The 55608-nt window shown below is 40.9% G+C and carries 67 protein-coding genes and 3 pseudogenes; 39 read left to right on the top strand and 31 right to left on the bottom strand.

Annotated elements, in window-relative coordinates:
- Positions 1–222 precede the first annotated feature (222 nt).
- From SYN7502_RS17920 to SYN7502_RS17860, 15 genes are all read left to right on the top strand, one after another.
- Positions 223–720, top strand: coding sequence for a BON domain-containing protein (locus SYN7502_RS17920; protein WP_015146393.1), 498 nt, complete (start codon positions 223–225; stop codon positions 718–720).
- Between the two features lie 183 nt (positions 721–903).
- Positions 904–2418, top strand: coding sequence for an FAD-dependent oxidoreductase (locus tag SYN7502_RS17915; protein WP_015146392.1), 1515 nt, complete (start codon positions 904–906; stop codon positions 2416–2418).
- Positions 2419–2515: 97 nt separating this feature from the next.
- Positions 2516–2713, top strand: a complete 198-nt coding sequence (gene rd / locus SYN7502_RS17910) for a rubredoxin (RefSeq protein WP_015146391.1) — start codon at positions 2516–2518, stop codon at positions 2711–2713.
- Positions 2714–2828: 115 nt separating this feature from the next.
- Positions 2829–3365, top strand: coding sequence for a Dps family protein (locus SYN7502_RS17905; protein WP_015146390.1), 537 nt, complete (start codon positions 2829–2831; stop codon positions 3363–3365).
- A gap of 99 nt (positions 3366–3464) precedes the next feature.
- Positions 3465–4598, top strand: coding sequence for an alpha/beta fold hydrolase (locus tag SYN7502_RS17900; protein ID WP_015146389.1), 1134 nt, complete (start codon positions 3465–3467; stop codon positions 4596–4598).
- A 237-nt stretch (positions 4599–4835) separates the two neighbouring features.
- Positions 4836–5468 carry a hypothetical protein gene (locus tag SYN7502_RS17895; protein ID WP_015146388.1) on the top strand — a complete coding sequence of 211 codons (633 nt, stop codon included), beginning with the start codon at positions 4836–4838 and terminating at the stop codon, positions 5466–5468.
- Positions 5469–5573: 105 nt separating this feature from the next.
- Positions 5574–5726 carry a hypothetical protein gene (locus SYN7502_RS20365; protein WP_015146387.1) on the top strand — a complete coding sequence of 51 codons (153 nt, stop codon included), beginning with the start codon at positions 5574–5576 and terminating at the stop codon, positions 5724–5726.
- A gap of 235 nt (positions 5727–5961) precedes the next feature.
- Positions 5962–6249 carry a hypothetical protein gene (locus SYN7502_RS17890; protein ID WP_015146386.1) on the top strand — a complete coding sequence of 96 codons (288 nt, stop codon included), beginning with the start codon at positions 5962–5964 and terminating at the stop codon, positions 6247–6249.
- Positions 6250–6283: 34 nt separating this feature from the next.
- The gene (locus tag SYN7502_RS21235; RefSeq protein WP_256377889.1) at positions 6284–6409 is read left to right on the top strand and encodes a hypothetical protein; all 126 of its coding nucleotides are present in this window, start codon (positions 6284–6286) and stop codon (positions 6407–6409) included.
- Positions 6410–6426: 17 nt separating this feature from the next.
- On the top strand, positions 6427–8136 hold the full coding sequence (locus SYN7502_RS17885; protein ID WP_015146385.1) for an HAD family hydrolase: 1710 nt from the start codon (positions 6427–6429) through the stop codon (positions 8134–8136).
- A 26-nt stretch (positions 8137–8162) separates the two neighbouring features.
- Complete coding sequence (locus SYN7502_RS17880; protein ID WP_015146384.1) at positions 8163–8633, top strand: TspO/MBR family protein; 471 nt, start codon at positions 8163–8165, stop codon at positions 8631–8633.
- A 713-nt stretch (positions 8634–9346) separates the two neighbouring features.
- On the top strand, positions 9347–9928 hold the full coding sequence (locus SYN7502_RS17875; RefSeq protein WP_015146383.1) for an NADPH-dependent FMN reductase: 582 nt from the start codon (positions 9347–9349) through the stop codon (positions 9926–9928).
- Between the two features lie 34 nt (positions 9929–9962).
- Positions 9963–10235: a hypothetical protein gene (locus SYN7502_RS17870; protein WP_015146382.1), complete on the top strand. Its 273-nt coding sequence runs from the start codon at positions 9963–9965 to the stop codon at positions 10233–10235.
- 161 nt (positions 10236–10396) lie between these two features.
- On the top strand, positions 10397–10615 hold the full coding sequence (locus SYN7502_RS17865; RefSeq protein ID WP_144050318.1) for a hypothetical protein: 219 nt from the start codon (positions 10397–10399) through the stop codon (positions 10613–10615).
- Positions 10616–10686: 71 nt separating this feature from the next.
- Entirely contained in the window at positions 10687–10923 is a 237-nt protein-coding gene (locus SYN7502_RS17860) for a hypothetical protein (RefSeq protein ID WP_015146380.1), read from the top strand.
- Here SYN7502_RS17860 and SYN7502_RS17855 read toward each other — a convergent pair.
- Positions 10901–11236, bottom strand: coding sequence for an ECF-type sigma factor (locus SYN7502_RS17855; RefSeq protein ID WP_041430371.1), 336 nt, complete (start codon positions 11234–11236; stop codon positions 10901–10903). The genes SYN7502_RS17860 and SYN7502_RS17855 overlap by 23 nt on opposite strands.
- Before the next feature lie 89 nt (positions 11237–11325).
- Here SYN7502_RS17855 and SYN7502_RS17850 point away from each other — a divergent pair, with 89 nt between their 5' ends.
- Together SYN7502_RS17850 and SYN7502_RS17845 are read left to right on the top strand one after the other, a co-directional pair.
- Positions 11326–12642, top strand: a complete 1317-nt coding sequence (locus tag SYN7502_RS17850; protein ID WP_015146379.1) for a hypothetical protein — start codon at positions 11326–11328, stop codon at positions 12640–12642.
- 23 nt (positions 12643–12665) lie between these two features.
- Positions 12666–14681 (top strand): DEAD/DEAH box helicase, encoded by a 2016-nt coding sequence (locus tag SYN7502_RS17845; protein WP_015146378.1) that lies wholly within the window; start codon positions 12666–12668, stop codon positions 14679–14681.
- 154 nt (positions 14682–14835) lie between these two features.
- Here SYN7502_RS17845 and SYN7502_RS17840 read toward each other — a convergent pair whose 3' ends face one another.
- The 7 genes from SYN7502_RS17840 to SYN7502_RS17815 form a co-directional block, all read right to left on the bottom strand.
- The gene (locus tag SYN7502_RS17840) at positions 14836–15225 is read right to left on the bottom strand and encodes a hypothetical protein (protein WP_015146377.1); all 390 of its coding nucleotides are present in this window, start codon (positions 15223–15225) and stop codon (positions 14836–14838) included.
- Positions 15226–15454: 229 nt separating this feature from the next.
- Positions 15455–16207 carry a ParA family protein gene (locus SYN7502_RS17835; RefSeq protein ID WP_015146376.1) on the bottom strand — a complete coding sequence of 251 codons (753 nt, stop codon included), beginning with the start codon at positions 16205–16207 and terminating at the stop codon, positions 15455–15457.
- 53 nt (positions 16208–16260) lie between these two features.
- Positions 16261–16404: a ParA family protein gene (locus SYN7502_RS19205; RefSeq protein ID WP_371257842.1), complete on the bottom strand. Its 144-nt coding sequence runs from the start codon at positions 16402–16404 to the stop codon at positions 16261–16263.
- A 102-nt stretch (positions 16405–16506) separates the two neighbouring features.
- The gene (locus SYN7502_RS17830) at positions 16507–17187 is read right to left on the bottom strand and encodes a M48 family metallopeptidase (protein ID WP_015146375.1); all 681 of its coding nucleotides are present in this window, start codon (positions 17185–17187) and stop codon (positions 16507–16509) included.
- Between the two features lie 10 nt (positions 17188–17197).
- Positions 17198–20344 carry a type I restriction endonuclease subunit R gene (locus SYN7502_RS17825; RefSeq protein WP_015146374.1) on the bottom strand — a complete coding sequence of 1049 codons (3147 nt, stop codon included), beginning with the start codon at positions 20342–20344 and terminating at the stop codon, positions 17198–17200.
- A gap of 42 nt (positions 20345–20386) precedes the next feature.
- The gene (locus SYN7502_RS17820; RefSeq protein ID WP_015146373.1) at positions 20387–20797 is read right to left on the bottom strand and encodes a PIN domain-containing protein; all 411 of its coding nucleotides are present in this window, start codon (positions 20795–20797) and stop codon (positions 20387–20389) included.
- Positions 20787–20996: a hypothetical protein gene (locus SYN7502_RS17815; RefSeq protein WP_015146372.1), complete on the bottom strand. Its 210-nt coding sequence runs from the start codon at positions 20994–20996 to the stop codon at positions 20787–20789. The genes SYN7502_RS17820 and SYN7502_RS17815 overlap by 11 nt, the downstream gene beginning before the upstream one ends.
- Before the next feature lie 134 nt (positions 20997–21130).
- Between SYN7502_RS17815 and SYN7502_RS17810 the strand changes: the two genes are divergently transcribed.
- Positions 21131–21310: a hypothetical protein gene (locus SYN7502_RS17810; protein WP_015146371.1), complete on the top strand. Its 180-nt coding sequence runs from the start codon at positions 21131–21133 to the stop codon at positions 21308–21310.
- A 12-nt stretch (positions 21311–21322) separates the two neighbouring features.
- Here SYN7502_RS17810 and SYN7502_RS17805 read toward each other — a convergent pair whose 3' ends face one another.
- The 5 genes from SYN7502_RS17805 to SYN7502_RS17785 all read right to left on the bottom strand — a co-directional run bounded on the left by SYN7502_RS17805 (position 21323) and on the right by SYN7502_RS17785 (position 23195).
- Complete coding sequence (locus SYN7502_RS17805) at positions 21323–21733, bottom strand: putative toxin-antitoxin system toxin component, PIN family (protein ID WP_015146370.1); 411 nt, start codon at positions 21731–21733, stop codon at positions 21323–21325.
- A 3-nt stretch (positions 21734–21736) separates the two neighbouring features.
- Complete coding sequence (locus SYN7502_RS17800) at positions 21737–21976, bottom strand: hypothetical protein (protein WP_015146369.1); 240 nt, start codon at positions 21974–21976, stop codon at positions 21737–21739.
- 8 nt (positions 21977–21984) lie between these two features.
- Complete coding sequence (locus tag SYN7502_RS17795) at positions 21985–22332, bottom strand: HepT-like ribonuclease domain-containing protein (RefSeq protein ID WP_015146368.1); 348 nt, start codon at positions 22330–22332, stop codon at positions 21985–21987.
- On the bottom strand, positions 22322–22651 hold the full coding sequence (locus SYN7502_RS17790) for a nucleotidyltransferase family protein (RefSeq protein ID WP_015146367.1): 330 nt from the start codon (positions 22649–22651) through the stop codon (positions 22322–22324). The genes SYN7502_RS17795 and SYN7502_RS17790 overlap by 11 nt, the downstream gene beginning before the upstream one ends.
- 73 nt (positions 22652–22724) lie before the next feature.
- Positions 22725–23195, bottom strand: a complete 471-nt coding sequence (locus SYN7502_RS17785) for a restriction endonuclease subunit S domain-containing protein (RefSeq protein WP_015146366.1) — start codon at positions 23193–23195, stop codon at positions 22725–22727.
- 50 nt (positions 23196–23245) lie between these two features.
- On the opposite strand from SYN7502_RS17785, the gene SYN7502_RS17780 reads away from it, so the two are divergent.
- Positions 23246–23557, top strand: coding sequence for a transposase (locus SYN7502_RS17780; protein ID WP_015168729.1), 312 nt, complete (start codon positions 23246–23248; stop codon positions 23555–23557).
- A complete protein-coding gene (locus tag SYN7502_RS17775) occupies positions 23550–24095 on the top strand; it encodes an IS5/IS1182 family transposase (protein WP_071880390.1) in 546 nt (181 codons plus the stop codon). Before SYN7502_RS17780 ends, SYN7502_RS17775 begins: the two co-directional genes overlap by 8 nt.
- Here SYN7502_RS17775 and SYN7502_RS18565 read toward each other — a convergent pair.
- The 7 genes and pseudogenes from SYN7502_RS18565 to SYN7502_RS17740 all read right to left on the bottom strand — a co-directional run bounded on the left by SYN7502_RS18565 (position 24079) and on the right by SYN7502_RS17740 (position 30485).
- On the bottom strand, positions 24079–24891 hold the full coding sequence (locus tag SYN7502_RS18565) for a restriction endonuclease subunit S (RefSeq protein ID WP_015146365.1): 813 nt from the start codon (positions 24889–24891) through the stop codon (positions 24079–24081). The genes SYN7502_RS17775 and SYN7502_RS18565 overlap by 17 nt on opposite strands.
- A gap of 66 nt (positions 24892–24957) precedes the next feature.
- Entirely contained in the window at positions 24958–25188 is a 231-nt protein-coding gene (tumA, locus tag SYN7502_RS17765) for an antitoxin TumA (protein WP_015146364.1), read from the bottom strand.
- A gap of 35 nt (positions 25189–25223) precedes the next feature.
- Positions 25224–25529 carry a hypothetical protein gene (locus SYN7502_RS17760; RefSeq protein WP_015146363.1) on the bottom strand — a complete coding sequence of 102 codons (306 nt, stop codon included), beginning with the start codon at positions 25527–25529 and terminating at the stop codon, positions 25224–25226.
- Positions 25530–25548: 19 nt separating this feature from the next.
- Positions 25549–28260, bottom strand: coding sequence for a type I restriction-modification system subunit M (locus SYN7502_RS17755; RefSeq protein WP_015146362.1), 2712 nt, complete (start codon positions 28258–28260; stop codon positions 25549–25551).
- A 261-nt stretch (positions 28261–28521) separates the two neighbouring features.
- A pseudogene (locus SYN7502_RS17750) lies at positions 28522–29051 on the bottom strand (transposase).
- Positions 29044–29355 carry a transposase gene (locus tag SYN7502_RS17745; protein ID WP_041430367.1) on the bottom strand — a complete coding sequence of 104 codons (312 nt, stop codon included), beginning with the start codon at positions 29353–29355 and terminating at the stop codon, positions 29044–29046. The pseudogene SYN7502_RS17750 and the gene SYN7502_RS17745 overlap by 8 nt, the downstream one beginning before the upstream one ends.
- A 23-nt stretch (positions 29356–29378) precedes the next feature.
- Positions 29379–30485, bottom strand: a complete 1107-nt coding sequence (locus SYN7502_RS17740; RefSeq protein WP_015146361.1) for a helix-turn-helix domain-containing protein — start codon at positions 30483–30485, stop codon at positions 29379–29381.
- 133 nt (positions 30486–30618) lie between these two features.
- Between SYN7502_RS17740 and SYN7502_RS20360 the strand changes: the two genes are divergently transcribed.
- The 3 genes from SYN7502_RS20360 (at position 30619) to SYN7502_RS17725 (ending at position 32258) form a co-directional block, all read left to right on the top strand.
- A complete protein-coding gene (locus tag SYN7502_RS20360; protein ID WP_015146360.1) occupies positions 30619–30786 on the top strand; it encodes a hypothetical protein in 168 nt (55 codons plus the stop codon).
- A gap of 130 nt (positions 30787–30916) precedes the next feature.
- Entirely contained in the window at positions 30917–31555 is a 639-nt protein-coding gene (locus SYN7502_RS18560; protein ID WP_015146359.1) for a hypothetical protein, read from the top strand.
- 1 nt (position 31556) lies between these two features.
- Positions 31557–32258 carry an AbiTii domain-containing protein gene (locus SYN7502_RS17725; protein WP_015146358.1) on the top strand — a complete coding sequence of 234 codons (702 nt, stop codon included), beginning with the start codon at positions 31557–31559 and terminating at the stop codon, positions 32256–32258.
- 75 nt (positions 32259–32333) lie between these two features.
- On the opposite strand, the gene SYN7502_RS17720 is transcribed toward SYN7502_RS17725, so the two are convergent.
- From SYN7502_RS17720 to SYN7502_RS21125, 4 genes are read right to left on the bottom strand one after another with little or no spacing between them, the layout of a single operon-like run.
- Complete coding sequence (locus tag SYN7502_RS17720) at positions 32334–33077, bottom strand: EI24 domain-containing protein (protein WP_015146357.1); 744 nt, start codon at positions 33075–33077, stop codon at positions 32334–32336.
- A gap of 5 nt (positions 33078–33082) precedes the next feature.
- Positions 33083–33268, bottom strand: coding sequence for an exodeoxyribonuclease VII small subunit (gene xseB, locus SYN7502_RS17715; protein WP_015146356.1), 186 nt, complete (start codon positions 33266–33268; stop codon positions 33083–33085).
- Positions 33269–33324: 56 nt separating this feature from the next.
- Positions 33325–34212 (bottom strand): exodeoxyribonuclease VII large subunit, encoded by an 888-nt coding sequence (gene xseA / locus SYN7502_RS17710; RefSeq protein WP_246829029.1) that lies wholly within the window; start codon positions 34210–34212, stop codon positions 33325–33327.
- A gap of 11 nt (positions 34213–34223) precedes the next feature.
- Positions 34224–34454 carry an exodeoxyribonuclease VII large subunit gene (locus SYN7502_RS21125; RefSeq protein ID WP_246829028.1) on the bottom strand — a complete coding sequence of 77 codons (231 nt, stop codon included), beginning with the start codon at positions 34452–34454 and terminating at the stop codon, positions 34224–34226.
- 307 nt (positions 34455–34761) lie between these two features.
- On the opposite strand from SYN7502_RS21125, the gene SYN7502_RS21230 reads away from it, so the two are divergent.
- Complete coding sequence (locus SYN7502_RS21230) at positions 34762–35628, top strand: cytochrome P450 (protein ID WP_256377887.1); 867 nt, start codon at positions 34762–34764, stop codon at positions 35626–35628.
- Entirely contained in the window at positions 35622–36110 is a 489-nt protein-coding gene (locus SYN7502_RS21225; RefSeq protein WP_371257844.1) for a cytochrome P450, read from the top strand. Before SYN7502_RS21230 ends, SYN7502_RS21225 begins: the two co-directional genes overlap by 7 nt.
- A gap of 18 nt (positions 36111–36128) precedes the next feature.
- On the opposite strand, the gene SYN7502_RS20355 is transcribed toward SYN7502_RS21225, so the two are convergent.
- Both SYN7502_RS20355 and SYN7502_RS17700 read right to left on the bottom strand, forming a co-directional pair.
- Positions 36129–36269, bottom strand: coding sequence for a hypothetical protein (locus SYN7502_RS20355; RefSeq protein ID WP_168130413.1), 141 nt, complete (start codon positions 36267–36269; stop codon positions 36129–36131).
- A 69-nt stretch (positions 36270–36338) separates the two neighbouring features.
- Complete coding sequence (locus SYN7502_RS17700; RefSeq protein ID WP_015146355.1) at positions 36339–37004, bottom strand: Coq4 family protein; 666 nt, start codon at positions 37002–37004, stop codon at positions 36339–36341.
- Positions 37005–37435: 431 nt separating this feature from the next.
- Here SYN7502_RS17700 and SYN7502_RS17695 point away from each other — a divergent pair, with 431 nt between their 5' ends.
- The 5 genes from SYN7502_RS17695 to SYN7502_RS17675 all read left to right on the top strand — a co-directional run bounded on the left by SYN7502_RS17695 (position 37436) and on the right by SYN7502_RS17675 (position 40388).
- A complete protein-coding gene (locus SYN7502_RS17695) occupies positions 37436–38050 on the top strand; it encodes a class I SAM-dependent methyltransferase (protein ID WP_015146354.1) in 615 nt (204 codons plus the stop codon).
- A 220-nt stretch (positions 38051–38270) separates the two neighbouring features.
- Positions 38271–38582 (top strand): transposase, encoded by a 312-nt coding sequence (locus tag SYN7502_RS17690; RefSeq protein WP_015168729.1) that lies wholly within the window; start codon positions 38271–38273, stop codon positions 38580–38582.
- Positions 38575–39120, top strand: coding sequence for a transposase (locus tag SYN7502_RS17685; RefSeq protein WP_041430376.1), 546 nt, complete (start codon positions 38575–38577; stop codon positions 39118–39120). The genes SYN7502_RS17690 and SYN7502_RS17685 overlap by 8 nt, the downstream gene beginning before the upstream one ends.
- Before the next feature lie 33 nt (positions 39121–39153).
- Complete coding sequence (locus SYN7502_RS17680; protein ID WP_246829027.1) at positions 39154–39978, top strand: alpha/beta fold hydrolase; 825 nt, start codon at positions 39154–39156, stop codon at positions 39976–39978.
- A gap of 65 nt (positions 39979–40043) precedes the next feature.
- Entirely contained in the window at positions 40044–40388 is a 345-nt protein-coding gene (locus tag SYN7502_RS17675) for a DUF1330 domain-containing protein (protein ID WP_041430364.1), read from the top strand.
- Between the two features lie 73 nt (positions 40389–40461).
- Here the strand turns inward: SYN7502_RS17675 and SYN7502_RS17670 are convergent, their stop codons facing one another.
- Together SYN7502_RS17670 and SYN7502_RS21525 are read right to left on the bottom strand one after the other, a co-directional pair.
- Positions 40462–40965 carry a TetR family transcriptional regulator C-terminal domain-containing protein gene (locus SYN7502_RS17670; protein ID WP_246829026.1) on the bottom strand — a complete coding sequence of 168 codons (504 nt, stop codon included), beginning with the start codon at positions 40963–40965 and terminating at the stop codon, positions 40462–40464.
- Positions 40966–40980: 15 nt separating this feature from the next.
- Positions 40981–41148 (bottom strand): annotated as a pseudogene (locus SYN7502_RS21525) (TetR/AcrR family transcriptional regulator); the annotation flags it as partial.
- A 180-nt stretch (positions 41149–41328) separates the two neighbouring features.
- Here SYN7502_RS21525 and SYN7502_RS17665 point away from each other — a divergent pair.
- Entirely contained in the window at positions 41329–41679 is a 351-nt protein-coding gene (locus SYN7502_RS17665; protein ID WP_015146351.1) for a nuclear transport factor 2 family protein, read from the top strand.
- A 200-nt stretch (positions 41680–41879) separates the two neighbouring features.
- Positions 41880–43262 carry an FAD-binding oxidoreductase gene (locus SYN7502_RS17660; RefSeq protein ID WP_015146350.1) on the top strand — a complete coding sequence of 461 codons (1383 nt, stop codon included), beginning with the start codon at positions 41880–41882 and terminating at the stop codon, positions 43260–43262.
- On the opposite strand, the gene SYN7502_RS20005 is transcribed toward SYN7502_RS17660, so the two are convergent.
- Positions 43252–43461 carry a hypothetical protein gene (locus SYN7502_RS20005; protein ID WP_144050316.1) on the bottom strand — a complete coding sequence of 70 codons (210 nt, stop codon included), beginning with the start codon at positions 43459–43461 and terminating at the stop codon, positions 43252–43254. The genes SYN7502_RS17660 and SYN7502_RS20005 overlap by 11 nt on opposite strands.
- A 414-nt stretch (positions 43462–43875) precedes the next feature.
- Positions 43876–44470, bottom strand: a pseudogene (locus SYN7502_RS18555) (AhpC/TSA family protein).
- Positions 44471–44533: 63 nt separating this feature from the next.
- On the opposite strand from SYN7502_RS18555, the gene SYN7502_RS17645 reads away from it, so the two are divergent.
- The 7 genes from SYN7502_RS17645 to SYN7502_RS17615 all read left to right on the top strand — a co-directional run bounded on the left by SYN7502_RS17645 (position 44534) and on the right by SYN7502_RS17615 (position 54204).
- Positions 44534–45157: a class I SAM-dependent methyltransferase gene (locus SYN7502_RS17645; RefSeq protein ID WP_015146348.1), complete on the top strand. Its 624-nt coding sequence runs from the start codon at positions 44534–44536 to the stop codon at positions 45155–45157.
- A gap of 46 nt (positions 45158–45203) precedes the next feature.
- On the top strand, positions 45204–47408 hold the full coding sequence (recD2, locus tag SYN7502_RS17640) for an SF1B family DNA helicase RecD2 (RefSeq protein ID WP_015146347.1): 2205 nt from the start codon (positions 45204–45206) through the stop codon (positions 47406–47408).
- A 145-nt stretch (positions 47409–47553) separates the two neighbouring features.
- Positions 47554–49011 carry a helix-turn-helix domain-containing protein gene (locus tag SYN7502_RS17635; protein ID WP_015146346.1) on the top strand — a complete coding sequence of 486 codons (1458 nt, stop codon included), beginning with the start codon at positions 47554–47556 and terminating at the stop codon, positions 49009–49011.
- 708 nt (positions 49012–49719) lie between these two features.
- The gene (locus tag SYN7502_RS17630; RefSeq protein WP_015146345.1) at positions 49720–52857 is read left to right on the top strand and encodes a plasmid replication protein, CyRepA1 family; all 3138 of its coding nucleotides are present in this window, start codon (positions 49720–49722) and stop codon (positions 52855–52857) included.
- A 57-nt stretch (positions 52858–52914) separates the two neighbouring features.
- Positions 52915–53301: an HNH endonuclease gene (locus tag SYN7502_RS17625; RefSeq protein ID WP_246829025.1), complete on the top strand. Its 387-nt coding sequence runs from the start codon at positions 52915–52917 to the stop codon at positions 53299–53301.
- 23 nt (positions 53302–53324) lie between these two features.
- Positions 53325–53975, top strand: coding sequence for a hypothetical protein (locus tag SYN7502_RS17620; RefSeq protein ID WP_015146343.1), 651 nt, complete (start codon positions 53325–53327; stop codon positions 53973–53975).
- On the top strand, positions 53968–54204 hold the full coding sequence (locus tag SYN7502_RS17615) for a hypothetical protein (protein ID WP_015146342.1): 237 nt from the start codon (positions 53968–53970) through the stop codon (positions 54202–54204). Before SYN7502_RS17620 ends, SYN7502_RS17615 begins: the two co-directional genes overlap by 8 nt.
- Positions 54205–54494: 290 nt before the next feature.
- Here the strand turns inward: SYN7502_RS17615 and SYN7502_RS17610 are convergent, their stop codons facing one another.
- Complete coding sequence (locus SYN7502_RS17610; RefSeq protein ID WP_041430360.1) at positions 54495–55325, bottom strand: class I SAM-dependent methyltransferase; 831 nt, start codon at positions 55323–55325, stop codon at positions 54495–54497.
- Between the last annotated feature and the right edge of the window lie 283 nt (positions 55326–55608).

Below are 55608 nucleotides of genomic sequence, written 5' to 3'. Positions count from 1 at the left end.
GTCTATCCTGAGTCGGCGTGGAATTGATGATTGGGGAATCTATGATGGGCATAAGGGTGCGGATAAAAATTATTAGCCTGCACTCTTTATAAAGAAGGAGCTGTTGATCCATAAGCAACCTAAGGACTGATCGGTATCCCCTTGGCAAGATAGGAGAGCCTTCTCTTTATGCCTAATTTCTAAAGAAATTTAAGTTGAAAAATAAGTTAAATAGTAAGAAAAATGAATAGAAAAATAGTCACCCCCTTTGTGGTTGGGATCTTAATGATTGCCACCTCTGCTTGTAATGATGCCAAAACTACATCCCAAGCTCCAGAGCCTAATTCAACTAATAATAGCAATTCCGCTCCGATCGCTCAAAATTCACAAGATTCTAAAGTGGCTAAGGATGATGCTCAAAGTGAAGTTCGCCAAAAACAGCTAGCGGCAGATATTCGAGCTAGGGAACAACGGAATAACGTGGCAGGCGATCAGCTAAAACGGGATGATAGCGATCTTGCCAGTGAAGTGCGAAGCAAATTAGAAGCTAATATTCCAGGTGGTAATCTTACTGTTGCCGCTAAAGATGCGATCGTCACTGTGTCAGGTACCGTACCTAAACCCGATCAGATTCCTAAAATCCAGAAGTTAGGAATGGAAATCAAGGGGGTAAAGAGTATGGCTGTTACGGTGAAGTTGGCGCCCCAGTCAAATTTGTCTATTCCCAACAAGTATTCCTAGATAGCGATCGCCACAATTACTTTTGCAAATACTTCTACAGATCTTAATTTGAGCATTCTCATTTACGTTTTGTATTCTATTCAATTAATTCAGTCAGGAAATCAAATACTTACCTGTAAGAGTAAATGGGATAAATATCCTGACTCTTAATCCTTTCATGTTTATTAAGTTAGGAGAAATTCTATGACAAGTTTATCTGGTAAACACGCCTCCTTTTGGATCGACTCAACTCCTGTCACTACTTATCCCTCTCTTGAAAATAGGCTTTCAGTCGATGTTGCCATTATAGGTGGTGGCATCGTGGGACTCACTGTAGCGACATTGCTAAAACGGGCGGGAAAAACCGTTGCGGTAATTGAGTCTAGACAAGTTGCCTTAGGTGTCAGCGGTCATACAACTGCTAAAGTTACAGCATTACATCAACTGATTTATGCGGATTTAATTGAGCAAATTGGACAACAGAAAGCAAAACTTTATGCAGAATCAAATCTAGCTGGAGTTGAGCAAGTTGCCGCTTTTGTCTCTGAAGAGCAGATTGATTGTGATTTTAGTCGTCAAAGCTCTTACACTTTTGCTGAGCGAGATATTGAGCTAGATCAAATTAAAGATGAAGTGGAAGCCGCTCATAAACTAGGACTTCCCGCGACCTTTATTACAGAAACATCACTACCATTTGCGATCGCAGGAGCAATCAAGCTTGAAAATCAAGCTCAGTTTCATGTTCGCAAATATTTGCTACATCTTGCTAAAAATATTGCTGGCGCTGGCAGCTATTTATTTGAGAATACTAGGGTTCAGAGAGTTGATGATGGTGATTCCTGTTACGTTGTTACTGATCTGGGTGTAATTAATGCCCAAGATGTAGTTGTTGCCACGAATCTACCGATTCTAAACCTAGGGCTTTTCTTCGCCAAAACCTATCCTGAACGCTCCTACATCGTGGGTGCAAAAATCGATCCCGCGAAAGCACCGCAGGGAATGTATATCGGTAGCGGAAAATCTTCTCATTCGATTCGCACCACTCCCTATGAGGATGGGCTACTCCTACTGGTTGGTGGTGAAGGGCATAAAGTTGGCACAGTTACTAATACTGAGGAACGGTATCAAAAACTAGAATCCTATGCCCGCGATCGCTTTGGTATTGATACCTTTGCATACCGTTGGTCAAACCAAGACATGGTGTCCTTTGACAAGCTTCCCTACATTGGTAACTTGACTCCCTTCAATAAACACATTTATGTCGCCACAGGATTTAGTCTCTGGGGCATGTCGAAGGGAACTATGTCTGGGATGATTCTCTCCGACTTAATTCTCGGAAAAGACAATCCTTATACAGACCTGTATGACTCACTGCGTGCAACTCCATTTGTAACAGTGGAATCGGTCAAACAAGAAGCTAGTGTGGTAACTCGATGGATTGGCGATCGCTTCAAAGGTTTATTATCTTCTTCCTTTAGCGAAGTGGCTAAGGGTGAAGGCAAACTACTGACCATTGATAATGAAAAGGTCGCAGCTTACCGCGATGAACAGGGAACTATCCATGCTGTCTCGGCAACATGTACTCATCTCGCTTGTATTGTGAGTTGGAACAACGCTGAGAAAAGTTGGGATTGCGCTTGCCACGGCGCAAGATTTAGCTGTGACGGCAAAGTGATTCAAGGACCTGCTGTCAGGGACTTGGAGCAAGTCGTTAACTAAATTCATCACCTTGGTGATGGACATAATGTGTGGTTCTCTGCGCTGCACATTATGCGCTTCTCAAATCATTTTTATGTTTAGAAATTTGGAGTCAAAAATGGAAAAGTATATCTGTAAAACCTGTGGATATGTCTACGATCCTGCACTCGGCGATCCAGACTCAGGCATTGAACCTGGTATTCCCTTTGGAGCTTTGCCCGATGATTGGGTTTGTCCCAAATGTGGAACTCCCAAGGCTGACTTTGAGCCAGAAGATACGCCAGCTACAGACGTTCCTTTAATGGAACCAGTCTAAGAACTCATTTAAGAATTGCTCTAGATTCCCTCAGCCCCCCCCCTTTTTAAAGAGGATTGAGGGTGATCTCTTAGAGTCTTTAACCAACACTATTCATTAATTCAGGAAAATTATTATGCAAACAATTAATATTGGACTAACCGATACCCAACGCCAAGGCGTGATCGACCTCCTCAACAACGACTTGGCAGATAGCTATTTGCTATTAGTCAAAACGAAGAAATTTCATTGGGATGTGGTAGGACCTCAATTTATGACCTTGCACAAACTATGGCAAGCGCATTATGAAGCCCTCACCATCAATGTGGATGTGATTGCCGAACGGATTAGAACTTTAGGTGGTTACCCTGTCGGAACGATGGAAGGATTTCTCAAAATCTGTTCTCTCAAAGAAGATGCTGGAAAAATCCCCACAGCAACAGGTATGGTATCGCACTTGCTAGCCGATCATGAACAAGTGGTACGCAATTTGCGTGAACATATTGAGAAATGTAGCAACAAGTTTAAAGATGACGGAACCGCAGACTTTCTTACAGGTTTGATGGAACAGCATGAGCAAATCTCATGGATGCTGCGTTCTTTTGTTGAAGGCGAAGCGATCGCATCCAATGGTGCAAAGCCAGAACCTAGTAAAAAAACTGTCGGAGTTTAAAAACTACGATATTGCCTCAGAAAGAACCATTCATGAATGGGCTTTTCTGGGCAATAAGTAAGTCACCGTAAAACCTAGAGCAACCTAATACTTAAATATATGTCTATTTTTCCCTTAGCTCCACTAATTATCTTGCTGCTTGGATTACTTTCTACAGCATTGTTTGGTTTTGGCTTGTATTTTGTAATTGGTTGGTATCTGGGTTGGATTACAGTTATCGCTTTATTTATTTCGGGCATTGTCATGTTAGTTTTTAGCCTATTAGGACGCTTTGTGATCCTATGGCTGCTAGCTAATCCCGCCGATAATGAACCAACGCCTTCGCGTTCCCGAGAGGTTAAACAAATCCATCGACCAGATGGGACAAATATTCACGTTGAATTATTCGGAGATCGCGATGCTCCACCGATCATTTTTACCCATGGGTGGAGTTGTAATAGCACGCATTGGTACTACATTAAACAAGCTTTAGTGGATGAATTTCGCTTAATCCTATGGGATGTACCAGGGAGTGGAAAATCTGGACAAGTTCCTGCTCATGATTATAGTATGCAGAACTTAGCAACCGATCTGGAAGCGGTTCTGCATTTGGCAGGAGATAAACCAGCGATTATTTTTGGACATAGTATGGGGGGCATGATTTTATTAACATTCTGTCGTCTATTTCCCCAACATTTAGGAACGCGTGTGGCGGGTATTGGTTTAGTTAATACTACTTTTACTAATCCAGTGCATACAGCTCCATTTGCAAATATTTTGCAAGTCTTACAAAAGCCCTTATTAGAACCCCTCCTTTACTTAATGATTGGTTTATCGCCACTTGTCTGGGCGCAAACATGGTTGAGCTATTTGAATGGAACTTCACATATTTCTGGAAGATTTTCTTCTTTTGCGGGTCGTCCCACTAGGGGACAGTTGGACTATTTAATTAATCGCTCGGCACGAGTCTCACCCTCAGTTTTAGGGCGACAAATGTTAGGGATGATGCATTACGATGCCACTGAAGTTCTCAAAGAGATTGAGATCCCAACTTTGATAATTTCTGCGAATAAAGATGGGGCTACCCCTGTTGAGGCAAGTCGCTATATGCATGAGCAAATAGAAAATTCGGAATTAGTAGTTCTAGCGCCTTCGGGACATATGAGTATGATGGAGCAACACCAAGAATTTGTGGAGGCAGTAGCCAATTTTGTTCGTCACTGTTCTCGTTCAACTTATTCTTCTGTAAACTAATGGAAAAACACATTTTTTAATAAAGATTAGATAATGTTTAAACCATGTTATTTGTGACATTATTGGCGATCGCCCAGAACCTGAAATATACGGGAAATTAAGATTTACAACATTCCTACACAAATGAATCAATTAGTTCATTGTCAAACAAATAGGTATACATGATTTCTAACATTAACCTGTAAAGATGTGATTGAGTACATAAATTGTCTGCATCACTATTTAGGAGTCTGAATTATGAATCATCGCAAGATGTCCTCCAACTCTCAACGTTCCCTGATCAAATGGGAAATTTATGGAGTTGGTGGTTTAATGTTTGCAGGTATGCCTTTAATCCTAAATACCCAACCTAGCAATCGTCTCAAAACTTTATTAAAAGCCACTATTTTAAGTATAGGTTTAGCAATTGTATTGCCCGTTCCATTTCTTCTGGCACAGACTGAGACAAATAATCCAGTTAATCCTTCTAATAATCAGCCTATAAATCCACTGATTGTACCCGCGCTGCCAAGCCCAAATGGTTTTCCCACTTATCAAATTAATTCCAACAATCCTAATCCCAATGTTTCTCCTAACAGTGTGAATAATCCTAAGCCACCAAGCCCAAATGGTTTTCCCACTTATCAGATTAATCCCAATAATCCCAACCCCAATGTTGCTCCTAATAGTGTGAATAATCCCAAGCCACCAAGCCCGAATGGTTTTCCAACTTATCAGATTAATCCCAATAATCCCAATGTTGCTCCTAATAGTGTAAATAATCCTAAGCCACTAAGCCCGAATGGTTTTCCAACTTATCAGATTAATCCCAATCCTAATGTTGCTCCTGATAATCTACCCAATCCTGCAAACGGAGGAAGTAAACCATAGTATCTGCTTTAGTAGATAAATACAGATATTCTTCTAACTTCCCTTCTAATTCTTTTCTAGGCTGAACTGATATCACTTAAAGTAAATTTTTTATTAGGACAGATTATGACTTCTCCAACTAAATATCAGCAAAAAAAGATTTTTCCCTTTTCTAACTCTTTATTAAAAGCCACTATTCTCAGCTTGGCGATCGCAATGGTAGAAATATGTCATTCGATATGGCTAAAGCTGACAATACCAATAGTTTTACTTAATTAATAACACTATTAATCTTTTGAGAATTCCTCTAAAATATTGGAAATATTAACTATGTCTAACCCAGTCTTTAGCCCAAGGCTTTCGACATGATTTTCCCAATTTGGACTTGACTGTTTTGGTCTACGTTCCCGACAAAAAGCTGATTTTAACTGACCACTACGATCATCAGTTCAAACAAATTGACCATCAACTTAGCTAATCACTTTTTTTTTACGCAAATTTAATAAAAATTACCATGAATAATTCAACTCAAATACCTCGAAACTTTGATGATAACTATTGGCGACAAAAGTATGGTACCCATCCTCATCATGATAAAAGTATCTGCTACGAAGATTATCAATCAGCCTATCAGTCAGGGCATGAAGGATACGATCGCTATTCTGGTAAAAGCTTTGATGAAGCAGAAACTGAACTGAAAAGTGATTATGAAAAACTAGCTCAAAAAAGTGGAATCAGAGTACCATGGGAACAAGCTAAAGATGCCGCACGAGAAGCTTGGGATCAAGCAGGAACCAGCTAATCATTAATATCTTCCAAATTTTAACTAACAACCCATGAAGAACGCCGTAATTTTTTTTGGTAATCTTTTTCAGCCCGATCGCATTACCTCGGCGGAAATGGAGCCAGAGTTACAAACAGCGATCGCACGGATTCAACCAAATCAAAGGGATGATCATTAAGCCCTTACACAAAATTTATGCATTATTTAATATTGGCAACAGACTACGATGGCACCTTAGCTACTAATGGCAAAGTATCAGAAGCGACTCTAGATGCACTCAAACGATTACAAAAATCTGGACGCAAGCTAATCTTGGTTACAGGAAGGCAACTAGAAGATCTTTGTGAGGTATTTCCTGAAGTTAACTTATTTGATTGTGTGGTAGCTGAGAATGGAGCAGTATTATACTTTCCGTCAACTCGAGAAGAATTATTACTAGGAAGTTTACCTCCAGAAAGTTTTGTGCAGAAATTGCGATCGCTAAATATTGATCCCCTCTCGGTCGGCAAAGTGATTGTGGCAACATGGGAACCCAACGAAACAGAGGTGCTTAATGTAATTCGAGAACAGGGCTTAGATTTACAGGTAATCTTTAATAAAGGTGCGGTGATGGTCTTACCAGCAGGGGTCAACAAGGCTTCGGGACTAGCTGCCGCACTAGGTCGAATGAATTTATCTATGCATAATACGGTGGCGATTGGGGATGCTGAGAATGATCTGGCTTTTCTAAAATTATGTGAGTATTCAGTGGCTGTTGCTAATTCCCTACCATCGGTGAAGAGTGAAGTGGATTGGACAACTGCAGGAGCTAGAGGTGATGGCGTAATTGAATTAATTGATCGACTATTAGCTCAAGATGGGGAAGAATTTTCGCTTTTACCGGAGCGTAATCGGATCATATTAGGAAAACTTCAAGGGGATCAGGAAGTCTATATTCAGCCACTGAACCGTAATATTTTGCTGGCAGGAATTTCGGGTGGGGGGAAATCAACTCTAGCGACGGGATTACTAGAAAGGTTTAGAGATAAAGGCTATCAGTTTTGTATTATTGATCCTGAAGGAGACTATCAAAACTTTGATGGCACAGTAGTATTGGGAAATGCGCAACAGGTTCCGAATCCTACAGAAGTAATAGCCATTTTGAGTAAGCCTGAGCAGAATCTGGTGGTTAATTTAATCGGGGTAAAGCTTGACGATCGCCCTCTATTTTTATCACAGCTATTGCCTTCTTTATTAGAAATGCGAGTACGGACAGGAAGACCCCATTGGATTGTGATTGATGAAGTTCATCATATGTTTCATGCAGATTGGAATGCTGCGGTGACTTTACCTCAGGCTGTAAATGGAATTTTGATGATTACAGTTCATCCCGAACACTTAGCAGCTTCCGCTTTGTCTTTGGTTGATACCATCATTGCGGTTAAGTCACCGATGAAGACAATTACAGATTTTTGTAAAAGCGTAGAATATGAATTACCAACCGAGCCATTACCATCAGAACTGGTGGCTGGAGAAGCAGTTGCATGGTTTCTAGATAATGAAGAGCAGCCGTTTCAATTTCAGGTAATCGCCCCACGCCAAGAAAGACAACGACATATGCGCAACTATGCTGAAGGTAAATTGGGTGAAGATCGGAGCTTCTATTTTAGGGGTGAGGATGAGAAATTAAATTTAAGAGCCCACAACCTAATTATGTTTATCCAATTAGCGGCAGGGGTAGACGATCGCACTTGGCTATATCATTTACAGCAACAAGATTACTCAAATTGGCTCCAAAATTCGATTAAAGATAAGACCTTAGCATCGGAGGTTAGCCAGATTGAATTAACTACGGATATTTCACCTGATGAAAGTCGCGATCGCATTAAATTGGCAATTGAAAAACGCTATACCTTATCTGCTTAATTTTTAAGCTCTTGATAATCAAAATAATGATTAAATCCTGGATGGCGATCGCCACAATTACGCTCATAGTTTCTTTAGGAGCAAATCTATTCACTTCGCCTAGCGATCGCAGATGGTTTATGGAGCTTCGTCGTCCCCGTTGGCTAACTTTTGAGGTACTCATCCCCGTAATTTGGACATTAATTTTAATCTGTGGCGGCATCTCTGCTTATCTGATTTGGGAGGAGGAGCTAGGTAGCATAAGAGGTTGGGTGATTATGGCATTTTATCTGTTACTAGAAATTATGATCATCGCCTATATTCCCATTACCCAGCGATCGCGCAATCTTAAATTAGGAACTTGGGTGGGATTAATCGGCTTTGGCATGGGAGTAGTCCTAGCTCTGGAAGTATGGCAAATCTCTAACTGGGGAGCAATCTTACTTCTGCCCTATCTAACTTGGAGTCCAATTGGTTCATATGCTACTTGGGCGATCGCCCGTCTCAATCCCAGCTAAATCTCTAAGTTATGATTATTATCTATATGGCAACCCACATCAAGTTACTAATTCAGAAAAAGAAATAAACCAGAATCATCTAATTTTTAGGCAATCAATTATCACCAAGCAAAGCTACGGTTTAATCAACTTACGGATGTTCTCTTTAATAAGCATTAATAAGCACCACGATTTGAAAGCCAATTTATCTAAAGAATTAATCAAGGATCATGACGACATCATGAATATTTAAGAGGTATCAATACAAGATATACATTCCTGCATCAACTCAAATAGGATTTCAATCATAGATAGTTGATGGTATTAGAAGTCAAAAGACTATTCAAATGCTAAATTTTTGGGGAAACTACAATGCAAAATAAAACTGAACTTGCGTATATAACTCTATGCAATTCATGGTTTTCTGGAATCACCCCTCAAGCAGAAATTTGGAATGGTCGTCCCGCTGAGCGGCGTTCAAACAATAGAGGCTTTAAAAGTCTTGGGTGAACTGTATCCAGATAGTTTTCAAAGAAGTGATTCTAAGATTCAAAATAAATAACTCACTTTACGCCTAACTAAGATTCTCCTTCAGCCCGTGTTAGCAAATTGCCAATTATCTGAGTTAAGAGAGTTTGAAGACTACCTCCTCAACTATTGCTGTGCCCCACCTGCTACTAAAATAGGACTTTGTTTTTTTAAGTAGATCAATTGAATTATAAGGGTAATTAGTAATGAGCTTTAAAACATTAGTTTTCTATGGTTCCTACAGAAGTGATCGCCAAGGCATTAAAGCGGTTAAATTCATAATTAATCAGCTTAAGCAAAGAAATCATGAAGTTGTATTTGCTGATGCTATGGATTATGACTTCGGGATCTTAAACCGAATGTACAAAGAGTATGAAAAAGATCATGCTCCCCCAAAAATGGAGAAATTAGCCACTCATATCCGCACTGCCGATGGCTTCATAGTTGTAGCTGGAGAATATAATCACTCTATTCAGCCAGGATTGAGTAATATGATGGATCATTTTCTAGAGGAATATTACTTCCGTCCTGCGGCGATCGTTTCCTATTCGGTTGGTAAGTTTGGCGGAGTAAGGGCAGCGATTCAATTATGTTCTTTTTTAACAGAGATGGGGATGCCTACAATTTCCAGTATTTTTTCTATTCCAGAAATTAGTAAATCTCTAGATGATAGTGGTATTTATCAAGAAGAAATTCTACCGCAACGATTAGTTAGGGTCTTGGATGAATTGGAGTGGTATGAAGAAGCTTTGCAACGTCAAAGAATGGATAAGGGAACGCCATTTTAGAGAAAAATAATTATTACTTTCAAGATATAAACCAATGGAAAACACATTCTTTAATCAAGTATTTCGCGATCGCAACGGCAAAATTGTTATGGCGCAGATGCCGAACTTACCTCTCATAGTCTGGATTGCAGCTAGTTTATTAAAGCTGATTTTTAGCACAGGCAGACTTAATATGGGACTGGAATTAATCGCTTTTGGTACCTTATTTACTTGGGCTTGGGAAGAATTGTTTCAAGGCGTAAATTATTTTCGTAGAACATTAGGTCTAATTGTGCTCGTTGGTCTGGTTGCATCGAAAATTCAATAACTTTACTAGCGATCGCAGCGAGAATTTAAGCCGAAAAAGCATAAAGTCTTACATGCAGCCGCAGTAGAAGAAGGTGACTATTTTACAGATTAGTTTAGGTAGATGGTAAATACAGCAATTAAGCTGCCAAAATGGAATCGCAGAGTATTAATAGAGGAAATATGATCGTTTCAATGAATATCAATCCAGAAAAGCTGGAAGTGAAAGTGCATCCTCATTTCGTGATTCTGACGATGGCAAACGGGAATAGATCAACAGAAATTACAACCCTATTTGATCCCAGCCACATCGACAAGCTCCATGAAATTGTTAATGCTCTGTATGAAATTCGAGCTAACGGCGATCGCAATATTCCTCAAATTCGTCCAGAGAATATTTAAGCTATTAGGTAGTTTACCCTTCACTAAGTTTGAAGAACATGGTTATTCTTTGAGAATCAAATAGGACATATATGCAAGAAGGATTACCAGCTTTATCTATTCTCAGAGTTGCTCATGATCTGTATCACGCCAGCCGAGATATGAGATCGCCCGCATGGCATTATTGCATTGCCTATAGCTCTGATAACCAAGTAGCGATCGCCAAGAAATCTGACCATATCATCATTGGGTGGGCAACCTCTCAAGATGAGGCAGTCAAATGGATCGAAGCAAGGGAGAAACAAATCACCGAGTCTGAGCAACCTTAAATGTCCGACTCACCCTAATTCCTCCCGCCTTAAGTGCATTAATCCTTTGCTTAGTCGTCAATACAGACTCACCAATCTTTTCCGCCAATTCTGCCTCCGAATAGCCATCCGCCATCAGCATATACAGCTTTAAGGTCTTGGCAAATAATGGGTCTAAAAGCTCTGGCATCTGATCCAAAGCCTTAGCGATCGCCAATAGTTTTTTCTGATCCTTAGACTCGATCGCGATTGCCCTCAAGTTATGGGAAATCGTGGCATATTCTTGAATTAATAATGCCGCTTCTTTAATTTTGATTCTTGATTTTTTATCCATAAATACTTTATAAGTACAGAAATATAATCAGGTTAAGTCATTTTGCCTATCTAGAAGTTAGAATCACCATAGAAAGCAGTAGCAGGTTTATGAATATTGAATATAAACATGGAGAGGAATCAGGTAATGCCACTTGGGTCAAGTTTTTCATTAATGGTTTAGAAAAATTCGCAGTTAAAGATGGCGATAAATACCAATGTAAACATATCCCAGAAAGTACAGTATTCACAATCTTTGAGCAATCAGGTGTAAAAACTAGCATTGATGTCTTTGAGTTTATAGTCGCTCAGGCAAATCCTGATGGGTATGAAATCTTTACGACTGGTAACCAATATATCAAAGGTAATTTCACAGTTCTAGTCCAAGGCAGTGGCAAAGTTAAAGCACAAAGACTAATGGAATGGTGGCAGAGTTATGAAGGCAACCAAAAATATGAATATGCCCTGCACTGTGCCAAATATATTGATAAACGAGGCTTGAAATTCTGCCCACCCTTGGAAATACCTGAAGTAGAAATTAAAACCGAAGTATCCCCAGAAATCAAAGTAGAAGTCCCCAAAGAAGCGCAAGAAGAAGCCAAAGTGAAACCTAAAAAAGAAGTGGTAAATTTACCAACAGGGGTATGGGTCAATCCCAAATCCATTACGATCAATGCTGGCACCCAGACCCGCAAAGCATCTAGCGAGAAAGTTCAAGAATATGCCGAGATCATGGCAGAGGGTGAATGGGATTGGCAAAGAAAACCATTAATTAAAATATTTGATGATGGCAAGAATAAATATCCCTCCGATGGACATCACCGCATTGAAGCCGCCATCTTAAATGAAATTGATCAGATATTTGTGCAAGTGGTGAAAGGGACTCTGAGAAATGCAATCTGGGAAAGCTTTGCCAGTAACAAACACCACGGACTCAGTTTAAGCCGAGAAGATAAAGCTAAAAGAGTAAAAGCAATTTTATCAGACCCAGATTGGCGGAGGATGAGCGATCGCGATATTGCTACCCATTGCGGAGTCACACATCCCACCGTTGGCAAAATGCGAAAGCTGCTTGAGGAAAGTGCTAAACCTAAATCTAATCCAATTATTGAAGCGACCAAGCAAGAAATTCTGAGTGTTAGCCCACCCAAGGATTTAAGCAATCCATCATTATCAAATCCTGAACCAAATCCAGAGCCTCAAAATTACAGTCAAGCAGTTGGAGACAGAATCAGCAGCCCTAGCTCAGTTAAGAACTTGATTGCGAATGAAATTAAACATACCAGTGAAACTCTGGAAGATATGATCATCGCCCTCGTGGAGAAGTTCGGGGCAAAGACCGTCGCCGAAGCTGCCATCGATGAATGCGAAGAGGAAGAAGTAAGAGAAATCGTATCCGTTCTCAATCATCAGTTAGCAGCACTTTAGCAAGATAAATAAAACAATAATAAATGGCTAAATGGAAGGACGTTAAACGCAAACCGATCGCCAAGTGGAAGAAAATCAAACGGACGATAGTACCTCCTGCCACTCTGGAGCAAGCAATTATCTTTCTTGCGGAACGATGCGATGGGGCTGTTAATCAAGATGGTCAAGGCTTCAACGGCTTTGATGCTGGCTATGGTCATTGGCTTAACCAACGCATTGAAACTGGTAAACCTATCCTCAAAAAGTGGGCAGCGAGTGCCTATAAAATGCTCAGTAAATATAAACGCCAGTTGGAAAATGCTTCGATCTTCTTGCCAGATTGGGAAGCGATCGCTAACAACTATTTAGAAACCTATCCCCTAGAACGTGCCAAACCAAAGTTGGTAAATTTACCAGAGTATCGCCTTGAAATCCACGGAAACTATATCGCTGCCTTTAGTCCGTATGATCCAACGGGTGTATTAAATGAGGTTTACAAATCTGTCAGTGGCTATGTGTGGCAGAAAGCTGTAGAAAAGGCATGGACGTATGACATTGCCCAAACTAAGAACTTAATTGATGCTCTCGCTCAGGCTGGGTTATTGAGTCGGTTTGTGATCGCTCCCGAAATTGATCAGGTAATTGCTGAGATTGAGCAAACTAAATTTGAGCAAGCGATCGCCGCCGCAGAGGAGATTTTAGAGTTAATTCATGAAGCAGAACTAGATAAACCATTACCCAATGGGCGGACTCTATTTGACCATCAAAAAGAAGCTGTGCAATGGCTACTCTCGCACCGTGAAGGTGGTATCTACAAGGGTGGCATCCTTGCCGATGATATGGGTTTAGGAAAAACCTGTAGTGCTTTAGTAGCTGCAAAGGCAATGGTTAAAGTTTATAACTGCCCAATCTTAGTAATTTGTCCAGCGAGTTTGAAGGATAACTGGATTAGAGAAGCTGAGGGTGTTGGCATTGCGATCAAAGTATTCTCATGGGCAAAATTACCATCACCCCTAGAACAATCTAAATATGTCCTCATTGCGGACGAAGCGCACTATGCCCAAGAAATGAAAAGTGCCAGAACCAAAGGACTATTAGCACTGGCAAAATCTAAGAAATGTCTTGCCGCATGGCTATTGACTGGTACGCCAATTAAAAATGGTCGTCCTAAAAATCTATTTCCATTACTCGTTGCCACAGGTCATCCTCTCAGTTATGACAAGGTTAGCTATGAGAAATATTACTGTGCTGCTACACATAAAGACATTGGCTCGAAGTCAGTGTGGGATGCTTCGGGTGCTGCTCACTTAAATGAGCTTAGTGCTAAGACCACTGACATTATGCTGAGACGCAAGAAATCTGAATGCTTAAATCTACCACCCAAGATTAGATCATTCATCAATGCTGAAGTATCTAAGGAAGGATTAAAGGCATATAACCAAGAAATTGATGAGCTGTTGGCAAGTTACCGTGAACGGGTTAGATTAAATCTGATCTCCGATGATGCTGAAGCAATGGTGACTCTGGGGCAGCTTCGCCTCGCTGGTTCAATGGCTAAGGTGGAAACTACGATTGCGATCGCTGAGGAAGTCTTGGAGCAAGGGAACCAAGTGGTAATCTTCACTGAGTTCATAGAATCAGCTAAGGCTTTACATAAAGCTCTGGGTGGTGAGTTATTAACTGGTGCTACGGATGTGAAAGACCGTCAAGCACTGGTAGATAGATTCCAATCTGGGGAAAGTAAAGTATTTGTCGGGACTATCCGTGCAGGTGGTGTCGGTATTACCTTGACTGCTGCTAGTACGGTAATTCTGTGCGATCGTCCTTGGACACCGTGCGATGCTGAACAAGCTGAAGATCGTTGTAATCGGATTGGGCAGACTAATACGGTTAATTCTATCTGGATAAAATTCGGCAGAGTTGATGACTTAATTAACCAAATAATCCAACAGAAATCGGAGCGCATTGACCTGATCCTCAAAGGTAAGCGTAAAACCCTAAGAGGGATTGCTTCGATTAAGGACTTAGCTAAGGAACTTATGGAGATATTGGCATCTTAACACTACTCATACGATCTCAGTCCAAATATTTAGCACTAAAGTAAAAACTAAAAATCTTGAACATATTTACACTAAAGAAATATACAAGATTTAATAACTTGCTCTTATCGCAATAGGGCAAAAAAGCTAAAAACTTAAATTAAGATGAAAGGCTTTACCTAGTTTTCTGACGTTTTAGTAATTTCTCCAAACTTTTGGTATCAGAATTACTTAAAAACTGGGAGATTGCTTCTTCCACAATCACTTCCTTGTATGGCGCATCAGCCTTACCCATTTCAAGCTGTAGCTGCAAATGATATATATCAAGCTGTTTGAGAATTTCTTCACTCAGTTGAAATGTTGACTTTCGTAATACTATCTTTTTAACTTCCCGACTTGCTGACTTTTCGGCAACACTTAAAGCTGTATTGTCTACTTCCTGTACTGCTATATTCTCAACTTGCTGACTTGTTGACTTACTGGCTTGTTCAAAAACAGCGAATACACTTTCAGTTGAGGTTAAAGGATCGTTTTTCTCTGTCAGACGCACACGTTGTTTTGGCATATATTTAATTATTATATTGAGAATATTATTATTAGCTGTGAACTAAATGGTTTGTAACCTGAGTAAACATTAATTAGCTCACCCATCAAATCTTACTAAAGCAGTATTGACTTCCTGACTTGTTAACTTGATAGCAATACTTAAAGATATCTTGTCTTCTTTATATATTGTCAACTTGTTAACTTCCTAAACTGCAGTTAAGATCAAAGGGGAATTTTTTATTTAGCATTTATTTGTTTCCCGCTTGTATTAAATCGGCGATCACTTGGTAAGGTTGAACTAACTTTTTGTGACCTGAATAAACACTAATGGGTTCGCCAGCCAGATTTGATTCAGAAAACTTTATTGACTTGGGTACAGGATCAAAAACATGAATATTCTGTAATCGTTTCTTAAGTGAAACTAGAACATCTTGGGTCATTAAAGTTTGAGGTTCCGCCATTGTTGGTAGAACACCTAAAATTTTTAAATTTGGATTAAGACGCTTTTGAACACTTTGGATCGTCTCTAATAGAGAAGCCAATCCTTTAAGTGCAAAAAATTGACACTGTACAGGAATTAATACCGCATCAGCAGCAGTTAACCCATTGATAGTTAGCAATCCCAGACTAGGAGGACAATCAATTAATATATGATCGAATTTATACCTAATTGGTTCGAGAAATTCTTTTAACAATCCAAAGTTGCCGACTTTCGATAAAATCTCTGGCTCTCCCTTAGCTAAATTGATATCACTAGGCATTAAGCTTAGCCCACTCGATGTGGTCATCAAGCTGTCACTAGCAGTCGCGCGCTCAGTAATTACTTCGTATGTAGTAATTTGATTTTCCTGAATCTCAACCCCCAAACCAGTGGTCAAATTTCCCTGAGGATCTAGGTCAACGACTAAACAAGAACCAGAATTTAGTAGCAATCCCCCTAAGGAGATAACTGTCGTGGTTTTTGCTACCCCACCTTTTTGATTTGCACAAGCAATGATCATAATGTTATATTGCCGACAAGTTAACAATATATAAATACAGGAAGCTAGAAAAATTAGCAACAACTTGTTAACAATATGTAAATACAGCAAGTTGCAACGACTAAACAAGAACCAGAATTTAGTAGCAATCCACCCAAGGAGATAACTGTCGTGGTTTTTGCTACCCCACCTTTTTGATTTGCACAAGCAATGATCATAATGTTATATTGCCGACAAGTTAGCAATACATAAATACAACAAGTTAAATTGTTGGCAAGTTAAATTAAATTATCTTGAGAAAAGGAGAAGAATTCTAATTGTTATAGATTTTGTTCTAATAGTTCGCCATTATCTTTGAGCCATTGTTTAGCTTTATCCATGGTGGCTAATTGAGCTTTAATGACGTTCCAGAAACGCGGCGTATGGTTAGGCTCTATCAGATGGGCTAATTCGTGAACGATTACATAGTCAATGACAAACATGGGAGCTTTGACTAATCGCCAGTTAAAATTTAAGTTGTTTTTTGGAGTGCAGGAACCCCAATGATATTTACTGTCTGTAATCTTGGCTAGGTTGAACTCTGTACCCATGCGTTGGGCATGAAATTGAACGCGGGGGAGAATTTTCTCTTCAGCTTTTTTGATGTACCAGTTTTTAAAGATCTCGCCGCGATGATTTTCTTGGGCTTTGGGGACTAAAAATCGATTACTGATAAATTGAATTTCCTCGATGCTGTCTGATAGCTCTAGTCGATAGTTGCGTCCTAGATAGGGTAGAGACTCACCACTAATTAATTCTTTCCCTGGGGGGAGAGGTGGGTGATACTTTTGTTCGTGGTTAGTTTTCTGGTATAGCCATAGTTTGCGGGACTCGACGATCGCATTAATTTTTTCGGGTGGTGTGCCTGTGGGAGCCTTGACGACAACTGAGCGATCGCGCTCAACTGTAATCGTGAGCGTTTTGCGTTTTGAGGAGTAGATGACTGCGTAATCAAGTTTCATTTTGGTTAATTTAGTCAGCGTATAGGATGCGATCGCTATTTTTTTCGGCTAACTCCATGACTCGCGAAATAATCTGATTACGATTGGTGCGGATGTTCGGCAATTTATTAAATTCAATTGATAGCAGAATTTCTTGAATTTGACTCTTGAGCTTACTACGGGCGGGAATACTTTCCCAGAAACCTGCTAGTTGTAATTCGCGCTCCACCACCATAAACACTTGTTGCGTTAATGCTACGTTTTGGGCGATTAGATCTTCATTTAGTTCGACATTGCCAAAAAGCTCACTTTTGAACATCCGAAAAAAGGGCATTTGTTTTTTCTTGTGCAAGCCATAGGTAGGTTCATTTTCGGCATCTCTAACACGCTGGCGGAGTTTTTCTAATTCGATGTAGATTTGTTGCCAGTTGTCTTTAAATTGTTCGAGAATTTGGGCAAGGGCTGCGGCAAAGGATGCTTGTAGATCGGGGTCATCATCTAAATCAATATCGATGTGGTGGCGGAGCGCGTGTTCGATCGCTGCGGCTTTGGTTTTGGTGCGAGATCTCTGATTGACTTCCTTTTCAAAGTCATCATCGAGGATTGAGATCGGTTTAATTTTGAGATCGATGCCCGTGGAAACTAGGTAAGCATCGGTAATTGCTCGCAGTTTGGCGGGGATGCCTTTCATACTGAGGCGAGAATCGCGGAAATGCTCCTCCGCCTTTACGTTAATAGCAGCTAACGCCTGATGGTCAGAAATAAAGGTAAGAGCTTGTCTAGCAGGATAAACGAGGTTCAGGCTACGAGTAAATTGCTTGAAGGCAAGAATATATTTAAAGCGAATATCCTCATCGTAGAAGAGATCGTAGAAAGCATCAGTATCGGTTAGGTCAGTCAGTCCATTTTCGGCAAGCATTTCCATGATCGTCCGATGGTCTGTTTCTAACTGGCGAATTTCTGCTTCAGGAAAACTAAGGGTGTCTTCGACTTCCTTCTGTTCGCGTTCGTCATAGCTATCGAGGGCTTTCTTGAGGTGATGCCCCACACCGACATAATCAACAACAAAACCTTTGTCCTTATCAGCCCCACCGACACGGTTAACACGGGCGATCGCCTGAAGCAAACTATGTGCCTGGATGACTTTATCGAGATACATCACCTGTTCGACAGGAGCATCGAAGCCAGTCAGTAGCATATTGTTGACGATGAGTATCCCGATATCACCTGTAATGCCGTTATCTTCGCTATCAAAGGGCAGTTTAAAGCTGGCAATCTTAGTCTTTGGGTCGTTTGTATAGGGCTTTAGGTGGGGTAAATCGTTGTTACTGCTTGAAATAACTACATCGGTTTTGAGCTTTTTGAGTCGTTCGAGATTGATGTTATGGGGGTTAGATATTTCTAGTTGGGCGATCGCTTCGGTTAGGGCGATATCGATGTGGGTTTTGTAGCGGACGGCGGCTTCGCGAGAGGTGGCAACTACTTGGGCTTTATAGCCATTGGTAAAAATGAATTGTAGGTAATGGTTAACGATATCTTTGGCTTTGGCGGCGATAGTGGGTTCGGCTTCGAGATAAGCATCACGGGAGCCGTAGCCTAAAATCTGGAGACGTTCGGTAAGGTTATATTCGCTAAAAACATCCTCAAATGCACTATCCATTGCTGACTGGTCTGGAACTTCAGCGTTATGAGTACGACCTTCATAGACAATTTCGAGGGTGACTTTATCGCTAATCGCTTGGCGCATGGTGTATTTGTCGATGTAGTCACCAAAGACCTGCTCAGTTTTGTCGATGGGTGTGCCTGTGTAGCCAATGCGTGTGGCGTAGGGGATGGCTTTGTCGAGATTGGCTCCGAGTAGGCTGTATTGCGATCGGTGCGCCTCATCGGTCATTACCAGAATGTTGGTGCTGGTGTTGAGTTCAGGAAAGGTTTCGGCAAGGTCACGCTCTTGAAATTTATGGATCATTGCCATTACTAGGTCGGAGGAGTCGCTTCGCAATAGTTCTTTGAGTGCGGCGATGCTATCAGCAGGTTTGACGGTGAAGCCGACATTTTGACCTGTTTCGGCTAGTTGCTGTTCTAGTTGGGTGCGATCGGTGACAAAGATAACTTTCCATTGGCACAGGTTGGGATGGCGGTACATGGCTCGCACCATAAACATCATCGTGAGGGATTTGCCTGAGCCTTGGGTATGCCAGATGATGCCACTACGTTCTCGCGGGGTTTTGCCTTCTAGGAGTCGGTTGATTGCTTTTTTGACGGCGCGAAATTGTTGGTAACGTCCGACGATTTTGATGGTTTCGCCTTTGTCATTGACGGAGAAGAGGGTGAAGTTACGGATGATTTCGAGAAGGTTATTTTGGTCTAACATTCCTGCGATGAGACGCTGTTGATCGTTGGGGCTACTAGCTCCATGATCGAGGTCTTCGAGAGTGCGGGGAAAGGGGTCAGCCCAGCGATAAAAGTATTTTTGATTGTGAGTGGTGATTGTGCCAAATTTGGCTTCGGTGCGACAAGTGGCAATAATGAATTGGTTATAAAAAAATAGGGGTGCGCTGCCTTCACCTTTTGCGCCGCGTTGTTCGCTGTAACGCATTAATTGTTCGATCGCTTCGGGTATTGCGTCCTGTACCTTGGGCGATTTGCACTCGATGACGACGACGGGTAAGCCGTTGAGAAAAAGGACGATATCGGGAATGATGTGGTTTTCTGTGCCGAGAATACGGATCTTAAATTGGCAAATGGCGATAAAGGAGTTATTGGCAGTATTGGCAAAGTCTACAAATTTAACGGTGGGGCTTTTTTCGCCTGTTTTGCGGTTTTCGGAGATGCTGGTATTTTCTTGGAGCAGGGTGAAGAGATGGCGGTTATTTTCGAGGAGGTTATTGCTCGGAAAGTTGGCAGTTAGTTGTTTGATGACTTCTTCGATTTGGTCTGGTTCGAGCCAAGGGTTAATGATTTGCAGTTGTTGGCGCAAGATTGGCAATAGGACAACTTCGGTAAAACTGGCGCGTTCGCCTTTGGCGCGGCTTTGCCGTTCGCTATCCTGTGGTTTTTGGGTGCGATCGAGGTCGCGCACTTCCCAGCCTAAGCCTTTTAGTTGATCGAGTAAGGGCTTTTCGACGTGGTTACGTTCATCGAGTTTGATGGCTGGGGGCGTTTTATCTGGTTGCATTTTTAGTTACCTTGGCTTATACCTGCTATTTTTTTTTCATAATTATTTTAAAAAAGGGTTACAGATAGTTAACCTATAGTCGATTTTTTGCCCGTCATTGAGATCCTCAGTGTAAAGAAGATTACAACCAACTTCTAAGGAACTGGCAATGATCAGGCTGTCAAAGTAACTAAATTGATATTTGTCAGAAATGGCGATCGCACTCTGAATGGTTTTTACAGAAACTGTTGCGACTTGCAGTTGTTGTGTTAGCTCGTTGATAACTGCACTAATCTGAGTAAAGTCTAGTGAAAATTTACGTCTCAGTGTGTTGACTGTTTCATTAATTACTTGGGTACTAATCCAAGGCTGACCTGATTGAAGACATTTGATCGCCTGTTGCTGCTTGTCAGGTTCGTCTTGGGAATAGCTGTAAATGATGATATTGGTATCGAGGAAAATTTTATCGGGCATTAGCATCGTCTCGGTTAAATTTGAACCCCTTGGTTTGAAGAGAAATGGCTTTTAATAAGGGTTTAGTTTCTGGTGCTATGTTCTCGGCATCGTTCAAAGCGATGAACCGCATGACTTTACCTTCCCATTGGCTGGAATATTCGGGGGGTATAGTAACGATTCCATTGTGGACGGTGGTTTCAAATTCAATAGGTTGCATAGGGTTCACGGTGGAGTTAATGGGCTATGTCTAGTTTAGTTTAGTTAATTTGCTGCTGCTTTTTGGATAACTCTATAGCTTTAATCGTCTGCTGTTACAATTTGACTTACAAACTCAAAAAATACCAGAAACCCATGTCGGTATCACTAGAAGAAAGAGTAGCGATCTTAGAATCTGAAATTCTACTCATTAAGAAAAAGGTAGAAATATCTACTACAAAGCCTTGGTGGGAAAAAAATTTAGGGAAGTTTGCGAATAGTTCAGACTATGACAAGGCTATGCAATTGGGCATAAAATATCGTTTGCATAGTTGATCTAAGTTAGTTTTACTCAAGAATTAATGATATGAAACTGGCAGCTTTAACAATCACAATATCTTTGTATTGGATTAAATTCAAAAGATGTTTGTCTCCTGAAATAATGTAGTTTGCTTTGCCAGTTAATGCACATTGAACAATGCAATCATCGTCTGGATCGTCAATAACAACTCTAGGAATTTCTGTAAGCTTTACTAGGGTGGAATAATCTAGAATTTCATCAATCAAACTTTTAGCCCGTTGGGGTTCAAATCGAAGTTTTTTAATTAGTTTTTCTTCAAACTCTTGCAGGATTTCATCGCAGGTGGTGGAGGTAATGATGGCTCTTTTGGCTAGGGCTGTGCATTGAAATGGTTTACCACTGGGAGATAAAACGGCTGATATCAGAATATTGGTGTCAAATACAACGTTTGGCTTCATTGCTTAAGCTTCATGCAGGAGGTCGTCAATGAATTGCTCTCTTTCTGCTTCGGTCATGGTGTCCCAGTTTTGACCGCGTTCGGCGGCGGCTTGTCGAGCTTTGTCGGGTGCATCTTGAGTTAGGTTGAGCCATGATGTCCAAGGTTGCAGGAGCAAATATTTGAGGATGTCTTCTTGTTGGGATGGAGTTAGTTGTTGTACGAGAGAGATGGCTTGCTCTGTACTAAGTTGCAGGGGGGGCATAGGTTTGTTTAGCTTGGGGTATTGAAATTTGTGATTAGGGGCTGAAGACTGATCAGCAGTTGCGGTAATTTGTGCTGAATGACATCCCAAACAATATCAAAATCTACTTGATCGTATTGATGAATGATGATGTCTCGCATTCCCGCTAAGTTGCGCCAAGGAATTTCTGGATGGCTTTGGCGAAATTCAGGAGATATGCGTTTAGTTGCTTCGCCAATGATTGTAACTTGATACAGAATTGCGGATAGTTTTTCATTGTTATCAATGAGTTGGCTGTATTGAATGCCTTGGCTAAATCTAAGAATGCGGGTAGCTGCTCGTTCAATATCAATGAGGGATTCGAGATCACGGGACATAGATCACCTGAGCAGTTGTGAGAATATTTTGGCGGCGGAGCCAGTTTTCGCTGCGTTCTATGGCTGATTTAACGATGAAGTCGATTTTGCGCTGAAAGATTGTTTGTAGTTCTTCTTTCATTTGGATTGTTTCACTAAGTCCACGCTGAAAGTTTGGGTCAAAGCTTACTAATACATCGATGTCGCTATCGGGGCGAAAGTCATCACGCAGGACAGAACCAAAAAGAGCAAGTTCGGTGATGTGCCACCGTTGACAAAATTCTTGTATTTCTTGGGTGGGTAGGGTAATGTTACGGGTTAAAGGTTCTAGGACTAGCATTGATTAACTCTCTTGCGCCAAGTCATTAATTATAAGGTTATCACAAGGATTTAATGGGCTGTATCTAGTTTAGTTAATTTGCTGGTGCTTTTTGGTTGAGGAGATTGGTAACGCGGACTTTGCCAGTTAGGAGGTCTTGCATAAGTCCAGTTTTTAACCTTTGTAGCTTTCTTAAATGCTGTTGATATTTCAGTAGGCTATTGCTTTGCATAAACAAAAAATTCTCAATTCGTAATTGCTCTTTTACCGTAGGAACTTTTACTAATAGTTTACGAACTTCTCCAACATTAAAGTGTTGTTGAGCTAATCCTCCTTGCCCCTCTAAAACTTGTTTTTTTCCGAAGTCTGAATTAATCCATAAAGCTAAAAAACTTGATCTAATTTGTCGAGTGTCTGGTCTTGAAATCACTATATCAACACAGTTACAGCCATCTAATTCAGGTGGAATAACCGCTGTCGTCCCTGGGTAGCCTGTTCTAACAGTAACTAAATCTCCTGCGAATAAACGGCTTTTGCTAAGAGAATCATTGTCTTTTTGAGACATATAGAGCCTGTTTCATATCTATTATGAGCAAGATGTATGATGCTTAGAAAATGCTAAATCCATACTCAAGTAGCCTAACAGATAAAGAATGGGAAATTATAGAACCATTGCTCCCAAAGAAAAAGCAAACTAGACCGCCAACTTGGACAAAAAGACAAATTTTAGACGGCATACTCTACCAACTCAAAAACGGTTGTAATTGGCGAGATATGCCCCGAGACTTACCACCATTCTCTACAGTGTATCGATACTACAAGGAGTGGAAAGATACAGGTACATTTACTGCGATTATGGAAGCTTTGCATGCAACAGCCCGTGAACAGTCAAAAAAAATCAAAATGGACAACTTTAATCATCATTGACTCACAAGCAGTGAAAAATACCTGTAATGCAAGTATAGAATCCAAGGGCTTCTGCTCCTACAAAGCAACTAACGGGATCAAAAGACATTTAGCCGTTGACACTCTGGGATTTCCTTTCTTTACCTATTTAACAAGAGCAAATGTATCAGATGACCAAGGACTGATTGAGATGTTAACGTTTAACATTGATTACTTCAAATCGAAGCCAGATGACATTACCCTAACTACGATATTGCTGGATAGTGGTTATCATATCGAAAAATTGACGACTGATTTACAGAAGGTTTATCCTGAGATTATGACTAAGATTAGGCTTGAAATTTCTCCTAAGGTATCAAAGCAAAAGCAGGCAGAAAAAGGTCTGTCTGGGTTTGTAGTTGTGCCGACAAGGTGGGTAATTGAAAGGTCAAATGCTTGGGTTGAAAGATGCAAAATCTTAGTTAAGAACTTTGAGAGAACTCTCGTTAATGCTACAGCTAAACTCAATCTTTGCTTTATTCGTTTGATGCTAAAAAGAATTGCTACTCATGAGATATGAAACAGGCTCTATAAACTAGATCAGAAAAATCTATTGCATTTTCTTTAACATTTGCTGATCGAAGAACAGGAACTCCTGACGGCTTATAGTATTGAGCAGGGCGAATTACTATACCAACTATAATTTCTTTACATATCGATCCACATAGCTCAACATCCCACTCAACAGGAATACGCCCGATCGCAGAATCTTTAAACTCATGAGTGGCTTCACTGCGGATATTGCCATTTTCATCGATGCCTTTGGTGAGCAAGTCCTGCATTAGTCCCGTTTTGATGCGTTGCTGCTTGGCGATGATGGCTTCGGTTTTGGCGATCGCCCGATCAATCGTAGACAAAACTTCAGCAATTTTTTCCTGTTCTTTAATCTCTGGTAATTCAATTTGAATGTCTAGAATATCTCTGGATGATAGATGCTTAACTGTTGTTGCAGAAGTTATCTTATGAATACGGTTGATTTCAGTAATGATTCGATAATAAAGAAAGTCTTGATTGAGATTATTTTTATTCTTAGTTACTAATTTACAAACTCGTTGATTTAAAAGAGCAAGTTCACCTTTCCACCTAACAGTAGTAAAGTCACCATCCATTCCAATCAAAAGATCATTATTACGAATCAAGTAATATTCAGAAAAGCTTCCAAGATAATTTATTTCAGTTTCTTGTTTTTCGAGATCTCTGATTCTAATAAGTGGAATTCCTTCACCATCTGTAAACTTGTCAGACGCAAACGCAAATCCATTAATTAAATCAACAAACTGACCTAACTTGACCTTTTCCTGACTAGATAAAGCCATCACACCAAATACCCCAACTTACTCAAAAACTCATTTAATTCCGCCAAAGTCTGCCCAGATAATACTTTATGCAACATTCTGTAACCGTTTTTCTAATTCCTGACGCAGCCCAAAATAGTGACGATAATCATTTGCCCATTCAATAAAAATCGCCTCATCAGAAAGTTGCCCCTTACTATAGCGATCAAAAAAGTCCTCAGAACTCATGTTTTGCTGAGTCTCATATAAACTCAAACGCTTAGCCACAGCAACCAGCGCATCCAAAGGTGAAGTATAAATAATTCGTTGTTTTCTCATTTATTTAGAATCTAACTAGCCAAATTTCATTAGTTTTAGGCAACATCGTTATAAATATCTTCCTCTGGATCATTCCATTCAGCAAAACCCGTTTCCGCTAATTGCATAATTGGGAATGAATCCAAATTCTGATCTATAAGCGATTTCGTGAATGAAGAAATTGCTTGCTGATCGACTTGTGGCGACCACACCACCGCACTAGTTGTCGCCAACTTAGATAATAAATTTTGTTCGCGTTCAGCCAACAATGCCTCAATCCTTTGCCAATCATGGTAATTAATCACCACCGCCACGGGCTTAGATGCCTCATCTGTCACAATTTGTTTTTTAATCGACAGCATAGTTTTAATCCTCCTAAAATTAATTTAGATACCCTAGCTTAACTAAAAACTCATTTAACTCCGCCAAAGTCTTCTCACGCTCTGCCTCTAACTCCTGACTCGAAACCGCATACTTATCCCAAAGATTTTCCACTACCGCAATCAGCGATCGCTTAGCCCCATTCAAATAGCGAGTTAACTGCTCCCGCACCCAATCATAGAGTTTCTGCAAAATCAAAACCTTCGCCTCCTCCGTCGTCAACTGACCGCCGATTTTCTCTAACAAATCGTCAACCCGCAACAACCTCGCCTCTAACACAGACTTGTCCTTAGTCCAAGCCGTAAGACTGCGTTTATAGTTTTTATCATCAGTTTTTAACGCCGCCATTTGACTCTCTAACTGCGCCAACAATTCCCGCGTTTCCCCTTGAAACTCCTCAGCCCCCAGACGCTTTAACCGTAACTTTAAATCTAGCTCGGCTTGTTTATCTTTTACCTCATCCCTTAAATCCTTAATCTGTTTTTCGAGCTGTGCGATCGCATCATGTGCCTCTCGATATTTCGCCAACTCCCGCGCCGCCGAAGCCCCACCCGAACCTTTCAGATCGTCCATAGCATCCTTTAGCGCTTTCTTAATAGTCGCCGCCGTTACCGACTCCTCCTCCTCTGGTTCATAACTCGCCACCTCCTGCGCCGTCTCGATCGCCTCACTCAACTCACCCTGTAACCCACTGATGCGACCCTCAAGAACCTCAATCTCCCTCACCTCAGCATCAAAAAACGACCCAATCAAATACTCATCTGGGATTAGCGTATGATGCCAACCCGTATTAATAATCGTCTTCAAGTCATAGCGAATCTGTTGCCACCAATTGACAAACACCCCCGCCGCCTGAAACTCGTCCAACACACCCAAACCGATCAGCTTATCCTTTAAACCAGTCAGCAACTCCCGCCGCACCTCTGGCATCTTCTTGCTTTCACCCAGATCGTTAGACAACATCGCAAAATCATCCCGTGCCACTTGCCACCAACTTTCTAGAGCAGCATAATGATCGGCGATCGTGCTTTGCAGATTTGCATCCGCTTCCAAAGTCGTCTTAATCGCCGCCTTGGTTGTAATCTCTGAACTAAAAGCCAAATAGCGATCGCTAAAAGCGGCACTGACGTGAACGCGCAAAGGCTGCAACAACGTCTCAGACTGCACCCTAAATTTGGCGAACTCTAGCGATCGCGCTACAACCTCACGCTCAGGAATCCCACCCAACAAGTGCGCCGTCACATCTTCGGGTTCAGGTTCGGGCGTATTGTCCACATAGCGGCGAATATTCAGATTGTAATCATGCTGCCCCACAATCTCCTGCTTACTCACCAAACGGCTATATTTTGGATATTCCTTCTTGTGGGTAAAGACAAAATCAATTTTTTCAATATCTTCAGGACGTAACTTATTCTGAGCCTTACCTTCGGCATATTCGCGATCGGCATTCACAAATAAAATCTTGTCCCTAAACTCATCAGGCTTACTCTTATTCACCACCAGCACACAGGCAGGAATCCCCGTTCCATAAAACAAACCCGACGGCAAACTAATAATCGCCTCGATTACATCATTTTTAATTAACTCCTCCCGAATCAGCTTCTCCTTACCCCCACGAAATAACACCCCGTGAGGCATAACCGTCGCCATGTGACCATTAGGTTTCAGGCTGGCAATCATGTGCTGCACAAACATCAAATCCGCTTTCTTGCCCGACTCAGGACAAAACTCCCAAAAGCGATTAGCAAACTTCAAACTAGCGCGGCTGTAGTTCTGCGAAAAAGGAGGATTAGCCAATACGCGATCAAACTTCCGAATCTGTCCATTATCCAGAATTAGCGGATCTTCCAACGTGTCGCCATTCTCAATCGTGAAACGGCTGATGTTATGCAAAATCATATTCATATTGCAGATCGACCACACCGTACCATTGGACTCCTGCCCATACATCGCCAAATTATTCGGGTCTTGTCCCTGCTCTTCTACATACTGATAGGACTGAATCAGAAACCCACCCGACCCAACCGTCGGATCGTAAATCGTACTTCCTGCCTCTGGCTTCACCAACTGCACCAACAGCCGCACCACCTCCGACGGCGTATAAAACTCTCCCCCTTTTTTACCCGCACTATCCGCAAAAAACTTAATCAGATACTCATAGGCAGCCCCCAACAAATCGGGAAACTCAAAGTTATCGTTAACCAGCACAAACTTAGGCTGATTAAAGTGATCGAGCAAATCCTTCCACTTCTGATCGGGAATCTTGGTTTTGCCCTTCGTCACATTGAAATCAATATTATTTTTCAGCACTCCCACTAAGGCATCATTAGCGTCTTCAATTGCGGCGATCGCCTTATTCAGCATATTGCCAATATCTTGCTTGAGGTGCTTCAGAGGCGGCATCTGATTACCCTCTTCATCTACCCAAGCCTCATGCCAACGAGCACGGGACGGAATAAAAAACGTCTCGCCATAGGAAGTTTTATCTTCCAGTAATTCCGCTAAAAGTTCAGGCTCATTAGCTAGATGAGCATAGGTAGTTTTCATAATCTCCTCCCGCTTGCGATCGAACTCATCCGATAACCGCTTAATAAACAACAGCCCAAAGATAAACTCCTTGAACTCCGAAGCATCCATTTTGCCCCGCAAAATATCGGCTGACTTCAGCAGAAAATTTTCTAATTGACTAAGGGTAATTTTCTCTTGCTGCAAGTTTATATTCCTTATTACCTAAATCACTCAGTTATACCACCTGATTGCGATCGCATTAAAAATAAGCCCCACAGTTAGAGCCTTAGGATTACTCTTGCTTTGGGCATTTTATGGCTTTTGGCGATCGCAATTCTATAAAACTACAACTGCCAGAAGTTTGATCGTCAGTTTATAGCTCTAAAGCGTTCAATAAAGCTTTTCGCAGATCAATAAGACAAGATGTATCGCTAATTATGACCTGCATCTTTTATAGAGCCTGTTTCATATCTCATGAGTAGCAATTCTTTTTAGCATCAAACGAATAAAGCAAAGATTGAGTTTAGCTGTAGCATTAACGAGAGTTCTCTCAAAGTTCTTAACTAAGATTTTGCATCTTTCAACCCAAGTATCCACCTTGTCGGCACAACTACAAACCCAGACAGACCTTTTTCTGCCTTCTGTTGCTTTGATACCTTAGGAGAAATTTCAAACCTAATCTTAGTCATAATCTCAGGATAAACCTTCTGTAAATCAGTCGTCAATTTTTCGATATGATAACCACTATCCAGCAATATCGTAGTTAGCGTAATGTCATCTGGCTTCGATTTGAAGTAATCAATGTTAATCGTTAACATCTCAATCAGTCCTTGGTCATCTGATACATTTGCTCTTGTTAAATAGGTAAAGAAAGGAAATCCCAGAGTGTCAACGGCTAAATGTCTTTTGATCCCGTTAGTTGCTTTGTAGGAGCAGAAGCCCTTGGATTCTATACTTGCATTACAAGTATTTTTCACTGCTTGTGAGTCAATGATGATTAAAGTTGTCCATTTTGATTTTTTTTGACTGTTCACGGGCTGTTGAATCCAAAGCTTCCATAATCGCAGTAAATGTACCTGTATCTTTCCACTCCTTGTAGTATCGATACACTGTAGAGAATGGTGGTAAGTCTCGGGGCATATCTCGCCAATTACAACCGTTTTTGAGTTGGTAGAGTATGCCGTCTAAAATTTGTCTTTTTGTCCAAGTTGGCGGTCTAGTTTGCTTTTTCTTTGGGAGCAATGGTTCTATAATTTCCCATTCTTTATCTGTTAGGCTACTTGAGTATGGATTTAGCATTTTCTAAGCATCATACATCTTGCTCATAATAGATATGAAACAGGCTCTATATGAAGGATATGAGGTTCTCCTTTTAATTCAGCTTCCACTTTATCTATTGAATAGCGCAGTAATTCCGCAGCTTTAGAGGTTGAAATCAAGTCTTCTGCTAAAGCTCGATAACATAACCTCTCAAATCGACAAGGTTTTTCTTTCTGCCCACGCTCATCTTCATTTTCTAGTGGCTCAGGTTCACTAGACCGCCAAGTCCGAGCAATAGTCTGAAATGAGTAAGTGAGAATAGCATCAGTTATTATGCCGATGTTTCTTAGACGCACAAGTAATGCCGCTCCACTAACTCGATAGATTTGTTTCAGATAAATTAACTCTCTATAGCCAAAAGAGTGTCGTAAATGTCCAACTTCATTTTCAAGGTGAGATTTGGGAACTAAAAAAGCGGCTGCAAAACGGTTACAAGCTTGTTCTTCTTCTTTTTCTGATAGATGTTCAGGATCGATAAGTCTGTGTCCTAACTCGTGAGCAAGTGTTAGTCTTCGCCGTTCTAAGGAAACCTGACTATTTATGACAATTATAGGTAAATTACTAATTCTGGCACCTTGGACAAGGCAAGTAAATCCCGATACATTACTAGGTAACTCACTAACTAAAACTTTTAATCCCTTCTCTTCCAATAATTCGGTCATATTCGGGATTGGATCAGTCCCAAGATTCCACACATCTCTCAATTTGATTGCTACTGCTTCAGCCTCTGCTACAGAATTAATAGCAACTTTGTCGAATGGTTTCTTCCATTCAGCACTTTTCATTTCTAAAATATGTTCAATTTCTAGGTATCGCTCAACCCATTCAATAACCTCAGTCTCTACACGAGCGCGATCTTTTCCAGTTGTATTAGCTTTAGTCCGAAAATCAACATTAGTAAGTTCAACTTGTTGAGAATTAAGCAAATAATGTATTGATACTTCTAAGGTTTTACTAAGTGCAATCAAAACATCTGAACTTGGAGTCATTTCATCACGTTCATACTTGCCAATAGCTTGAGCACTAACTTTGCCATTCAAAGCATCAGCTAATCCTCGTAAAGAATAGCCAGCTTTCTTCCGAGCTAGCTTTATACGGGAGCCAATCATAGTTTTAGGTTTACAAAAAGAATAATTATTTTTATAAAATGATATGTATTGTAAACCATAAGACTAAGAAAATCAAATTTACTTGGTCTGTGGCTTGCGATGAAAAGTTTTATCACTGGGAGGTGATGAAGAGATGGCAAAGAATACTGGTAAGGGATACCGTAGAGGTGCTGTGGATAATCGCAGTCAAACCTATAATCCCAAAACTGATCAATATGTGAAGCGTGACACAGAAACAGGTCGGTTCATGGATGTAAAGCAGGATGGTGATCCGTTTAAGGGTGTATGCAAAGAGGACTAGCTAACTTACATTATGGGTATTCTACGTAAATACCCTTTTTTACTAGCTCACACTTTTTAGATGTGTCGGGATAAGAGGCTTTTAATTTCTTGGGTGCGGTCTCGGGTTTAGTAAATCAAAGGTAACAATTATGGATATAGATAATATTTTAGAAAATGACCAGAAGGAATACATTGTATTAAAAGCTGTTTACGACCACTCTAAACCAGAGGATTGGAATGGAATTAGTGACGAAGATGTGGCTAAATATACTGGACTATCTTTAGAAGAGGCAACAGCTATATTGACTAGGTTACTTATTACTTATCATCTAATTTCTCACCCTACACTTAATAGTGGCTTTGTCAGCAATCAAGCAACAAAATCTAAGTTACAGGAGTACGCTATGTCAATGAAACAATCACTTAATAATTCAGCCAGTGGAGTTACAAATAATTTTCATGGCAATGTAGGAGCAGTTCAAAATGGCGATCGCAATATAGCTCATGTTACTCAGAATAATTACTCACAGCAAAGTCTCATTGACGCAGCTAAAGAAATTCAGGAACTTCTTGATCAGTTAGCTAAAACTTATCCAACAAATACTCAAACCGAAAAATTAGCAGTTGTTACTAAAGCCGTTGAGCAGATCGAAAACAGTTCTTCTTGGAAAGCTAGAATTATCTCTGCTATTAGGGTGGGTGGTATTGAAGGAATCAAAGAGTTACTAGATAACCCGTTGGTAAATATTTTCATGGCAGTGATTGAAGACTGGCAGGAGAGTAAATAAATTGAGTTATCTTGTTTTAGATTTACAAAAGGAAGCACTTGATCCATCGATATCCACTCTTAGCCTTCTTCGGAAAGCTCTCTTAGTTGCCACTAAGTTAAAACTTGAGGACTTTAAGGAGTGGATAAACTCTGAACTTAATGGATATCAAAATATGTTAGTACTCCCTGAATATCGCCATCTAAAGGGTTTGATTGAATATCATTTACCTTCGCATGGATGGCGACCAATTGTGGGAGACGATCAAGATGAAATTTTTGAGTCTTTGCAAGGTAGATCTAAATATTTATACTCGGCTATCAGCGATTTAGAGATACTTTTTAATCAGTCCAAAAATTTGCAAGTAAGGGATGCTCCCGAATTAGAAAGAAAAATCTATGATTTCTATTCTATCGACTTAAAAATAATGCTTTGTATTATGAATGTGAGTATCGGTAGAATACTGGAAACTATTAGGAACACTATCCTAAGATGGTCATTGGAATTGGAAGAGAAGGGAATTTTAGGGGAAGGAATGACCTTTTCACAACAGGAAAAGGAATCTGCTGCTCAGCATAAGTATGAAATCAATAATATTATTCAAAATTTCTACGCCACTGTCGGAGCAGTTCAGACAGGGAGGGAAAATACTGCCAATGTAAATCAAACTATTATTTCAAATAATTCTGAAATTTTACAGGAGATCGCTACTATCAGAAAGTAAAGCCTGGTTATGCTTAGAGTGCTTTATAGCTTCAGATTCTTTTTTGTTAATCTGAAACCTCTAAGCCATTGATATTTACGAAGTAGTTTCAATTCTTTGCCAAATGCGATCACAAAAGAATAAAGTCCCAGCCACCATACAGAGAGGCACCGTCAGAAAGTTCAAAATTGGGATGCTGGTTAAAACAACACAACCTAAACCAAACCCGATACTAGCTGGGGCAGAGCGAATTATCCAGCCTAGTTTGTTTCTAAAGCTAAGTCTTCTTCTCTCCAAAGCAGGGTCGAGGAAATCTAAACACATTAAAATTGTCGATAGAATTATGCCAACTATTCCTGCTATTACAGGAGCCACGGGAGCGATCGCTATACTAAGTACAAATGTTAAAAAGCTACATATCGCTATCAAAGCTAATTTTTTTACCTCAAACAATAAAGCTCTAAAAACATCAGAGATCGTCCTGCCAAAACTAAAAGTCTCTTCTGTGGGTAAATTATTAATTTTCAGTTTTTCAATTTGTTCGGCTAGCTGACCGTACCAAGGTGAGCCTAAAATTACGCCAATTTGCACGATCAATAGTCCAACTAATATCAATATACCTAAGCCAAAGACAAAATGCAGGATACCAGATAGAACAGTTAACCATGTGGGCAAATTTAAGATCACTGTATCTATCCACTGCAACCCAGGAATTAGTAAACCAAAGTACAGAGCTATACCGACAAATACATTAATCAAAATTGGAATAGTAATATAGCCCCATAGAGACGGATTATTTTTCAAAAAGTTAAATGCTTGAAAATGATAACTAATTCCCATTTAAGTTACTCATATTCTTGATGGATCAGTGTTACCCTTTGGTCGGCAGTCTCAAGATATTCTCGGCATTTACCCGCTAAACCTATACCCTGTTCATATAGTTCGAGTAAAACTGCAATCGGTTCATCACCACGATCTAAGGTTTTTACAATAATTTCTAATCGCTGAATCTGCTGTTCAAAGCTGGTCATGGTGATATGTTAGTTTGGGCTTTACGGTCTGGATCGTAGCATGGGCAACTTCGGTATTACGCACGGCGGAACGCATACCGCAAGGTAATCGCTATCTGGTCAAATTTACTCAAAGATTCATTGGCAGAAATAATATGTTCACCATCTTTTAGTAATGCATAACCACGTTTTAGAGGAGACAATGGATGCAGCGATTTACCATGAGCTTCAAGAGCATCTAGTTTAGTTCTAGCAGTTTTTAAGTTACGATTTATCAGCTTGGTTAAGGCATTCTCGACTTCATCTACTCTTTGGCTGTAGTTGTGAATGCGATCGCTCAATTTCTGAAATCCATAGCTATTAATTAGGCGATCAATCTTTTGCTTCTTAGACTCTAAGACTGCTTGAATATTTTCAGTTAACTCTTGCTCAACCGATTGAATAAAGCCCAGTAAAGTATTGCGATCGCTCTGAGTTACCAATTCGGCGGCGGCGGTTGGCGTAGCGACACGGACATCGGCAACAAAATCAGCGATCGTAAAATCTGTCTCATGCCCCACTGCGGAGATTATAGGAATTTCGGAATTATAAATAGCCTCGGCAACGGGTAAAGTATTGAAAGCCCATAAATCTTCTAGGGAACCACCACCACCACCCACGATCAATACCGCATTATCAAAACCCAGCAGGACTTGATTTAGTCTGGTAATGGCATTGGCAATTTCTTCAGAAGCATATTCACCTTGAACGCTAGCTGGACAAAGATAAATCTGACAGTGGGGCGATCGCCTATTAAGAGTAGATAACATATCCTGTATGGCTGCTCCCGTGCGAGAAGTCACTATGCCTATATGCAAAGGTAATGCTGGGATAGGACGCTTGCGATCAAAAAATCCACCATCAGCTAAATCCTGTTTTAGTCGCTCAAAGGCAAGATATAACTCGCCCTGACCCGCAGGTATCAAACTTTGGCAGTCTATTTGGTACTTGCCCCTCGTGGCATAAACGAGATTTGCTTGCTACCCCAAAGCACACAGTCTATTTGAGCTTCATCATCTTTGAGTGTGAAATATCTATGCCCAGAGGACGCAGCTTTATAGCCCGAAATTTCACCCAGTACTCTAACTTCGCCAATACCTTCTCTGAGCAGCTTAGTAATCTTTTGGGTTAGGGCAGAAACACTAATTTGGACGTTGTTCTTAGACATTTTTGGATTTAACGGTAGTGTTTCAAAGCCATTCTATAGGCGATCGCTACTGAAGCCATATCAAGGAAATTCATAGAGGCTCGCTTATGAGTTAATTGCTTCTATAGAAAGTCTTGTTGTTAGGGATTATTCTAATTTGTTTATCAATGTACTCTAGGAATCCTTGGTAATCTCCTATCTTTTTTCACATGGAAGCCAAGAAACTATGATTACTCGTATCATCGATTTTTTTTGTAGTCATTAAGCAACTCGTCTAATAATTCTTACGGATCGTCATTATGTTCTCTATTCACTTATCTAAATATTTATGACCATACCGCCTACCATTAATTCGCCTAAAGTCCTGCAATTATGGAAATGGATTGTTGAACCACTCGATTATTTGCATAAGTTTGATCGCGAGTGTGGAGATATTTTTACAGTGAATATGTCTAGCGTCTTTAACGGCGCTGTATTTGTCAGCCATCCTCAAGCAATTCAACAAGTATTAACAAGCGATACTAAACAATTTTCAGCCCCTGGATCGATCAATCAAATCTTAAAGCCTTTTCTAGGCGATCGCGGGGTTATCCTCTTAGATGGACGTGAGCATCGACAACGCCGACAATTACTGATGCCCCAATTTCATGGTGATAAAGTACGGAATTATACCAATGCGATCCAACAAATCACTAGAAACTTAATTGCAGGATGGCAAGTAGGAGAGAAACTTAATGTCAGAAAAGAGATGGAAAAAATTACACTCTCAGTCATTTTACAAACCGTCTTTGGGTTAGATCGAGATAAAAGATACGATCAAATTCGGGAAAAATTATCCAAAATGCTCTCACTAATTGAATCTCCAATTAATGCTGCTTTTCTATTTCTTCCGTTTATGCAAAAAGATTTAGGTGCTTGGAGTCCCTGGAGGCGTTTCGTCCGCGATCGCGCTGAGCTAGATCGGCTAATCTATGATGAAATTAGCGATCACCGTCAAAATAGTAACGAAGAGCGATCTGACATTTTAAGTATGTTGATTAGCTCCCAAGATTCCGATGGCAATAGGATGAGCGACCTAGAATTACACGATGAATTGATGACTCTTTTATTTGCAGGGCATGAAACTACTGCAACCGCTCTAGCTTGGGCAATATATTGGATTAATTATCTGCCTGAAGTTAAACAAAAATACTGACAGAAATTGCGACTTTAGGGACAGAACCAGATGCCATATCCCTAAGTAAACTTCCATACCTAAATGCAGTATGTGCCGAAACTTTAAGAATTTATCCCGTGGGAATGCTAACGTTTCCAAGAATTACTAATGAATCAATATCAATCCGTGGTTATGAAATCAAACCAAATACCGTAGTAATGGGTTGTATTTATCTCACTCATCACCGCGAAGATACCTATCCCGACCCACATCTATTCAAGCCCGAACGGTTTTTAGAGCGTCAGTTTTCACCCTATGAATACTTGCCTTTTGGTGGCGGTAGTCGGCGCTGTGTGGGCATGGCATTGGCGCAATTAGAACTCAAATTAGTCATAGTTGAAATTCTATCTCACTGTCAATTACAGCTAATTGGAAAACTCCCAATTATGCCCGTTCGTCGTGGGGTAACATTAGCACCAAATGGAGGTGTAAGCGCGCGGGTAAAAAGTAAATACGTGTAAAGCGATCGACATTCTTATTTAGCAAATTTTGCGATCGCTACTGTAAACATTTCTAGTGTGAATTAGGTATTGCTTAGAAAAAGTTACCCCTAGAACGGGACAAAGAAACGACATAACCGTACAATCGGCAACGGGTGGTATTTGAACATTTACGCGCAAGAATTCATCGTTGTCGTTATGTGACCAATGTTTATAGGAAGCCTGTGACTGATTTTGACGATCGCCTAATTAGGTTTCAGCAATTTCTATGCCTAATTCTTGTCGTAATTGGATCAAAGGTTTTTCCCATTGCTCTTCCCATTTCACGGATAACAGCGGTTGGGCTTTTGTTCCTAGCCGATAGCCCCAAGCAATACTTGTTAATATTTCCTCTAAGTCAGCCGGTGACTTGAATAATGTACTCAAGAGTCCACCTGCTAGTAAGACTATAGCCATAGTACGTCTAGTTTGAGCCAACTCGAAGGCTTTTAATCCTAACTCTCCTTTTACATCCGTGCTAAATCCACAGATAATGTGCCAAATATCGTGGGTTTGTCGCAAGCGTAACAAAACATAACTGACATCATCTTTAATTTCAATTTTTCTATAAAAATTTGGGTCGAAGCCCGAATCCTTTATGTAAGTGGCATAGGCATAGCCCAAAGAATCTGTAGGTAGAGTTAACAATAGTTCCATATCCAAACGAGGAGGAACGTATCTCTCTTGAATAATTGCCGCAACCTTTGGCTGTGATTTAACAAATTCTACGGCTAGTTCCGTAGCTTTAGTCTGACGCAAGCCATCCTCAATATCATAAACAGAATCAGTTTGAGTCGGATCTCTAAATAGAGAAATTGCACCTTTAATTGTACTGAGGAAGTCGATATTTAATTTCTGGCGATCGCGTAGTTTCATAGTTTTATTCTGGGCTGATTTAATTATTTCTAATTCTTTTGGCAAGGGTAAAAGAAGAACTCATAGAAATTGCAAAACTCTCCCCCATAAATCCTTTCACCCTATTATCTACGGGTTAATAGAGAATACCGCAGGTTAAAGGCGAAGTTGGCACAATAAATGAAGTCCAGACCTGACTAATCCATGCTGTAGTATCTTTTTTCATCTTTATATCCTCAAGGTATTAATAGAACTGTAGTTTTGCTTGCGAGTTAATGAGCTTGTAGCTTCAAGATGCTGAATGTTCATTAGAGTTATAGTAGCAACCTATGAAATTCTTGTTTAATGTCTTGATTTAATGTAAATAACTTGATACTTATTTCCTGGCGATCGCTATTGGAATTGGTGCTAATTTCGATGGCAGATATATTTAGCAATAGAGGTTAAACCTAATGAACTTTTATTCTTCAAATTTACTCCCAAGGCTTATGGATTGGTCAATGTCTGGCAGGGCATTGGCTAAATATCGCCAAGAAGTATTAGCTGATGTAAGGGGAGAAGTGTTAGAGATTGGATTTGGTTCGGGACTAAATTTAGAGTTTTATCCAGAACAAATTAAAAAGATCGTCACAGTTGAACCAAATACTGGTATGAGTGCCATAGCGCAGAAAAGGATAGAACAGTCATCAATTAATGTTGAATCGTGCATAGGTAGCGGCGAGAACATAACAATGCCAGACAATACTTTTGATAGTGTAGTTAGTACATGGACGCTATGCAGTATTACTAAAGTAGAAAAAGCCATACAGGAAATTTATCGAGTTTTGAAGCCAGGGGGTAAGTTTTTCTTTATCGAACATGGTTTAAGTAAAGATCCCAAGCTCCAAGTTTGGCAAAATCGCTTGACTCCCATACAAAAAGTTATTGCCGACGGATGTCACCTCAATCGCAATATTCTTAATTTGATAGAGAGAGAATTTACTGAAATCACAATCAAAGAATTTCAAGTAGATGGATTACTAAAAGTTGGTGGTTATTTCTACCAAGGGGTAGCCACAAAAAGTTAATAAATATACAAAGTTGTCGATCCACACTATCTGCTCCAGCTTCAGTTGATTTATTGGCTCCTAAGTGCTCACTGCATCAATTGAGTAAGTAACCGATTCAGCAATATTATGTTCTAGGGGCGATCGCACTATCTTGCAGGTTTTCGGGTGTATCCTGTATCTACCCCTATATAGAGCCTGTTTCATATCTATTATGAGCAAGATTTATGATGCTTAGAAAATGCTAAATCCATACTCAAGTAGCCTAACAGATAAAGAATGGGAAATTATAGAACCATTGCTCCCAAAGAAAAAGCAAACTAGACCGCCAACTTGGACAAAAAGACAAATTTTAGACGGCATACTCTACCAACTCAAAAACGGTTGTAATTGGCGAGATATGCCCCGAGACTTACCACCATTCTCTACAGTGTATCGATACTACAAGGAGTGGAAAGATACAGGTACATTTACTGCGATTATGGAAGCTTTGCATGCAACAGCCCGTGAACAGTCAAAAAAAATCAAAATGGACAACTTTAATCATCATTGACTCACAAGCAGTGAAAAATACCTGTAATGCAAGTATAGAATCCAAGGGCTTCTGCTCCTACAAAGCAACTAACGGGATCAAAAGACATTTAGCCGTTGACACTCTGGGATTTCCTTTCTTTACCTATTTAACAAGAGCAAATGTATCAGATGACCAAGGACTGATTGAGATGTTAACGTTTAACATTGATTACTTCAAATCGAAGCCAGATGACATTACGCTAACTACGATATTGCTGGATAGTGGTTATCATATCGAAAAATTGACGACTGATTTACAGAAGGTTTATCCTGAGATTATGACTAAGATTAGGTTTGAAATTTCTCCTAAGGTATCAAAGCAAAAGCAGGCAGAAAAAGGTCTGTCTGGGTTTGTAGTTGTGCCGACAAGGTGGGTAATTGAAAGGTCAAATGCTTGGGTTGAAAGATGCAAAATCTTAGTTAAGAACTTTGAGAGAACTCTCGTTAATGCTACAGCTAAACTCAATCTTTGCTTTATTCGCTTGATGCTAAAAAGAATTGCTACTCATGAGATATGAAACAGGCTCTATAACACGATTTCAATTGACGGCTTGAACATCTTCTACCGTGAAGCAGGCTTAAGAACCAATCCGACCATCGTTCTACTTCATGGCTATCCGGCATCCTCGCACATGTATCGAGACCTGATGGCTAAATTGTCCGATCGGTTTCACTTGATTGCACCCGATTATCCCGGTTTTGGTAATAGTGATACCCCTGCAATCGCTGAATTTGAATATAGTTTCGATCGCCTTGCCGATATCACTGAGCATTTCTTGCAAGCCTTGGGATTGAATCAATTTAGTTTGTATGTGCAAGATTATGGCGCACCTGTGGGCTTTCGGATTGCCACTCGCGATCCTGAGTGGATTCAAGCTTTGATTGTGCAAAATGGCAATGCTTATGAGGAAGGGTTGACTCCAGCTTGGCAGGCTTTTCGAGATTTATGGAGCGATCGCTCAGAAGCCACCGAAGCACCGGTGCGCAATTTCCTCAAACGGGATACGACAATTTTCTTTTACACGGCGGGGGTGCGCGATCGCCAAAATATCAACCCCGATAACTGGAATCTCGATCAATCCTTTTTGGATCGGACAGAGAATGCGGCGGCTCAACTGGAGCTGTTCTACAACTATCGGGCAAACTTAGATCGCTATCCGGAATGGCATGAATATTTCCGCACTCATCAACCACCGACTTTAATTGTTTGGGGGAAGAATGATCCGTTCTTTGGTCCTGACGGTGCTCAGTCCTTCCAGCGGGATTTGAAAAATGTGGAGTTACACCTCCTCGATACCGGACATTTTGTTCTAGATGAAGAGGGTGATGCGATCGCTGGTCATATCCGACGCTTCATTCCAGCTTATCTGGACTAACAGATAAATGCTTAACATCTGGCTGAGTCAGTCCAGGTTGTACCAAAGTTTAGCGACTGGGCAAGATGCCCAGTTTTAAGCGAGACGATCGCACATTCAAACATTATGAGGATACAAAGATGGTAGTTTATTTTGTCGTTTTGCTCAAGATTACTGATGCTGATCGGTTCATGGAGTGCTTTCAGGCAGTTATGCTATTGATCGAACAGCGTGGTGGACGATTGATTGCTCAGGGAATTCCCAAAGTGATCGAAGTTAGTAATACAGGATCAATGTCGGCTATGTTTGAATATCCTTCACGTCAAGCCTTTATCGATTACTGGCATTCAAAAGAGTATGCCGAAATCAGAAAACTACGTGAAGGTGCGGTAGACTTTCAAGGAGTAATTGTCGCAGGGGTTGCTGCATGAAATTAATTTCTGTGTGTGTTGGGCTGCCGCGTCAAGTGAGTTGGAAGGGAAACTCGGTCACAACTGATATTTTTTAACAGTCAGTGGCAGGACGAGTGACCATGCGATCTCTCAATTTAGATGGCGATCGCCGCTTCTTCGATTCCTTACTAACTTTGAGTTGTGCTAGTACATTTTCCACACCCTTGCGCCCTTGTACCAAATGAACTGGGTCATTCCTCATGACAAACAGGAAATTTGAAGCTAAAAGCATACCCTCGATTTCAAAAACTACCTGAGTAACGTCTGCCTTGGGATTTATCTCTCCCAAGTCCTGCGCCTCAAGGATGCACTGTCTAAATAATGAGAGCCAATTGTCTAGCATCATGACGACCCGATCGCGTGCTGGTCCGGGTCGTGTATCGAGTTCTGCAGCGACTGCGGCAAAAAAACACCCACCTGGAAAAACCCTACGTTCGAGATGGGAAAGAAATGCATTAACCACTGCCCTAAGCCTCTCAGTTCCCGCTCGTGCTTTCATCGCGGGTTGAAGCACTTCACGATCAAAAATTACGGCTGCCGTTTCGATCGTCGCCAATTCCAGTTCTTCTTTGTCTTTAAAGTGCGCGTAGAGTCCACTCTTACTCATCCCAACCTCAGCGGCTAGGTCTCCAAGAGACAAGCCACTTAGCCCCTTAATTGTTACTAGCCTAGTAGCGTTAAGTAGAATGGTCTCGCGACTAGTCTGTCCTCTCGATTTGTGGAGTTTGATTTCTTCCAAACTGATTTTTAATAACGAAATATTAACTGTAGCTTGACAATAACACGAACGGTTGTAATAATCAAGATAATAAATACGAACGGTCGTTTTATTATCTGTTGCAAAACTAAAGCCAAGAAAGACACGACTCAGCGAAGACTAATCGTTGAAGCGAGCGATAGAAACAAAGGAGGATGAAAAATGGTTTCAGCGAAAGATGTTCTCGATCATCACTTGAAGTGTTTTGATAGTGGTGACCTCAACGGCATCCTATCTGACTATACGACGGGAGCCGTCCTGTTCACGCCAGAAGGACCGCTCAGAGGTATCGACGCGATTAGAGCTTTGTTCCAGGGAATGATCGCAGAGTTTAGGAAACCTGGAGCAACGTTCAGCATGAAGCAGCAGTTTGTCGATGGCGACCATGCTTATATTCTGTGGACAGCAGAAACCGCCGATAACGTGTATGAGTTTGCCACAGACACATTCGTAGTGAGGGATGGCAAGATTGTGGCTCAGTCATTCGCCAGCAAGATCGTGCCCAAGCGCTGAAAACGCGACTGTATTCAACAACATTGGAAAACTATGAATTTATCTTTCCAAACTGGCACATATCTGTAACCCAGCACAAGCTTGTCGAACCGAAAGCTCATGCGCAGTTCGCCGATGAAATCAGGTCAATACCAACCGAAAAGCGGTAACTCAGGACAATGACATAAGCATTACTTTTCAAGTAGTAAGGAGAAATAACCATGAAAACAATACAGAATGAGACGATTGAGAAATTGAAGACCAATGTGAAGGGGCACGTGGTGCTTCCTAACGATCCGAGCTATAACGAAGTTCGCGAGATCTGGAATGCGATGATCGATCGCAAACCTGCTGTAATCGTGCAGTGTGGGGAAGCTGATGACGTTTCCCGCGCGATCACCTTTGCGAGAGAGAACGGGTTGGAAATATCAGTCAGGGGCGGTGGACACAACATTGCGGGCAATGCGGTGTGCGATCGCGGCGTGATGATCGATCTTTCACCCATGACGAATGTTCGCATTGATGCTCAGAAGCAGCGTGCGTACGTCGAACCCGGTGCTACGCTAGCTGATTTCGATCGAGCGGCGCAGGTCTATGGGTTAGCGACTCCCGTGGGAATTAATTCAACGACAGGTATCGCAGGTCTGACCCTAGGCGGCGGTTTTGGTTGGTTGACGCGCAAGTACGGCATGACGATCGATAATCTAGTTTCTGCGGAAGTGATCGCAGCGGATGGGAATAAGATCCGAACAAGTGAAACCGAAAACACTGACCTATTCTGGGCGCTTCGCGGCGGCGGCGGTAACTTTGGTGTCGTGACTGAGTTTGAATTTGCTCTCCACCCTGTAGGGACTGAAATATTAGCTGGGCTGATCGTTTTTCCGTTTAGTCAAGCCAAACAGGTACTGACACAGTATCGTAAATTTGCTGACTCAGCCCCAGAAGAACTCAACGTGTGGGTGGTACTTCGCAAAGCTCCGCCATTGCCTTTTCTGGCTGAGACTGTGTATGGGAAAGAGGTGATCGTGCTGGCTGTCTTTTATGTTGGCGATATTGTCGAGGGTGAGAAACTGATCGAACCTCTGCGTGGTTTTGGCGATGCCTATGGCGAACACATCGGCGTTCAGCCCTACGTACAATGGCAACAAGCCTTTGACCCCTTACTTACACGCGGTGCAAGGAACTACTGGAAATCTCATAATTTCATAGAGTTACGTGATGGAGCACTGGATGCGATCGTGGAATCTGCAAGCAAGCTACCCTCACCTCAGTGTGAAATCTTCATAGGATTTATTGCCGGGGCAGCCAACCGCATCCCAGCAGATGCCACGGCATATTATCATCGTGATGCCAAATTCGTACTGAACGTGCATGGACGATGGGATGATGCAACGCAAGATCAAATTGGTATTGTCTGGGCACGTGAGTTTTTCCAAGTTTCTGCCCCTTATGCATCCGCCGGTGCTTATGTGAACTTTATGACCGAAGAGGAGGGTGAACGGATCGCTGCAGCTTACGGATCTAACTACGATCGCTTAGTGCAGATCAAGCGGCGCTACGATCCTGAGAACATTTTCCATCTCAACCAGAACATCAAACCCTAATTAGCTCTACTTTGATGGATCTTTGATTAGGACTAACTACGATCAAGAATGCCGAATGCTGAGAGTTGATCGGTTGTGGGGCAGGGATTTTTGGCGGCAGTTGATGGGCATCGTTAGACATCTCGCCGATGACGCAATTCTGTGTCTCGCAACCCCATCTGCGTTCGTAGTCACTAGGCGGTTGCTCTTTTTTGGACACGGGTGCTTTAGTTCATAGTAACGTTGATAACTACCTCGAAAGGAGTCCGCCATGATCGGTGTATTCGTAACATTTCACTACACAGACAATTTCGGAGAGCAAGCCGTGCGGAACATCGCGGAGACCGCAGGTCCAAGTTTTGAGGGAATGCTGGAATTACGCTCAAAGGTGTTCACGCTCAATTCCGAAAAGCGTGAGGCCACGAACTTTTACGTTTGGGAGTCAGAGGATGCAGCTAAAGTGTTCTTTACGGTGTACGCCCTAGCATCGAGTTTGTGCAGATTGCCACGCTAGTGGAGAACGGGGGGAGCGTTTATGGCAAATGATAAGATCCATTGCTATCAGGCTCAGGTTTTATGGACTGGCAATTTAGGGCAGGGCACAGCCAATTACAGAGCTTAGGAGCGATCACTATTAGTTCCGCTCTTCCAAATGCATTACTACTACTTGCAAATCTGCCAATTTGTAGTTCAATCGATTATTTGATTGGGCAGTTAAACAAGAAAGCGGACGACTCATATTCTTAGCAAATCCTAAAATACCCCGATCGCAATATTGATAAAGAACCTTTCCTTGGTTATCAATTAAAAACGTGCTGCCTCGTTGGGTAAGAAAATCAGCATTCGGCACATAGATTTTCCAGTGACTGAGAACCTCAGTCATATTTCGTAGCGGTAAAGTCGCCAGCTCAAACGGAGGCTGAAAACCGCTACCATCAACCAAATTAAAAAATGAGCCTTTAAGCACAGGCAGGGGAAATGCTTTTATCTCTTCATCGCTGGCAATTAATTGTGGCGCCGCCAATACCAACTAACCTAACAGCCATAGTGGAAGGTAGAGTCTCACGCTGAAGCCACCAAGCATATTCCATGCTGTCAAAGTCCCCCAATTGAGGCAAAACAATCATGAGTATTTGATTAAAAGATTCGCACCCAGTCAAAATTGGTAGAATTTCACCATCACTGACCCTTTGACGTTGGGTATGTCTTAAGATTTCCACAGTATCCATGAGCAGGTTCTTATTGATCGCTTTATCAAGCATACTTTTATTTACAGTCATAGAAAATAAGTCATGGAACAGCAGGAACAAATAACGATCGCTGAATACCAACTCACCGCCGAAGACTACCGCAATGGTACTTGGAACCACGATGTATCTCAAAATCGTGAAGCCCTAATTGCCGCCATATCCAAAGAGAAAGGTAAAATCCTCGACCTTGGCTGTGGTCCGGGTAGAGACTTAATTGCATTTCAAGAAATGGGATATGAAGTCACTGGACTAGATGCAACACCAGCTTTTGTAGAAATGGCAAAGCAAACAGCAGGTTGCGAAGTCTGGCAGCAAAGTTTTTTGAGTCTCAATCTTCCCAGTAATAGCTTTGATGGTATCTTTGCCAATGCTTCTCTAATCCATGTACCAAGCGCAGAAATGATGGGTGTTCTCAAACATCTAAATCAGGCATTAAGCGATTACGGTGTTTTATTAATGTCAATGGTTCGCGGAGATCAGGAGGGCTTTTCTAAGCGTCCCACAGGTTATCGCTACGTCACAGGTTGGGAATATGAAACCCTAAAACCAAAGCTAAAAGCAGCAAAATTTCAAATACTCCATCACTACTATCGCCCCCAAGGAATGCCAATCGCAGAATGCCCTTGGTTAGTAATTGTGGCTCAGAAAATAGTTGATGAGCTATAAATTTGCAGATAATTAAGGTTTATCCTAGAGCCATAGATTTAGGCAAATGCCAGACAAAACCGACTATCTCCAAGGTGTAATTGAACGACTAACCTTTCATTCCGAAGAGACAGGGTACGCGATCGCCCGCCTCAAAACACCCAAATCCCCAGACCTAATCACCATAGTCGGAAACTTTGCCAACATCCAAGCAGGACAGACCCTAGCACTTGAAGGCATCTGGCGCAGCCACCCAAAATACGGCGACCAATTCCAAGTTAGCCAATACCAAGAAACTAAACCCGCCACCCTCACAGGCATTGAGAAATATCTAGGTAGTGGTTTAATCAAAGGCGTTGGTCCAGTTACTGCTAAACGCATCGTGGCACACTTTGGACTTGATACCCTAGACATTATTGAAAACCAAATTGATCGCCTCATTGAAGTTCCTGGTATTGCCAAAAAGCGGGTAAAAATGATCCAAACCGCATGGTCAACCCAGAAATCCATCAAAGAGGTCATGGTATTCCTGCAAGGACATAGTGTATCCACCACCTACGCTGTCAAAATCTACAAGACCTACGGCAATGATTCGATCAGCACCGTTACTGAAAACCCCTATAAACTTGCCACCGATATTTATGGCATAGGCTTCTTTACTGCCGATGCGATCGCTCGAAATATAGGCATTGAAATCAGCTCAGAATTCCGCTCAATAGCTGGGATATTCCACAGTTTAGGCGAAGCAGGAGAAGAAGGACATTGCTACCTACCGCAATCTGAATTGATCGAACGCACTGTTAAATTGCTCACCCTAGAAGAGTATCAACCAGACCCCAACAGCATCGAAGCCCTCACCCACAAACTGGCAATTAACGACCAGCTAATTATGCAAGGGGACTACCAAGGGCAATTCATCTGCTACAAACCCAGCATCTACCACACCGAGAAAGGATTAGCAGAGCGCATCTATCAACTGCTCCAACACAAAATCACAGTCGATATGGATCGAGTCAATAACTGGATCGATCGCTATACCGCCCATCAAAGCATCACCCTCTCGGCACAACAACGCCAAGCCGTAGAAATGGCAGCAACTTCTTCAATCCTAATTCTCACAGGTGGACCTGGTACAGGTAAAACCACCACCACCCGCACTATCGTCGCCCTCTGGAAAGCTATGGGAAAAGAGATCGCCCTCGCGTCACCCACAGGTAGAGCCGCCCAAAGGTTACAAGAAGTCACAGGTTGCGAAGCAAAGACCTTACACCGTTATCTGGAATTTGACCCTAGTTCTATGGGATTTAAACGCAATCAAGACTATCCTCTTACTGCCAAGGCGATCGCTGTGGATGAAGCTTCTATGTTGGACATATTCTTAGCATTCTCATTAATCAAAGCCATTCCCATCGGTACACAACTACTCTTAATAGGCGATACCGATCAACTCCCCAGTGTCGGCGCAGGAAATGTATTAAAAGATTTAATCGATTCCCAACACATCCCCGTGATCACTCTTACCGAAGTCTTCCGTCAGGCACAGGCAAGCCAAATTATTCAAAATGCCCACCGCATCAATACGGGCAAATATCCCCAGATTGAAAAAGCCACCAATCAACCCCAAACCGATTGTCTCTACTTAGAAATGCCGACAGCAGAGGCAGGAGTGCAAGGCATTTGCGACCTAATCACCCATCTCATACCCAATCTAGGCTTTAATCCCCAGCAGGATATGCAGGTACTTTGTCCCATGACCAGAGGCGATGTAGGCACTCGAAATCTCAATCAAGTTCTCCAACAACTGCTCAATCCACCTGACCATACCAAACCTGAAATTAAGCGAGGTAGTACGATCTTCCGTCTGGGCGATCGCATTATGCAACAGGTAAACGACTATAACCGTGAAGTATTTAATGGCGACATCGGCACAATTACGGGTGTAGATTTAGAAGAGCAAGAAATTACAGTTATTTTTGGCGATAGACAAGTCACCTACGACTCCGCAGACCTCAATGAAATCACCCTAGCTAGAGCCACTACTATTCATAAAGCTCAGGGCAGTGAATATCCTGTGGTGATTATTCCCATGTTTATGCAACACTTTCTCATGCTCTCTCGCAATTTGTTCTACACAGGCATTACCCGTGCCAAAAAACTCGCAATCATCGTGGGAGAATCCAAAGCTATAGGATTAGCAGTTAAGCAGGTGAATGACAGAAACAGATATACCTACCTTGCTAGAAGAATCTCAAAATTAGCTAATCTTGAATAATTACAACTCATTCTAGGAAAAAGTCAAATCGTATCAGTATGTATAGAAAATATTAGTGATAAACTTGGAATAGTGACTATAGTAGCTAGTTTCATAGTTAAATCAAAGTAAAACGGTATTTATCACCAACATTTAGAGTAAATATATGGCTGGTAAGAATAAAAGTGATAAGGTCTCATCCAAAAAAGTTGCAAAAGCTAGTGGAAACGATCTAAAAAACGAAGATTTAACTCAATCACTGGGAACGGCTATACATCCTGAATCTACTCAACCAACAACTAGTCCTACCCTTTTTACAGAGCAGAAGATCAATCGCATGGCATCAGCTTTGCCGATTTGGGAAGCTAGTAATATCCTCACTCAGCGCAATCAACTTCTATGGTTAAATGATCGAGAAGGTAAACTCCGATATGCCAGAGACATCGGCAATGGAGCCATTCACTTCTGGGTAACAGATAACCTAGAGGATGAAAACCCAGTTACTCTTGCAGGAGCTGCGGCTCTAGCAGTTATTGATACCTTTGACATCCGTGCCGCCTGTATGCACCTGATTTTTGCCGCCCATGCCACCCAACTTGAAAGACCTTGGGAGCAAGAATTTATTATTAGCGATCGCCAAATTGAATCATATCTAGGCTTAAAAAAGCGAACAGATAAAAGCAGACATGAGAAACTAGCATTAATTGAAGAAATTGCCACTCAACCTTGTAAAATTACTACATTCATTTCTTATCCAACTCAAGGGAAAGTCAAAGGATTTACGGTAGAAGAAGGACGGTTATGGCATATTCTAGGTAAACGCTATGAGTATCAAGAAAACCTATTAGGAGATAAAGAACTTATAGGCATTACCTTTATAGTTAAACCTGGTCTGTGGGCTAGATATTTTCTGAATGAAGAAGGATTAAAGGATAAAATTGCTTATAGTCAGCTAGGGTATCTTTCCAAAAACCTTTTAGAGAGTGTGATGAGCATTTGGCAGCACCACGAGGGAGCAGCACGCTTAATGATGTGGTTACTATTTAAGACACAGTTTGACTGTGATAGCTTAGTTGCCGTAAAAACATTAATGGAAATTGCCTACGGTTCGCAAAAGCTTATAGCTTCTCAAAATAATCAAGACCTACGTAAAAAGTTAGTTTCCCAGTGGGATAGTGACTTGCTAATTTTACAGGAAAAGGGCTGGGCAATCGAATTTGATTCTGAAACCTATCCCCCTGAGATTCAACCAATAGGTTTTGGACGCACAAAATCTCATAGACCTAAAGGCTTTTTCGATCAACTTCTTGGAGCATTTATTAAAATTTCCCTCAAAGATATAATGGATAATGAGATTAAGTTAGAAGCTGAATTACAGACTGAGAAATCTTTGTTACTGCCAAAAATAAATGGTGCTCGCGTCAAAGAACTAAGGATGCAACAAGGCTGGAGTCAACGCAAGCTATCAACTGTAACTAAAATCAGTCAGGGTCTAATTTCATTAATTGAAAATGGAGAGCGCACGATTAGTCCTGAAAATGAAGAAATTTTAGAAAAAACCTTAGATCCAAAAACATGGGGATTGCGTTTAGAACAACCTAACCATAAGCATTTTGCGACTTAGTTAACTACATTCTTTCAAGTGAAATAATACTGATTACATTGATTACAAAACACACTAGAACCCCACCCCTGATAATTTCATCAAAATATTAAAAATGACCTTAAAGCTTTGCTGCTTAATCATTACAAGCAATTGTCATGAAATCCTGACTGATTACAAAACACACTAGAACCCTACCCCTTTGAATGTTCTAATCATTGAAAACTTCGCCATATATAGGTTTGAAGATTATTGATTACAAAATACACTAGAACCCCACCCCTCTGAAAACTGTGTAATCGACACTAGAACCCCACCCCTTATAATTTTCTGTGGAAAACTCATATAATTAAGTTATAGCAAGGGTTTATAGACTTTAAATGATTTTAAAACTTGATTACAAAATACACTAGAACCCCACCCCTTATAAAGTTCTAAAAAAGTTTTTACACTAGAACCCCACCCCTGATAATTGCCAATTACACTAGAACCCCACCCCTAATAAAAGAGAAAAACCTTGATTAAATCAGGGTTTTAAAAAAAAGTGATTACAAAATTATAAAAAGTGATTACAAAAATCAGGGTTTTGCGCTCTGATTACAAAAATTTTGTCTGGTATAAATATGCAATGACTTGCAAAATCAACTACCAACAACAGAAATTTATCTTCACCCCTTGGCAATTTTGGGTGTGCAGTAAGTCTTTTGCAAGTCTAAGTGCGAGGTGCTTATGCTAAAAGTACCCCACGATTTTCAAACTTATGCTGATCAGGTTTACCAAGAATGGGTAATTGAAAGTGCGATCGCCCCTGAGTTGTTTTTTGCGAACACAACAGTCACTGCCGATGAAGTTATCACGTACGGTGGAGATGTTAGTTATCCCATCCACGAAGCTTTAAATTGGGAAATTAAGCGCTGGCGTACATCGTTAACTGGTAAAGTGCAGCGTCCTGAGCAATATGGGACGATTATTCATACAATTAATCCATTCACAGAGGATGAAAAATCTGCACAAGTATTTCAAGTTAAGCTTGAACATCCAGTTTTAGATCAAACTAAATTAAAGCCCCGTAAATACGAAAATCCAATTGGACAAGGACAAGTGGGTGGATTTGCCAAGATCCCTTTATCAGTTTGGCAAACCGTAGCACTGCGTCATAATTGCCCTATAGATGGTTCTAATTTTTGGGCATGGGTAAGACAGCATAACTTACCGATTATAATTTGCGAAGGCATGAAGAAAGCCTGTGCTTTACTTTCTCAAGGCTATATAGCGATCGCTCTCCGAGGAATCACAATGGGGAGAGGTAGAAACGAACAAAATAATGTAACTCTTCAGTCCTATCTCCAGCTTTTTGCTACTTCGGATCGAACTGTTCTGTTTTGCTTTGATACGGAAACTAAACCTAAAACCAAGAAAGCAGTTTATCTCGCTCAAGTTAGAACTGGAAAACTGTTTGAAGCTGCTGGCTGCTCTGTAAAAATTATTCAATTACCATTGTTACCAAATACTGATAAAACTGGAGTTGATGATTTTATTGTGGCGTTTGGGGCTGATAGCTTTGAGAATTTATACAATAACTCTCTACCACTGGCTAGCTATCAATGGATATGGACTCTAAAGCATCAACTTACCTATAAGCCATCGCTATGTTTGAATATAAATGACCTATCCCATACGACATTAGATATTCCTAAATCTGGCATTATTGCGATCCAGTCTGCTAAGGGTACGGGTAAAACCAAAGCGATCGCCTCGTCAGTTAATAGTGCAGATAAGCTAGCACTCCTTGGTCATAGAGTAAGCCTAATGCGTAACCTTTGCCAACGTCTTGGGGTTGACTTCAAAGGCGATATTGATCAAGTAAGTGGAAACTTTATCACTGCTTCTGCCTATACATTACGAGTTGGTGCCTGTGTAGATAGTATTTTGGCTTTTAATCCCACAAACTTTATTGGTTGTGATTTAGTCATTGATGAAGTAGAACAGGTACTTAGACATCTAATTTCTGGCTCCACTTGCAACAAAGATGGTAAACGCCCCGCATTAATTGCTCGATTACAACTTCTGATTCGCTTTGCTCAAAGGGTGATTGTGGCTGATGCCGACCTCAGCGATATGAGTTTAGACTATCTCAAAGCTTTGCGTGGAGATGATAATGATATTTATTTGATCCAGAATACTTATAAGCCTCAAGGTTATCCAACCAAATTCTTTCGTGCTAAGTCTGATGCTGAAATTACTTCTGAATTATTAATTGATATTTCAAATGGTAAAAAGTTGTTTATTGCTACCGATAGTAAAGCTAGTTCCAAGGCGATCGCTAAGTTAGTAAACCAGATGAAGTCTGTGCGCCCTAGATTAAAAGTACTATTAATCAATTCAGAAACTAGTGGCGGAGAAATCGAATCAGAATTCATTCGTAATATTAATCAAAAAGTTCAAGACTACGATGTGGTTATATCCACGCCTTCAATGAGTACGGGAGTTTCTATTGAAATTCAGTGGTTCGATAAAGTCTATGGGATGTTTTATGGAACTCTCACCGATGCTGATATTAGCCAATCTTTATCTAGAGTGAGAGATAATATCCCCCGTGTAGTTTGGTGTAAAGCCCGAGGTAATAATTTTAGTCGGATTGATCGCTCTGAATTTCCTGTGAAAATAAAGAATACACTCCAAAGTCGTTGGGATCGAGAAGCAAGTTTAATCCGAGCCAGCTTGGGTGCGGATTTAAATCTGGTATTAAATGGCGTAACTTGGGATAATCCGCATATTGATCTTTGGGCAAAAATTGAAGCTGCCAATAATTCTTCTATGTGGTCATTGCGAGATCATCTTTTAGAGCGTCTAATCTACGAGGGTAATATTGTTACAGTTATTAACCATGAAGATAGCGAGTCGAATATTTCTAATCTGGTTAAAGAAGCCAAACAACAAGTAAAGCAAGAACAATATCAGGCGATCGCCTCTGCTAAAATTCTCTTAAAATCACAGATTCAAGATCTTTCTAAAAAGGAATCACGTTCTCCGGATGAAATATTAAATGAAACTAAAACGGCTATTGCAAATTTTTATTGTACCGACGATGTTAGCCCTGAATTAGTTGAATATGATCGTGATGGGCAAACCCGTATCAAGATTCTTCGATTTGAGGCTTTATTTAATACTGACTTAGCAATTAAAAGTGACTTAGATGCCATCTCTAAACAAGCCAAATATGATCAAGGGATTTTTATACCAGATCAACCTTGTCATATTTTAGGTAGCTTCATTCGCAATAAACTAAGACTAGAAAAATTCTTAGTACTTAATCAAGAGTACACAAATCAAGACTTAGAAAATATAGGTCAAATCTGTCGCCAATGTGCAGAAGATATTAAAAAGTATTTAGGGTTTAATATTCCCCAAGATCAAACTAATATCTGGATCTTTCGTAGTTTATGCTCCCAGTTAGGTATTACAACTAAATCAAAGCGAGTGCATGAGAACAATAGTATGACTAACTACTGCTGGATTGATTCTGAGGCATGGGCGCAATTACAAGCAATAGTGGCAAGACGTGAACATCGTCGAAATGAATTTATGGTAAAAGAAGAGATCCCCCCCACCATTATAGAAACTAATCAGGAAGGGGCGATCGATCTAATGCCTAACCAAACTAAAGAACAAGAAAAGATAGCAGATCAGCTTGTAGAAACTTTAGCTAAAACAAATTTTGAGTGTTTAGATGCTACTTTGCTTACAAAAATTAAAAATCAATACTCAGTTGAAGTTATTCGACAAGTTTGGCAGTATTTATCCAATAGGGTAAAGGCTACTATTCAACGGTGGGTATACCCACAATGGCTATACTATGATAGCTAGCAGTCTTGCCAGTTATCTCGAAATTTAGGCTAAAGACAGAGGATTTTAAGTATGTCTATGGATCGTAAGTTGTACCCAACAGATTGGGAGCAAATCGCTATTGCCATAAAAGAAGCAGTTGACTGGAAATGCGAAAAATGCGGCAAACAATATCGCCGCAATGGAGAATCATGGGCTGAGTTCTTTTCAGAGTGGGATATGCAAAGCTCGGAATTTGCCGAGGCAATCGATCATCCCCAGCGATTTACATTGACCGTAGCTCAACTAGATCATGTGCAAAGTAATTGCGGCGGTACGCATCCCGAAGGGAATCGCTCCAACTTAAAAGCCCTATGTAAACCATGCCATCTCAGGTATGACGTTGGACAAATGGCAACGAAAAAACGATTAAAAAAAGAACGTCACGGTCAACTAACACTAGAGGTGACAAATGGCTCAAGTTAATTTCACTAAAAAAGTGGGGAATTATGAGAAAAGTTAATGGAATTCAAACATTACTACCCCTAGAACGTGCGATCACTGTAGAAAGAGATCAGTTACCCATAGAACAATTAAAAGCTCTGCTTGAAACTCTATATCTTGACCAAGAAAGTTACGGCTACTATACAAACTCTGCTCTAAGGCAAGCACATAGTTTAGTTGATACTAATCCAGTCATGGCACTTAGTCTGATCAATGGCATGATTGGACTGCCCAAGGAACTATATGATCTATTTGATCAATTAATTAAGCCCAAGTCGACCAAGCCACTAAAAGTACCTACCTTTATCAGTGGAGATAGCAAAAATCAAAACATAATTGATAGGATTGCTCAACTAGAAGCAAGGCGCAATCAAATTCTAGCGACTGGTCCCGTTGCCGAGCAAGGTGTTTGGATTGAATATGGCAAGGTATCCAAGCGAAAATTCCGTCAGGCATACTATCGCAGTAATAAGCCTATCTTTCAATCTAAACTTCAAGCTGCCTTGCTAAGTGGTGAATCTGGTCTGGTGAAGCGTCAATATATAGGCGAAGAAAACTCTAAACAAGTTAGAGCCGCAGGCGAAGCGATCGCCCGTAGAAATGAATTAGATAGGATTACTAGGGAAATCAAAATGCTTGAGAAAAATTATGAATGAGTTGAAATGTTTTTGGGTTGATCCAAGTGAAATGCCAAATCTGTGGGAAATAATTTGGAATCAATTAGGTATTTTAGAAGGAGATACGGAATGCTTGAATAATAACGAAGTTTGGCAGTATATGGGATCAAAGATCGAAGGCTCAGATTATGTTCATACCTTTAGACATCGGTGCCACCCAAGAACTAAGGCAACGGAATATCGACATATCAAGATGGCAATAGGTTAATAATCATAGCGATCAAAGTTCTAGGGGTGAGTGGTAAATTTACCAGTCCTTCGTGTTATGGTGAAAATGATCCTAGAACTCTGCACAGTCCAACGATCAGGGGGAACTGGTTTCCCCTCCCAAATCTATGATTAACCTTACTTGGCAGTCCGAGGCAGATAGAATAATCGGCTTTAAGTATCTATGGTTAAAGCAAGTCACTGGTTTTGATCCAAAAGTGCATTGTGCTAGATGCCTAATCGGGAAATACTGCAATGACTTTGGCTTGAAAATGCCCATCAATACCGAGATTACTTTGGATTATCCTGAAGGCTCGGTATTGTACTTTTGCGGTGTTTCCACGCCATACGTTTGGGCAAAGAATCTGCACATTGCTGGCATTGTGGTTCATAACTCGATATTTCAGACGACTGCCCATACAGGCGATCGCTTAATAATCCAGTACTTTGAACGCTTGGAATTTGATGACCAGTTAGCAATGGCTCAGTTTGGGCAGCTTGGACGGGAATATCTAACCTGTCGGAATTTCCAATTCGGTGCCTCTTTGCAAGCTCTGGTCGAACTATCCTAGTTAGCCTGATATTACGGTGATCTCGGTAATGCTGAATATAATCTAAGTTCTTCACCAGTGCCACCATGCCATCGCCAAATAAATATGTCTTTTGCTGCAATGTGTCCTCTACAAATTCTCGGAAATCTGGTTGATGCCAGCCCCTTTGAAATGTCCGCAGCCTGATCCGTCCATCATTATAAAATCTCCCAGTTGTCTGGCTCCTGATCTCCCCATCCATCCTCACTGCCAATAGGAATATCTTGCGGCATAGCATCCAACATTTCTTGATTACCGCTATGCGATCGCTCTCATTCTCAATCACATCTATGACAAACAAATTGGTGACTATATCAGAGTAAATCAATGGATTATGTCGGGCATAGTATGGATCAAAGCCATTGGCTTTATATCCCAATATCCTTAGCCTCTCCACATCACCACCAAATCCACACCCATAATCAAAGATTGTGTCACTAGGCAGAATGATCTTTTTAGCGATTGCTTGCTTAATCGGTCTGGATAATTGATTCCTCCTGAGTGCGGAGAAATGTCGGCAGATTCTTGGCATAGATATTTTTAGTGCTTCTCTAAAATCCTACAACCCACTGGATTTACCTGCTACAAGATTTGTTACCCCTAGAACGTGCGATACCGTAGGTAATCCATTTGAAAGTGGTAAATTTACCAGTTGCGATCGATAGAAATAAAAAATGCTAGAAAGTCTTTCAGATGGGGTAAATGTTATTAAAGGTAAAAGAAATGGACAAACATAAAACAGCATTAACTATCGGTAAATTATTCGGTACATCGATCGCACTCTAGCAGTTAGTTCAATCCTATTAACTGGTTTA

Origin of the sequence: Synechococcus sp. PCC 7502 (assembly GCF_000317085.1) — a bacterium.
Taxonomy (GTDB): Bacteria; Cyanobacteriota; Cyanobacteriia; order Pseudanabaenales; family Pseudanabaenaceae; genus PCC-7502.
Note: the sequence above shows the minus strand (reverse complement) of the source record. Positions and strands in the feature narration are given on the sequence as shown.

Excerpts from the sequence above, each read along its gene's own strand:
- SYN7502_RS17920 (WP_015146393.1), top strand. The coding sequence starts at position 223 with ATGAATAGAAAAATAGTCACCCCCTTTGTGGTTGGGATCTTAATGATT.
- SYN7502_RS17915 (WP_015146392.1), top strand. The coding sequence starts at position 904 with ATGACAAGTTTATCTGGTAAACACGCCTCCTTTTGGATCGACTCAACT.
- rd (WP_015146391.1), top strand. The coding sequence starts at position 2,516 with ATGGAAAAGTATATCTGTAAAACCTGTGGATATGTCTACGATCCTGCA.
- SYN7502_RS17905 (WP_015146390.1), top strand. The coding sequence starts at position 2,829 with ATGCAAACAATTAATATTGGACTAACCGATACCCAACGCCAAGGCGTG.
- SYN7502_RS17900 (WP_015146389.1), top strand. The coding sequence starts at position 3,465 with ATGTCTATTTTTCCCTTAGCTCCACTAATTATCTTGCTGCTTGGATTA.
- SYN7502_RS17895 (WP_015146388.1), top strand. The coding sequence starts at position 4,836 with ATGAATCATCGCAAGATGTCCTCCAACTCTCAACGTTCCCTGATCAAA.
- SYN7502_RS20365 (WP_015146387.1), top strand. The coding sequence starts at position 5,574 with ATGACTTCTCCAACTAAATATCAGCAAAAAAAGATTTTTCCCTTTTCT.
- SYN7502_RS17890 (WP_015146386.1), top strand. The coding sequence starts at position 5,962 with ATGAATAATTCAACTCAAATACCTCGAAACTTTGATGATAACTATTGG.
- SYN7502_RS21235 (WP_256377889.1), top strand. The coding sequence starts at position 6,284 with ATGAAGAACGCCGTAATTTTTTTTGGTAATCTTTTTCAGCCCGATCGC.
- SYN7502_RS17885 (WP_015146385.1), top strand. The coding sequence starts at position 6,427 with ATGCATTATTTAATATTGGCAACAGACTACGATGGCACCTTAGCTACT.
- SYN7502_RS17880 (WP_015146384.1), top strand. The coding sequence starts at position 8,163 with ATGATTAAATCCTGGATGGCGATCGCCACAATTACGCTCATAGTTTCT.
- SYN7502_RS17875 (WP_015146383.1), top strand. The coding sequence starts at position 9,347 with ATGAGCTTTAAAACATTAGTTTTCTATGGTTCCTACAGAAGTGATCGC.
- SYN7502_RS17870 (WP_015146382.1), top strand. The coding sequence starts at position 9,963 with ATGGAAAACACATTCTTTAATCAAGTATTTCGCGATCGCAACGGCAAA.
- SYN7502_RS17865 (WP_144050318.1), top strand. The coding sequence starts at position 10,397 with ATGATCGTTTCAATGAATATCAATCCAGAAAAGCTGGAAGTGAAAGTG.
- SYN7502_RS17860 (WP_015146380.1), top strand. The coding sequence starts at position 10,687 with ATGCAAGAAGGATTACCAGCTTTATCTATTCTCAGAGTTGCTCATGAT.
- SYN7502_RS17855 (WP_041430371.1), bottom strand. The coding sequence starts at position 11,236 with ATGGATAAAAAATCAAGAATCAAAATTAAAGAAGCGGCATTATTAATT.
- SYN7502_RS17850 (WP_015146379.1), top strand. The coding sequence starts at position 11,326 with ATGAATATTGAATATAAACATGGAGAGGAATCAGGTAATGCCACTTGG.
- SYN7502_RS17845 (WP_015146378.1), top strand. The coding sequence starts at position 12,666 with ATGGCTAAATGGAAGGACGTTAAACGCAAACCGATCGCCAAGTGGAAG.
- SYN7502_RS17840 (WP_015146377.1), bottom strand. The coding sequence starts at position 15,225 with ATGCCAAAACAACGTGTGCGTCTGACAGAGAAAAACGATCCTTTAACC.
- SYN7502_RS17835 (WP_015146376.1), bottom strand. The coding sequence starts at position 16,207 with ATGATCATTGCTTGTGCAAATCAAAAAGGTGGGGTAGCAAAAACCACG.
- SYN7502_RS19205 (WP_371257842.1), bottom strand. The coding sequence starts at position 16,404 with ATGATCATTGCTTGTGCAAATCAAAAAGGTGGGGTAGCAAAAACCACG.
- SYN7502_RS17830 (WP_015146375.1), bottom strand. The coding sequence starts at position 17,187 with ATGAAACTTGATTACGCAGTCATCTACTCCTCAAAACGCAAAACGCTC.
- SYN7502_RS17825 (WP_015146374.1), bottom strand. The coding sequence starts at position 20,344 with ATGCAACCAGATAAAACGCCCCCAGCCATCAAACTCGATGAACGTAAC.
- SYN7502_RS17820 (WP_015146373.1), bottom strand. The coding sequence starts at position 20,797 with ATGCCCGATAAAATTTTCCTCGATACCAATATCATCATTTACAGCTAT.
- SYN7502_RS17815 (WP_015146372.1), bottom strand. The coding sequence starts at position 20,996 with ATGCAACCTATTGAATTTGAAACCACCGTCCACAATGGAATCGTTACT.
- SYN7502_RS17810 (WP_015146371.1), top strand. The coding sequence starts at position 21,131 with ATGTCGGTATCACTAGAAGAAAGAGTAGCGATCTTAGAATCTGAAATT.
- SYN7502_RS17805 (WP_015146370.1), bottom strand. The coding sequence starts at position 21,733 with ATGAAGCCAAACGTTGTATTTGACACCAATATTCTGATATCAGCCGTT.
- SYN7502_RS17800 (WP_015146369.1), bottom strand. The coding sequence starts at position 21,976 with ATGCCCCCCCTGCAACTTAGTACAGAGCAAGCCATCTCTCTCGTACAA.
- SYN7502_RS17795 (WP_015146368.1), bottom strand. The coding sequence starts at position 22,332 with ATGTCCCGTGATCTCGAATCCCTCATTGATATTGAACGAGCAGCTACC.
- SYN7502_RS17790 (WP_015146367.1), bottom strand. The coding sequence starts at position 22,651 with ATGCTAGTCCTAGAACCTTTAACCCGTAACATTACCCTACCCACCCAA.
- SYN7502_RS17785 (WP_015146366.1), bottom strand. The coding sequence starts at position 23,195 with ATGTCTCAAAAAGACAATGATTCTCTTAGCAAAAGCCGTTTATTCGCA.
- SYN7502_RS17780 (WP_015168729.1), top strand. The coding sequence starts at position 23,246 with ATGCTAAATCCATACTCAAGTAGCCTAACAGATAAAGAATGGGAAATT.
- SYN7502_RS18565 (WP_015146365.1), bottom strand. The coding sequence starts at position 24,891 with ATGGCTTTATCTAGTCAGGAAAAGGTCAAGTTAGGTCAGTTTGTTGAT.
- tumA (WP_015146364.1), bottom strand. The coding sequence starts at position 25,188 with ATGAGAAAACAACGAATTATTTATACTTCACCTTTGGATGCGCTGGTT.
- SYN7502_RS17760 (WP_015146363.1), bottom strand. The coding sequence starts at position 25,529 with ATGCTGTCGATTAAAAAACAAATTGTGACAGATGAGGCATCTAAGCCC.
- SYN7502_RS17745 (WP_041430367.1), bottom strand. The coding sequence starts at position 29,355 with ATGCTAAATCCATACTCAAGTAGCCTAACAGATAAAGAATGGGAAATT.
- SYN7502_RS17740 (WP_015146361.1), bottom strand. The coding sequence starts at position 30,485 with ATGATTGGCTCCCGTATAAAGCTAGCTCGGAAGAAAGCTGGCTATTCT.
- SYN7502_RS20360 (WP_015146360.1), top strand. The coding sequence starts at position 30,619 with ATGGCAAAGAATACTGGTAAGGGATACCGTAGAGGTGCTGTGGATAAT.
- SYN7502_RS18560 (WP_015146359.1), top strand. The coding sequence starts at position 30,917 with ATGGATATAGATAATATTTTAGAAAATGACCAGAAGGAATACATTGTA.
- SYN7502_RS17720 (WP_015146357.1), bottom strand. The coding sequence starts at position 33,077 with ATGGGAATTAGTTATCATTTTCAAGCATTTAACTTTTTGAAAAATAAT.
- xseB (WP_015146356.1), bottom strand. The coding sequence starts at position 33,268 with ATGACCAGCTTTGAACAGCAGATTCAGCGATTAGAAATTATTGTAAAA.
- SYN7502_RS21125 (WP_246829028.1), bottom strand. The coding sequence starts at position 34,454 with ATGTCTAAGAACAACGTCCAAATTAGTGTTTCTGCCCTAACCCAAAAG.
- SYN7502_RS21230 (WP_256377887.1), top strand. The coding sequence starts at position 34,762 with ATGACCATACCGCCTACCATTAATTCGCCTAAAGTCCTGCAATTATGG.
- SYN7502_RS17700 (WP_015146355.1), bottom strand. The coding sequence starts at position 37,004 with ATGAAACTACGCGATCGCCAGAAATTAAATATCGACTTCCTCAGTACA.
- SYN7502_RS17695 (WP_015146354.1), top strand. The coding sequence starts at position 37,436 with ATGAACTTTTATTCTTCAAATTTACTCCCAAGGCTTATGGATTGGTCA.
- SYN7502_RS17690 (WP_015168729.1), top strand. The coding sequence starts at position 38,271 with ATGCTAAATCCATACTCAAGTAGCCTAACAGATAAAGAATGGGAAATT.
- SYN7502_RS17675 (WP_041430364.1), top strand. The coding sequence starts at position 40,044 with ATGCCCAGTTTTAAGCGAGACGATCGCACATTCAAACATTATGAGGAT.
- SYN7502_RS17665 (WP_015146351.1), top strand. The coding sequence starts at position 41,329 with ATGGTTTCAGCGAAAGATGTTCTCGATCATCACTTGAAGTGTTTTGAT.
- SYN7502_RS17660 (WP_015146350.1), top strand. The coding sequence starts at position 41,880 with ATGAAAACAATACAGAATGAGACGATTGAGAAATTGAAGACCAATGTG.
- SYN7502_RS17645 (WP_015146348.1), top strand. The coding sequence starts at position 44,534 with ATGGAACAGCAGGAACAAATAACGATCGCTGAATACCAACTCACCGCC.
- recD2 (WP_015146347.1), top strand. The coding sequence starts at position 45,204 with ATGCCAGACAAAACCGACTATCTCCAAGGTGTAATTGAACGACTAACC.
- SYN7502_RS17635 (WP_015146346.1), top strand. The coding sequence starts at position 47,554 with ATGGCTGGTAAGAATAAAAGTGATAAGGTCTCATCCAAAAAAGTTGCA.
- SYN7502_RS17630 (WP_015146345.1), top strand. The coding sequence starts at position 49,720 with ATGCTAAAAGTACCCCACGATTTTCAAACTTATGCTGATCAGGTTTAC.
- SYN7502_RS17625 (WP_246829025.1), top strand. The coding sequence starts at position 52,915 with ATGGATCGTAAGTTGTACCCAACAGATTGGGAGCAAATCGCTATTGCC.
- SYN7502_RS17620 (WP_015146343.1), top strand. The coding sequence starts at position 53,325 with ATGAGAAAAGTTAATGGAATTCAAACATTACTACCCCTAGAACGTGCG.
- SYN7502_RS17615 (WP_015146342.1), top strand. The coding sequence starts at position 53,968 with ATGAATGAGTTGAAATGTTTTTGGGTTGATCCAAGTGAAATGCCAAAT.
- SYN7502_RS17610 (WP_041430360.1), bottom strand. The coding sequence starts at position 55,325 with ATGCCAAGAATCTGCCGACATTTCTCCGCACTCAGGAGGAATCAATTA.